The sequence below is a fragment of the Pseudoalteromonas sp. ABE4_541 genome, assembly GCF_056312285.1.
Window position 1 is genome coordinate 1 of sequence record NZ_JBSVEM010000027.1, and the last position, 56,327, is coordinate 56,327.

At 41.3% G+C, this 56,327-nt stretch carries 48 protein-coding genes; 10 read left to right on the forward strand and 38 right to left on the reverse strand.

Features of this window, described 5'->3' with window-relative positions:
* Positions 1–180 precede the first annotated feature (180 nt).
* Positions 181–1,857, reverse strand: a complete 1,677-nt coding sequence (locus tag ACW689_RS19480) for an ATP-binding protein (RefSeq protein ID WP_476293851.1) — start codon at positions 1,855–1,857, stop codon at positions 181–183.
* 48 nt (positions 1,858–1,905) lie between these two features.
* A complete protein-coding gene (locus ACW689_RS19485; RefSeq protein WP_476293852.1) occupies positions 1,906–2,151 on the reverse strand; it encodes a hypothetical protein in 246 nt (81 codons plus the stop codon).
* A 169-nt stretch (positions 2,152–2,320) separates the two neighbouring features.
* On the opposite strand from ACW689_RS19485, the gene ACW689_RS19490 reads away from it, so the two are divergent.
* Positions 2,321–3,178, forward strand: a complete 858-nt coding sequence (locus ACW689_RS19490; RefSeq protein WP_476293853.1) for a gluconeogenesis factor YvcK family protein — start codon at positions 2,321–2,323, stop codon at positions 3,176–3,178.
* On the opposite strand, the gene ACW689_RS19495 is transcribed toward ACW689_RS19490, so the two are convergent.
* From ACW689_RS19495 to ACW689_RS19525, 7 genes are all read right to left on the reverse strand, one after another.
* Complete coding sequence (locus ACW689_RS19495) at positions 3,175–3,516, reverse strand: Hpt domain-containing protein (RefSeq protein WP_476293855.1); 342 nt, start codon at positions 3,514–3,516, stop codon at positions 3,175–3,177. The genes ACW689_RS19490 and ACW689_RS19495 overlap by 4 nt on opposite strands.
* A gap of 288 nt (positions 3,517–3,804) precedes the next feature.
* Positions 3,805–4,152: a hypothetical protein gene (locus tag ACW689_RS19500; protein ID WP_476293856.1), complete on the reverse strand. Its 348-nt coding sequence runs from the start codon at positions 4,150–4,152 to the stop codon at positions 3,805–3,807.
* Positions 4,149–4,418 (reverse strand): hypothetical protein, encoded by a 270-nt coding sequence (locus tag ACW689_RS19505; protein WP_476293858.1) that lies wholly within the window; start codon positions 4,416–4,418, stop codon positions 4,149–4,151. The genes ACW689_RS19500 and ACW689_RS19505 overlap by 4 nt, the downstream gene beginning before the upstream one ends.
* Before the next feature lie 6 nt (positions 4,419–4,424).
* Positions 4,425–4,571 (reverse strand): hypothetical protein, encoded by a 147-nt coding sequence (locus tag ACW689_RS19510; protein ID WP_476293860.1) that lies wholly within the window; start codon positions 4,569–4,571, stop codon positions 4,425–4,427.
* 260 nt (positions 4,572–4,831) lie between these two features.
* Complete coding sequence (locus ACW689_RS19515; RefSeq protein ID WP_476293862.1) at positions 4,832–5,263, reverse strand: acyl-CoA thioesterase; 432 nt, start codon at positions 5,261–5,263, stop codon at positions 4,832–4,834.
* A gap of 6 nt (positions 5,264–5,269) precedes the next feature.
* Complete coding sequence (locus ACW689_RS19520; protein ID WP_476293864.1) at positions 5,270–6,088, reverse strand: M23 family metallopeptidase; 819 nt, start codon at positions 6,086–6,088, stop codon at positions 5,270–5,272.
* The gene (locus tag ACW689_RS19525; RefSeq protein WP_476293866.1) at positions 6,081–6,938 is read right to left on the reverse strand and encodes a 6-carboxytetrahydropterin synthase; all 858 of its coding nucleotides are present in this window, start codon (positions 6,936–6,938) and stop codon (positions 6,081–6,083) included. Before ACW689_RS19525 ends, ACW689_RS19520 begins: the two co-directional genes overlap by 8 nt.
* A gap of 194 nt (positions 6,939–7,132) precedes the next feature.
* Between ACW689_RS19525 and fabA the strand changes: the two genes are divergently transcribed.
* Positions 7,133–7,648 (forward strand): 3-hydroxyacyl-[acyl-carrier-protein] dehydratase FabA, encoded by a 516-nt coding sequence (gene fabA, locus ACW689_RS19530; protein WP_476293868.1) that lies wholly within the window; start codon positions 7,133–7,135, stop codon positions 7,646–7,648.
* Positions 7,649–7,715: 67 nt separating this feature from the next.
* Here fabA and rmf read toward each other — a convergent pair whose 3' ends face one another.
* The 3 genes from rmf to ACW689_RS19545 all read right to left on the reverse strand — a co-directional run bounded on the left by rmf (position 7,716) and on the right by ACW689_RS19545 (position 12,657).
* Entirely contained in the window at positions 7,716–7,886 is a 171-nt protein-coding gene (gene rmf, locus ACW689_RS19535; protein ID WP_476293870.1) for a ribosome modulation factor, read from the reverse strand.
* A 669-nt stretch (positions 7,887–8,555) separates the two neighbouring features.
* Positions 8,556–9,830: a metallophosphoesterase gene (locus ACW689_RS19540; RefSeq protein WP_476293872.1), complete on the reverse strand. Its 1,275-nt coding sequence runs from the start codon at positions 9,828–9,830 to the stop codon at positions 8,556–8,558.
* A gap of 40 nt (positions 9,831–9,870) precedes the next feature.
* Complete coding sequence (locus ACW689_RS19545) at positions 9,871–12,657, reverse strand: TonB-dependent receptor (protein ID WP_476293874.1); 2,787 nt, start codon at positions 12,655–12,657, stop codon at positions 9,871–9,873.
* A gap of 320 nt (positions 12,658–12,977) precedes the next feature.
* On the opposite strand from ACW689_RS19545, the gene ACW689_RS19550 reads away from it, so the two are divergent.
* Positions 12,978–13,883, forward strand: coding sequence for a GGDEF domain-containing protein (locus ACW689_RS19550; RefSeq protein ID WP_476293876.1), 906 nt, complete (start codon positions 12,978–12,980; stop codon positions 13,881–13,883).
* A gap of 3 nt (positions 13,884–13,886) precedes the next feature.
* Positions 13,887–14,900 (forward strand): helix-turn-helix domain-containing protein, encoded by a 1,014-nt coding sequence (locus ACW689_RS19555; RefSeq protein ID WP_476293878.1) that lies wholly within the window; start codon positions 13,887–13,889, stop codon positions 14,898–14,900.
* A 28-nt stretch (positions 14,901–14,928) separates the two neighbouring features.
* On the opposite strand, the gene ACW689_RS19560 is transcribed toward ACW689_RS19555, so the two are convergent.
* The 8 genes from ACW689_RS19560 to ACW689_RS19595 all read right to left on the reverse strand — a co-directional run bounded on the left by ACW689_RS19560 (position 14,929) and on the right by ACW689_RS19595 (position 25,147).
* Positions 14,929–15,108 (reverse strand): hypothetical protein, encoded by a 180-nt coding sequence (locus ACW689_RS19560; RefSeq protein ID WP_476293880.1) that lies wholly within the window; start codon positions 15,106–15,108, stop codon positions 14,929–14,931.
* Between the two features lie 41 nt (positions 15,109–15,149).
* On the reverse strand, positions 15,150–15,899 hold the full coding sequence (locus ACW689_RS19565) for a cupin-like domain-containing protein (protein WP_476293881.1): 750 nt from the start codon (positions 15,897–15,899) through the stop codon (positions 15,150–15,152).
* A 9-nt stretch (positions 15,900–15,908) separates the two neighbouring features.
* Positions 15,909–16,610 (reverse strand): SapC family protein, encoded by a 702-nt coding sequence (locus ACW689_RS19570; RefSeq protein ID WP_476293883.1) that lies wholly within the window; start codon positions 16,608–16,610, stop codon positions 15,909–15,911.
* Between the two features lie 11 nt (positions 16,611–16,621).
* Positions 16,622–18,157 carry a tryptophan halogenase family protein gene (locus ACW689_RS19575; protein ID WP_476293885.1) on the reverse strand — a complete coding sequence of 512 codons (1,536 nt, stop codon included), beginning with the start codon at positions 18,155–18,157 and terminating at the stop codon, positions 16,622–16,624.
* An 89-nt stretch (positions 18,158–18,246) separates the two neighbouring features.
* Positions 18,247–21,204, reverse strand: a complete 2,958-nt coding sequence (locus tag ACW689_RS19580; RefSeq protein ID WP_476293887.1) for a TonB-dependent receptor — start codon at positions 21,202–21,204, stop codon at positions 18,247–18,249.
* A gap of 219 nt (positions 21,205–21,423) precedes the next feature.
* Positions 21,424–22,428, reverse strand: coding sequence for a LacI family DNA-binding transcriptional regulator (locus tag ACW689_RS19585; RefSeq protein ID WP_476293888.1), 1,005 nt, complete (start codon positions 22,426–22,428; stop codon positions 21,424–21,426).
* Positions 22,429–22,443: 15 nt separating this feature from the next.
* On the reverse strand, positions 22,444–23,781 hold the full coding sequence (locus ACW689_RS19590; RefSeq protein ID WP_476293890.1) for a glycoside-pentoside-hexuronide (GPH):cation symporter: 1,338 nt from the start codon (positions 23,779–23,781) through the stop codon (positions 22,444–22,446).
* Between the two features lie 16 nt (positions 23,782–23,797).
* On the reverse strand, positions 23,798–25,147 hold the full coding sequence (locus tag ACW689_RS19595; RefSeq protein ID WP_476293891.1) for a GH1 family beta-glucosidase: 1,350 nt from the start codon (positions 25,145–25,147) through the stop codon (positions 23,798–23,800).
* A gap of 208 nt (positions 25,148–25,355) precedes the next feature.
* On the opposite strand from ACW689_RS19595, the gene ACW689_RS19600 reads away from it, so the two are divergent.
* The gene (locus ACW689_RS19600) at positions 25,356–26,624 is read left to right on the forward strand and encodes a sugar MFS transporter (protein WP_476293893.1); all 1,269 of its coding nucleotides are present in this window, start codon (positions 25,356–25,358) and stop codon (positions 26,622–26,624) included.
* A 2-nt stretch (positions 26,625–26,626) separates the two neighbouring features.
* Positions 26,627–29,149 (forward strand): glycoside hydrolase family 3 protein, encoded by a 2,523-nt coding sequence (locus ACW689_RS19605; protein WP_476293895.1) that lies wholly within the window; start codon positions 26,627–26,629, stop codon positions 29,147–29,149.
* 353 nt (positions 29,150–29,502) lie between these two features.
* Here the strand turns inward: ACW689_RS19605 and ACW689_RS19610 are convergent, their stop codons facing one another.
* Positions 29,503–30,018 carry a hypothetical protein gene (locus ACW689_RS19610; protein ID WP_476293897.1) on the reverse strand — a complete coding sequence of 172 codons (516 nt, stop codon included), beginning with the start codon at positions 30,016–30,018 and terminating at the stop codon, positions 29,503–29,505.
* A gap of 220 nt (positions 30,019–30,238) precedes the next feature.
* On the opposite strand from ACW689_RS19610, the gene ACW689_RS19615 reads away from it, so the two are divergent.
* Both ACW689_RS19615 and ACW689_RS19620 read left to right on the forward strand, forming a co-directional pair.
* Positions 30,239–33,055 (forward strand): TonB-dependent receptor domain-containing protein, encoded by a 2,817-nt coding sequence (locus tag ACW689_RS19615; RefSeq protein ID WP_476293936.1) that lies wholly within the window; start codon positions 30,239–30,241, stop codon positions 33,053–33,055.
* A gap of 497 nt (positions 33,056–33,552) precedes the next feature.
* Positions 33,553–36,408, forward strand: a complete 2,856-nt coding sequence (locus ACW689_RS19620) for a TonB-dependent receptor plug domain-containing protein (protein WP_476293938.1) — start codon at positions 33,553–33,555, stop codon at positions 36,406–36,408.
* A 215-nt stretch (positions 36,409–36,623) separates the two neighbouring features.
* Here ACW689_RS19620 and ACW689_RS19625 read toward each other — a convergent pair whose 3' ends face one another.
* The 10 genes from ACW689_RS19625 to ACW689_RS19670 all read right to left on the reverse strand — a co-directional run bounded on the left by ACW689_RS19625 (position 36,624) and on the right by ACW689_RS19670 (position 44,163).
* Positions 36,624–37,175 carry a YbhB/YbcL family Raf kinase inhibitor-like protein gene (locus ACW689_RS19625; protein WP_476293899.1) on the reverse strand — a complete coding sequence of 184 codons (552 nt, stop codon included), beginning with the start codon at positions 37,173–37,175 and terminating at the stop codon, positions 36,624–36,626.
* Positions 37,176–37,236: 61 nt separating this feature from the next.
* Complete coding sequence (locus tag ACW689_RS19630; protein WP_476293901.1) at positions 37,237–38,088, reverse strand: helix-turn-helix transcriptional regulator; 852 nt, start codon at positions 38,086–38,088, stop codon at positions 37,237–37,239.
* A gap of 8 nt (positions 38,089–38,096) precedes the next feature.
* Entirely contained in the window at positions 38,097–38,708 is a 612-nt protein-coding gene (locus ACW689_RS19635) for a LysE family translocator (protein ID WP_476293903.1), read from the reverse strand.
* Between the two features lie 56 nt (positions 38,709–38,764).
* On the reverse strand, positions 38,765–39,475 hold the full coding sequence (locus ACW689_RS19640; RefSeq protein WP_476293905.1) for a hypothetical protein: 711 nt from the start codon (positions 39,473–39,475) through the stop codon (positions 38,765–38,767).
* 85 nt (positions 39,476–39,560) lie between these two features.
* Complete coding sequence (locus ACW689_RS19645) at positions 39,561–39,938, reverse strand: hypothetical protein (protein WP_476293907.1); 378 nt, start codon at positions 39,936–39,938, stop codon at positions 39,561–39,563.
* Positions 39,938–40,873 (reverse strand): bifunctional Delta(1)-pyrroline-2-carboxylate/Delta(1)-piperideine-2-carboxylate reductase, encoded by a 936-nt coding sequence (gene lhpI / locus ACW689_RS19650; protein WP_476293909.1) that lies wholly within the window; start codon positions 40,871–40,873, stop codon positions 39,938–39,940. The genes ACW689_RS19645 and lhpI overlap by 1 nt, the downstream gene beginning before the upstream one ends.
* Before the next feature lie 12 nt (positions 40,874–40,885).
* Positions 40,886–41,968 carry a M24 family metallopeptidase gene (locus tag ACW689_RS19655; protein ID WP_476293911.1) on the reverse strand — a complete coding sequence of 361 codons (1,083 nt, stop codon included), beginning with the start codon at positions 41,966–41,968 and terminating at the stop codon, positions 40,886–40,888.
* Between the two features lie 89 nt (positions 41,969–42,057).
* Positions 42,058–42,726, reverse strand: coding sequence for a GntR family transcriptional regulator (locus ACW689_RS19660; protein WP_476293913.1), 669 nt, complete (start codon positions 42,724–42,726; stop codon positions 42,058–42,060).
* A 67-nt stretch (positions 42,727–42,793) separates the two neighbouring features.
* Positions 42,794–43,753, reverse strand: a complete 960-nt coding sequence (locus tag ACW689_RS19665; protein ID WP_476293940.1) for an NAD(P)H-quinone oxidoreductase — start codon at positions 43,751–43,753, stop codon at positions 42,794–42,796.
* Complete coding sequence (locus ACW689_RS19670) at positions 43,750–44,163, reverse strand: hypothetical protein (RefSeq protein WP_476293915.1); 414 nt, start codon at positions 44,161–44,163, stop codon at positions 43,750–43,752. Before ACW689_RS19670 ends, ACW689_RS19665 begins: the two co-directional genes overlap by 4 nt.
* A gap of 156 nt (positions 44,164–44,319) precedes the next feature.
* Here ACW689_RS19670 and ACW689_RS19675 point away from each other — a divergent pair, with 156 nt between their 5' ends.
* A complete protein-coding gene (locus ACW689_RS19675) occupies positions 44,320–45,141 on the forward strand; it encodes a M61 family metallopeptidase (RefSeq protein ID WP_476293917.1) in 822 nt (273 codons plus the stop codon).
* Between the two features lie 5 nt (positions 45,142–45,146).
* Here ACW689_RS19675 and ACW689_RS19680 read toward each other — a convergent pair whose 3' ends face one another.
* The 5 genes from ACW689_RS19680 to ACW689_RS19700 form a co-directional block, all read right to left on the reverse strand.
* Complete coding sequence (locus ACW689_RS19680; protein WP_476293919.1) at positions 45,147–46,400, reverse strand: sensor histidine kinase; 1,254 nt, start codon at positions 46,398–46,400, stop codon at positions 45,147–45,149.
* Complete coding sequence (locus ACW689_RS19685; protein ID WP_476293921.1) at positions 46,397–47,086, reverse strand: response regulator transcription factor; 690 nt, start codon at positions 47,084–47,086, stop codon at positions 46,397–46,399. The genes ACW689_RS19680 and ACW689_RS19685 overlap by 4 nt, the downstream gene beginning before the upstream one ends.
* Entirely contained in the window at positions 47,079–50,276 is a 3,198-nt protein-coding gene (locus ACW689_RS19690) for an efflux RND transporter permease subunit (protein WP_476293923.1), read from the reverse strand. The genes ACW689_RS19685 and ACW689_RS19690 overlap by 8 nt, the downstream gene beginning before the upstream one ends.
* On the reverse strand, positions 50,273–51,445 hold the full coding sequence (locus ACW689_RS19695; protein WP_476293925.1) for an efflux RND transporter periplasmic adaptor subunit: 1,173 nt from the start codon (positions 51,443–51,445) through the stop codon (positions 50,273–50,275). The genes ACW689_RS19690 and ACW689_RS19695 overlap by 4 nt, the downstream gene beginning before the upstream one ends.
* Before the next feature lie 510 nt (positions 51,446–51,955).
* A complete protein-coding gene (locus ACW689_RS19700) occupies positions 51,956–52,393 on the reverse strand; it encodes a hypothetical protein (protein WP_476293927.1) in 438 nt (145 codons plus the stop codon).
* Positions 52,394–52,915: 522 nt separating this feature from the next.
* Between ACW689_RS19700 and ACW689_RS19705 the strand changes: the two genes are divergently transcribed.
* Positions 52,916–53,701 carry a substrate-binding periplasmic protein gene (locus tag ACW689_RS19705; protein WP_476293929.1) on the forward strand — a complete coding sequence of 262 codons (786 nt, stop codon included), beginning with the start codon at positions 52,916–52,918 and terminating at the stop codon, positions 53,699–53,701.
* Between the two features lie 27 nt (positions 53,702–53,728).
* On the opposite strand, the gene ACW689_RS19710 is transcribed toward ACW689_RS19705, so the two are convergent.
* A complete protein-coding gene (locus ACW689_RS19710; protein ID WP_476293932.1) occupies positions 53,729–54,661 on the reverse strand; it encodes a hypothetical protein in 933 nt (310 codons plus the stop codon).
* 111 nt (positions 54,662–54,772) lie between these two features.
* On the reverse strand, positions 54,773–56,089 hold the full coding sequence (locus tag ACW689_RS19715; protein ID WP_476293934.1) for a sphingomyelin phosphodiesterase: 1,317 nt from the start codon (positions 56,087–56,089) through the stop codon (positions 54,773–54,775).
* Positions 56,090–56,327 lie beyond the last annotated feature (238 nt).

Below are 56,327 nucleotides of genomic sequence, written 5' to 3' on the forward strand. Positions count from 1 at the left end.
ATCGGCCTTAAATCGATTTATGATAGAATTCGAAGACCGATTAAAAGATGTTATTTAAAACTGGCAGTTACACAGAATCTGTTACAGGGTCGCAAATCGTGACGTGGCAGCATTACAAGAGGTTCGACATAAAGTTTACACAAGAGACTTATTCAACAAAGATTGACGAAATGGCTTTTTCTAATACATCGAAGCGAATGGGCTTGGTAAGTCCATGCCCACCGAAAGGCATTTATCCCTGTCTTCTTGTCCTTCATTAGCGGTAAGCGCGAAGATTGGGATTGTTAATGCCATTTTTTTGCGCATATATTGAGTTGCAGTAAGCCCATCCATTACTGGCATCATCATGTCTATCAAGACTAGGTCATAATGGTTTGACTTGGCCTTATTTAATGCGTCAGAACCTGTCCCGGCTAACGTTACCTTGTGACCAAGCTTTTCTAACAACGCTTTTATTAACACCTGATTAGCTTGGTTGTCTTCTGCGACCAATACGTTTAAGGGTTGTAAGTGACATATCTGAGTAGGGCTATGAGTTGACTCTTTTGCTACTTGATAAGGTAAAGTCACGGAAAACGTTGTGCCTTCATTCAATTTACTTTCGCAATGGATCTCACCTTTCATTGCTTCAACAATCCGCTTGGTGATACTCAAACCTAATCCAACCCCCTCTTGTTTGCGCTTAACACTCTCACCGACCTGCGTAAATGGCTCAAATATTTGTTTCAAACCTTGTTCACTAATTCCAACGCCTGTGTCTTGAACGCATAAATACAGCAAACCAGCGTGTGCTGATGCGTTAAATGTAATTTTTCCATAACTGGTATATTTAAACGCATTCCCTAATAAGTTAAATAATATTTGTCCCATCCTAGTGGGATCCGTATCGATTACTTCAGGCAAGTTTTTATCTAAGTGAACTTCAAAACTTAGCAAATCCGATTGTCTTACGCTGAACTGAGCGGTAATAGAGTTGAGTAATGTTTTAAGATCAACGTGCGCGCTTTCTAACTCTAATGTTCCAGACTCGATTTTTGAAAAGTCCAATACATCAGAAATAAGTCCTTGCAACAAATTCGCGCTACTTTTTGCATATGATAGCCACTCTCTTTGTTGGTCATTAAGTTCTGTATCATTTAGTAATTCAACCATGCCCAAAATGGCATTCATGGGTGTGCGTATTTCATGAGACATAACTGCTAAAAACTGGGACTTTGCTAAATTGGCACTTTCCGCCTTTTCCTTAGCATTTTTATAAGCTAACTCTCTCTGTTTGGCGTAGGTGATATCTTTCGCTATGCCCAAATAGCCAATGTAGCCTTTACGTTCATCATACTGGGGTCGGCCGCTGAGAGATATCCAAGTAGACTGATCCGTTTGCATTTGAAATTCAAAGTCATAAAAGTCGTTTCGCTGGTTTACTATGCGTAGAAAATGCTGCCATTTTCGATGTTGCTGGTGTTCGTGATGATCACCGACGGATGTTAAGCTTTCTCCGATAAAGTATCGCGAATAAAACGCATTATCCTCGGTAAATGTGCTGACTTGTGTAAAAGTCATTTTGTCATCCGTACGCCAAAACCACTCTGATGCAAGCTCGCTAAATAGCTCTGACTGCAGTGCTGTTTGTTTTAACAAGTCTTGGAAATGGTCGGTTTGCTGTGAGAATTTTTTTGATGATATCAGCTTGGCACAAAGCTGTTTTAACACCAGCCGAAAACTTGCATCAGTAACAAGGTGTTCTGGACAAATATCGCTTTCGATTTGTGTGAGTAAAAATACTGCGTTTTCTGATGAGTCTTCTAAAAAGATAACCAATGTGTTTTCTAGTCTACTGACTAATGATTGCTTTTGCACAGAAAATGACAGCTCGCTATGTGGATCTTTTACATAAACCCCGCCTAATTATTTAGCCTGCGAAAGTACCCCAGTGATTGGCCAAACTGTGTGGTTAAATGCTTGTTCGCTTTGACTGTGAGCTATATAGGCCTCTTCATTATCTGGTATGAGTAACACACAGTCTTCATAGGTCATAAACGGAGATACTGCAGCGGCAAGCATTGAAAAGAGTCCTAATTGATTATTTGAATGGCAGATCATGCCAAGCACTGGTTCTAGCCGTTCTATTGGAAATAACTCATAGCGTGACATTTAAGTTCTCTTCAATTTGCTTTGCACAATGCAAATATAGTGGGCGTATGATTTTTGTTCCAGCAAATAGCATGAATATTTGCAACGTTTCAATAAGTTACAAACATGATAAATGTGGAATGAGCTATGCTTACATAATTACATTATCAACTCTTTGGTAGCGCACAAAATGAAAATAGTTTGCCTAGGCGGTGGTCATGGCCTCGCCCAAGTATTAAAAGCAATAAAACCCCTGACAAGTGAACTCACTGCGATCATAGCCACAACAGACAACGGGGGAAGTACTGGTAAAATCCGAACCGCTCAACACTGTGTTGCTGTCGGTGACATTAGACGTTGTTGTGTGGGGCTTGTAGAAGATAACTCACTTATTCAAACCTTATTTGAACATAGATTTAATGGTGGTGACGTTGATGGTCATAGCCTCGGAAACTTGGCTTTGCTTGGTTTATTGCAACTTACAGGTAGTGCGACTGAAGCGGTTTCAAAGTTCAATACCTTACTTGGAAATTCAGAAACAATATTACCTATGTCGGATGACCCAGTGGATTTAGTTGCTACGATGCAAAATGGTGAAACCATTATTGGCGAGTGCGAAATTGACGCGCTTGAACAATTACCTGAACACATTGGGCTCACTAAACGAGTGCTTGCTCATGAGAGAGCTATCAGTGCTATACATAACGCAGATGTCATTTTGATAGGGCCTGGTAGCACAATATCCAGTGTTATGCCGCCATTACTGGTTGATAACATAGCAGAAGCTTTAACAAAGACGACTGCATGTAAAATTTTTGTAGAAAACGTCTCTCGTGAAAATAGTGTTATGGCGAAACTAGACGATGACAATGTATTTGAGTGGATGCAGAAAATGCTGGGCTACAAGTTTTGTGATATGAGCTTATCACCTCAAGCTATTGCTCAAATATCTAAAAGTGATGAATGTATTAATTGCACTAAGCAATTACACAATATTGAACAATTAAATGAAGTATTTTCAAAGCTATTGCACTGTAAAACTGATTAAGCGGATTGTTGAGCAATGATCATTTTTGCATCAGAAAAAGCCTCAGCGCTTTGCTTACAAGCTTGCTTAATTAGTGGCTTTAATGCGCTTAACGTGATGCCTGAATGCTTAGTGGTCATTTCCAAAAGTTCGCATGTTTGCGCCAAAACTAAAGCACCATAACTACGACTACTACTTTTTAAGCTATGTGCAATATGGGCAATATCACTAATGTTTTCGGCGTTGTTGAGTTCTTCAATTTGCTTTAGAGACTCAGATACATAAACACTTAAAAGCTGTCGTGCTAATTGATCACCAACATCATTGCATAATTGAGAAAAAACCTGTTTATCTATCATTTTTGTGCCTTTGGGGGTCGTAATGAGTTATCAAGTTATTTTTATGGTTGATTCTGCCGGCTATGGCGGCATCGAATCTCATATTATTGAGTTAGCAAAACTTTTAAAACGTCATCATGTTGAGTGTAGCGTGCTTTTTTATAAAGACCATAATAATCAGAATTATTACAATAAGCTTGGCAAACATAACATTGCTTTTAGGTACCACGACAGATAAAGTGCCATCAAACGATGAACCGTAAATGTCACTGCTTGTACTGCCTGTAATTCTGGATGAGCCACTATCTCCTATAACCGTATAACGCAAACTGTGGGTGTGAAAAATTCGCTATATTGACGAGTGACACCATTAGATACAACAGTTAAATACACATTTTTTATGGTAACGCCCTGTGATTGCGACTTCTCTGTTCCATTTGCAGGTTCATTTACATCAATCGCAAATACTAAGTGCCCTTCATTGTCTTGACGATACCACTCCAATGCATCTGCTGTTGGTTTTTTGTCTGAAAGGTGGGCTAAAAACAAATCAATTTCACCGTAACCTTGGCGTATGGTGTCTTTGAGCTTTACTGATTCAAAAGCTGCATTTACTAGCGGGCAAAATACCAGAATAAATAGACTTAAATATTTCATAATGAAAACTCCTTGGTAATTTGCGGATCACCAGATACAGTGGAAAACATATCAACAAACACAGATCCCATCACGTTTTCGACGTACAAGCTTAAGTTAAGCTGGTCTTTAACCTTGCCGAGAAACAAGATGTTGCCTTGGGCGGTGTACACTTTCATGAAAACTAGGTCAGCACTAAAACCGTAAGATTTAGGATCAATAATGAGTGTATGTTGACTGAACTGAGAGAATTCAAACTGCTCACCCGCAGGATTATCAGCTAACAAGTTAGATTAGCTAGTTGACTCGGTTTGAACTTCAACTTGGGGCGTAGGGCTATTTGCTTGAGGTTCACTTTGAGGTGCACTACTTTGTTCGCTTCCACCTCCCCCACAGCCACACAATATTAAAGTTGCGATAGCCACCAATGTTTTATTCATAGTCTCAACTCCAAAAGTAATATTAGAGTTGAACGTTCAAAAAACACGCCAATTCATAATATACTGATTACTTGCATATTTCTTTTATCGCTTGTGCAATATGCAACGCATTATGGCTTAGGCGCCCTATTTGATTATTGCCCTTATATAAAAGGCTCAATTGATGAGTTAGGTAAAAGACACCCAGTATGATGTGTTCCAAACTATTGTGGAAGTAGGCCACATAAAGTGGCCCATTTTTTAAATCGAATTACTTGACATTACTTGAATCCAGAGAGCATTTTCTCGCAAACCACAGGTGTCGGCCTATGGTTATCATCTACAGCAACGAATGTAAAACTGCCAGAAATAGCCAAGTGTTTATCATCTTTATGCATTCGCTCTAAGTAGATCTCTACTTCTACTTTAAGGCTGGTATTACCCACGTGTACAACTCGAGATACAAGCTCAGCGAACGTTCCCGCTGGGATCGCTTCCTTAAAATCAACTCTATCTGACGAAATTGTCACAAGAGGTTTACGACAAAATCTAGTTGCAGCAATAAACGCTACCTCATCCATCCATGCCAAAGCATCGCCACCAAATAAGGTGTTATGGTGGTTTGTTCGTCCAGGGAAAACCGTTTTAGTTACTGAAGTTACTGAATCTTCGATGCGTTTTGCAATAATTGCGTCTTTATCTATGTGTGTCATTTGTTACTACTTTTTGCTCGCCAAAGTGTCTTGCATTAATAATTGTGGATCAAGTCGCTCATTATACCAATTAAAGCGCCAATCTAGATGTGGACCGGTAACTCTGCCAGTCGCGCCAATATCTGCAAAGTGGTCGCCTGTATCTAGCTTATCGCCAACCTTCACGTGAAGTTTGCTAAGATGAATATAGGTAGAGCTTATTCCATATCCGTGATCGACAATGACGGTACCGCCACTGTAATACAAATCAGGATCTGCAAATGTCACGACACCGGGTAATGGCGCAAGCACTGGGGTGCCTGTTTTATTAGCAATATCTAATCCATAGTGAGGGTTACGCGGTTTGCCATTAAAGTACCGTTGGCTACCATAAACGCCTGAAATACGGCCCTCAGCAGGTCTTAGCACGGGTAATTTAAAGTACTCAAGATCAGATTCTGTAGCCCTTGCTTCTCGAACAGCTTTAGCCTCTTCTCTAATACGCTTTAGAACTGTTTTAGGTGGGGAAACATATTTCTTTTCAACACCTTCTATTCGATCAATTTTAAAATCGCGGCTCGCTATCGACAACACCTTTTCATGTTGCTTACCATTGTTATCAACCCATGATAATGTCTGCGCGGCTTCGGCATCTCGGCCAAAACCAAATACAAACTCTCCATTAGGTGTCAGCCTTAAAGGTTTGTCGTTCAGAAAAACAGATTTTGCGCTTTCTAACTTACCAATAACCATACCGCCTTGGGTTAGATCTCCCTTTAGCTCTAACGCATTCACATCAATAGATGCGCAGAAAAGACCGGCTAACAGCAAACCAATTTTAAGCATATGCAATGGCTCCTTTACCCACACCTTCATACGCCTTCACCATGATGGTTTTGTCAGGGTTATCTTTTTTGATTTGTTCGGCTAGGTAGTCAGCAATACATTCAACGGTGGTATCACAAGGTAAAATATCACAACGTGCTTCACTGATTGCAAGTTCAAAGTAACCCTGAGTTGACTCATAAGCAAAGCATATGTCACCTTCTTTTGCTGTCACATGCTTAAGTGCATTCGCATCAATAATATCCTCTTGTGTACCTAAGTAAATATCTTGCCACTTTGTAGCCCACTGTTTTTGCATACGCGGATGTTTCATGCCATCTACAAACACACCTAATTGTGAGCGATGACCATGGATAATACGCTGACAATTTCCGTCATGTTTTTTCAAACCGTGACTGTAGTGATAATAAAAGCTTTCTGTAGGTTCAGCTCTGAGCTCTATACCTACATCTTTCACATTACTAGGCATTTGCGGCATTATCACTGATTTCAAAAATGCGACAACAGCGTCTTCATTAACAATTTCGGATTCAAGCATACATACGGCTTGTGTAGGCGCGTTCATTGCCAAATGGTGGCCTTCGCCAAATTCACAGTCAACGGAGACCGAATCATTTTCAAATGACACGTTGCCGTTTAGACCTTGTGCAACGGCAAGTTTATGGTCGATTGTATCGTCGATGATTCGTTTAATTTGTTTCTTTACCAACGCAAAATCAAGAACCATTGATTCGTCATTCAATTGACCGTGGAGAGTCAAATCAACAATCCAACTTTCGCCAACGGCGCCACGTTTGTTACAAAGGTAAGAAAAATCAATGACAGTCAGTGCATCTACAAAAAGGATCATAAACTTCCGATAAACTAGTTAAATACTGGGGGTATTATATGGTTTTTTAACTCAAAAAGCGCCCCATACAGTACGAGAAATCATTATTAATGAGAATTATTCTTAGATAATGGTGTTTTTTAACTGTTCAGAGTTGTTTAGCGTACAAGTGTACGCTAGAGTAGCTGCGAATTTTTAAGCAAAGATTGTGAACTATGGAACCAAAAAATAGCTATACAAAAGAAGAATTAATCCTATGCGGTCGTGGAGAAATGTTTGGTGAGGGCAATTGTCGTCTTCCTAGCGACAACATGCTTATGATGGATCGCATTATTGAGATCAACGATGACGGTGGTGAATTTGGCAAAGGTCACATCATTGCCGAGCTTGATATCGACCCAAGCCTATGGTTCTTCGATTGTCACTTTAAAGGTGATCCTGTAATGCCAGGATGTCTTGGCCTTGACGCAATGTGGCAACTTGTTGGCTTTTTCTTAGGTTGGTCTGGTGGTCCGGGACTTGGCCGCGCATTGGGTGTTGGCGAAGTAAAATTCACAGGTCAAATATTGCCTACAGCTAAAAAAGTAACTTACCGAATTGATATGAAGCGCGTAATAAAACGCAAATTATTCATGGGCATGGCTGATGGTACAGTCGAAGTCGATGGCCGCGTAATTTACGAAGCGAAAGACCTTAAAGTTGGCCTGTTCCAAGACACAAGTGCTTTCTAAAATTTTCGTTTTAAACAACAAAGCCCCTATCTTAGGGGCTTTGTTGCTTCTTAATTCTGTATAACAATCACGTTTTATATTCATTGCGATTGTCAATCGCTTCACGCCATCCACCTAGCCACTGCGATCTAGGCTCTATTTGTTGATATGGGCATAACTCTTTCGATCTACCTGCTAAACCAGCTTTATATCCTTGTGAATGTGCTCTTTCTAAGCGATCTCTTTTCTGTCTCTTCATAGGTAAAATCCTCACCTTTTTGTTCAATGATGTCGATGAAAAAATATCATCAACATTTAATGATTAGTTAATAAAACCGTCGTTTTCAACTCTATCGAACGAATACATTTATTCATTCACTGCAAAATTAATTGAGTTGCAGCTGATACGACTTTTACTCTTAACTGATGTGTATTCCCGCGCACATCTCGCATTATTGAATTATTGAGAACAAACAATTACCCGAGCAAGTACCTTTGCATCAATGTACTCGGTCTTACTTGACATAATTGTTACAGAGCAGGGTTGGCCAAACCTTCAACGTCAATTAATCATATTAGATGAAAGCATGCAATAGCATTTTTAAAACGCCAATAGTAGATGAATTAACAACCAAATAATTCATACGCAATATAATAAGATTTGAAATTTAAATTCCAACATTTGTTAACTTTAGATCTTACCCATGCGCTTCTCACTTTAAAAAAACATTCATATTTCTGACATAAAAACTTTTCTTTTTAATTCAAGATAAAACAATCAATGAGACGGTGCTTGACTGTAATATTGGAAACAGGCGAAGAAATTACTAACGAATAACGCGACTTTCTCGGTTGGCTTATAGGGACATTATTACTAAATTCATAACAGAGAATGGTGCAACCAATTTGGTCACACCAAAAACGATGATTAGAGGCTTCTGTGTGAAAAACTGAAGCTGTCTTGAGGAACTAGTTTACCTGATTGATCATTAGGAGTGGTGTAAAAACTAACTTTTAGTTTATCGTCCATATTGTCCAGACTGACATGCGCAAAACCCCATACAAAGCTTTTCGACCAAACTAAGTCATATTCTTTAAACTGTGCTTCTTGATATTTTGCTAACCTAGAATGCATGCCACGCATTTTTGATGCAGCCCCACTTATGATTAAAGGAAGCTTGGATTTTCCATGTCCAGGTGGTAACACGCGGGAACAATCATCGGTTAATAGCTCAAGATCATGCTCGTGCCCTGCTATATATGCATCTGCATGTTCACACAACTCTGGCAAAATGAGTCTACGTAACACGTGAGCTTCATCGTATTTTGTTCCGCCAATTGACCATAAAACGTGATGCCCATAAACTATCTTCCACTTTGCGGTTGAGTTTTTTAGACCATTGGCCAGCCAAACAAGTTGTTTATGGTCCTCACCGTTGAGCGGCACTTCGTGTTTTTCGATGTCTTCGATTTCGGCTTGGCCACTTGCAAGTGCGGTTGCTAATCCTTGCTCTGAACCGTCCGGACGTAATGGAATTTCATAATAATGCTGTCCCGATAAAAGCATATTAGTATCCAAAACGAAAAACTCAACATCATGGCCTGGTTGCCCTTTCTTAAAGCTGTAATATCCTGAATCCTGCATATGGAAATTGGGTTGTTTAGCCATCCACTTAGTTTGTAGTGCAACGCCTTTTCGAGATGTTTTCCAATCATGGTTACCCAATGCAGAGTAGACCACCAGCGATTTATCTTGATCAAATAGTGGTTTTAGAGGCGATAGAATCAAATCATCCATGCGTTTTTGATCATCTTTACCATCTTTAGCATCTGCGCCATCAGGGTAAATATTATCCCCTAGCTGTATACCAAACTCGCAAGGTTTAGTTGCACAAAGCATAGCCATTGCTTTACCTACCGCATGGGCTCCGCTCTTTTCGGTCACAACGTCAGTGCCAGGATAGACATAAAGCGGTGCATGACCAAACTCTTCAATTGGCCTATGCTCTTCTAGCCAGTCGGCTTTTTCTGCCGCGATGAACTGAGCTTTGTTTTTTGGCTTTTTAAACACTTCTTCTTTGGGATATTCGACACTGTAACCGCCGTCACCAAATGCCAAGAAGTCTATAGAGTCTATGTCGTTTGCAAGCGCACTGGTTGATAGAAGTGAACTAAATAATAGTGATAGTTTTACATGTTTCATAGTGTTGCAGCCAACATGAGTTGGCCGCCTCCTAAATCAATTAATATGAATTAAAGCTAACGCCTAGCTCAAAGGTTCTGCCATAAGTCTCATACTGATAGCTATATTGCGAAGTGCCGTGATATAAATGGAACGGTTCATCCGTTAGGTTGACCGCATTGAAGTACACTTGAGTTTGGTCGGTAACATTGTATTTTGCGCTAAAATCCAATTGCATGTGGTCGTCTTGATATACTTGGGCTTCGCCATCTTGTTGTTGGTAATTTTTGCTCTTGTAACTTGCACTTAGGCGCGTACTTAAGTAACTGTTTTCATATCCCAACATCAAGTTTGCAACCGTATCAGACTGATTCGGTAACTTGTCATCCGCATTGATAAACGTACCGTTTAACCCTACCATAATGCCGTTTTTGAAGTTTTTGCTATAAGCAAGCTCAATACCCGTCAAGCTGGCTGAATTACCATTGCGAGATTGTTCGACTTTCTTATAACCTTGCCATGGCGCTGTGCCTTGAACCTGCTCTAGGGTGATGAAATTTTCAATATCTTTGTAGAAAATACCAGCCGAGATCACTCCGATCCCGTCAGGGTAATACTCTACTGACACATCAATGTTATTCGACTCAAGCGGTTTTAGATCTGGGTTGCCAACTTCTGCTTTTCGCTCCGTGACAGCTCCGTTATCTTCCATCGTGACTTCTGTTTCTATTACTTGAAATGCCGCAGAGTCAGAAAATTTAGGACGTGCAATCGTGCTCGTATACGCAAAACGCGTTACTAAATCTTCTTCTACATCATAACGAACCGTTAAGTTTGGCAGTAAGTGGTTATATTCCTTTTTTGTATTCCAAGCAGATATATCAACACGTTCACTGTCATTTACTTCATCGTTAATAAGCTCAACACGATTACCTTGCGTTTTAAATGCAGTGGACTCATAACGCAGTCCAGAAATCACCTGCCATTGGCCCATATCTAGGGTGATCATGGCATATGCTGCGTTGATTTGTTCTTCTGATAGATAGCTTTTCCCTTTGTTATTTATGTCCGTATCTATTTGGTTTATTTCAAATGCAGAACGATTTTTTAACACATAACCTTTTAATCCACTTCGACTTAACCCAGGCCCAAAGTCACCAAGGGAATAGTCAGGTGCGTTAGTTGCAAATTGGCTTGCAAGGATGTCATCAAAGCCACCATCATAAACAATGGCGTTAACGCCTGAGGTTTTTTCTCTTTTATTGATCTTGGCACCAAACTTAAGCTGGGCGTTGTAGTTATTCAAAACAAAGTCTTTACTTAAATCTACTTTGAAGCTCGCCGATTCATCTTCGCTCAAGTTATTCTCAAAAGTAATTTCATCTAATTCAAAATTGCTCAGATCGTGCGCGTCAGCACTATGTGTTAATGCAGGATAGTCACCCAAATTTGCATATCCCAAGGTCAAATCTTTGCCTTTAAAACTTGCGTCCAAACGGTTGGGTTCCTCTTCATCCGACTTTGAATAGCTCGCGCTGTATTCGACTAACCAAGGACCAAATTGCTGCTCTGCGCCTGCAACAATTGATAAAATTTCCTGACTTTCGTACCTATCTTTTGTATCTCTATCCATTGCAGCGCCTTCAAACTGCGCATAGTTATGAGATGCTGAGCCAGCAATAAGATCACCTTTATCAAGCTTATATTCATTGCGTAATCTAAACTCATCATCGCTGAATTCACTGTATAGTGTGCGTAAATAATATGCGTTGGCGTTTTTATCGCGTAAATCGAGATTTAACGCGGCCCCTAAGCGCTCTCTTTTTATCGAATAGTGACGTTGCTCGATTTCTTCAGCCGTTCTTAAACTCACTTCATTGGCTTGTGTATCTTCTAGGGTCAGTGTTTGCCAACCGCCGTCTGTTTCCATGTTGTAAGAGCCGAACTTGCGCTCAGACCATGAAAGTGCAGTGGCCACACCTAAATCATAATCTTTGCTAATGGAAAAAATATCAGAGAAGCTACCCGAAAGTTTTGGGCTGTTATCACTCGTTTGTTTGTTATAGGTCGCCTGTGCATTTGCGCTATAGCTCATGCCATCACGGTCAAAAGCGCTCAAACTTTGCACTTCGATGCTACCACCAATTGCAGAGGCATCCATATCAGGTGTAACGGTTTTGCTCACTTCTAAACTTTGGATTAGCTCACTTGGGATCACATCCATCGCAACGCTACGTACGCCTGCTTCGGGAGAAGGCACATTAGCGCCATTAATAGTGACATTATTTAAGTTTGGATCGATACCACGAATACCAACAAAACGGCCTTCACCTTGGTCTCGCTGGATAAACATACCAGGTAAACGCTGGAGCGCTTCGGCAGCATTTTGATCAGGAAGCTGGCCAATTGAATCACTGCTAACAATCGCTTTTATACCGTAAGCATTTTTTTGCCTGTTAAGCGCCCCTGCTTGTCCCGCTCTTTGACCTACCACTATCACATCTTCAATGACTTTATCTTCGGATTCGAGTGTTAGTTTAGTGTCTATGACTCTGCCATCCACAACCTCGATGACTTGTTCAACGCGTTTCGCTCCTAAGTAGTCAACAAGTAGCGTGTATCTACCCTCAGCTAGGTTTGAGAGTTTAAATGACCCATCTCGTTTAGTAACCGTGCTACGCTTTAACTCTTTGATGGTCACTTTTGCGCCCTCAAAAAAGACGTCGTGATTTTGATTACTGACCTTCCCTTGAATAGTGTTCGCCATTGAAAGAGTGCTAAAAAGCGCACCACTCAACGCGAGCGCAATTTTAGATTTGATAAATTTTGACGGATTGTGTGTTTTCATTTTAATTCTCTAGTTGCACAGGATAAAGAGCGCGAGTACCCCACTCGGCTCAGTGAAGGCACAATAGAGAAATCACATGAAAGAAATATTTCAGGTATTTTGAAGGATTATAAATTTGCAGCAGATCAGGTTGATTTACACGCAAATTGAGCTATTTTGACCCCCATTAGGCCATTTATATATCTATATTTTGCCCATTTAGCCAAAAAAGTGCGGTGCTTGTCATAATTTTAGTCACTCGTGTGAGCTATTCTAACCCTGTCTATCAATAAGCATACTAAGACATACTTACAGCACCGAAATAAACTATGCGCCAACTCATGCAAAATAATTTTATAAAGTTACACAAAGCTTTGTTTTCTACTCTACTCATCACGTTACTAGCAACCTATTTGCTTATTATACAGGTGAGTACTCCAAGGTTTGAAGGTGAAATTAAACTCATCGATTGTATTGGCGAAGGTGGTATGGCACTGGTCACTTTACTGTGGATCATCGCGACGTTATTAGCCCGACCGAAAGGAAAAGTAACGTCATTGTTATTTTTTGGATTACTCGCGATGCACCTTACCATGCTATTAGACTTTTTAGATGAGTTTTACATATTTAACACGCAAGGCGACTGGTATTTGAATTTCGAGGCATTTCCCGCCGTCATAGGCATGTGTTTAATGAGTCTTGCGATACATTATTGGTATCAAGAACAACAACTACTTAATCAAATGCTGGTAAAAAAAGAACGTTTCTATCGGGAAAACGGTTCGACTGATTTCATCACTGGTTTATATCGCGCGGATTACATGAAACAGCAAATATGTGATGAATTAAAGGCCCATGGTGAAACCGGTTTGGAGTTTTGTGTCGCGCTCATCGATATTAAACATTTTTCTAAATTCAACGCAAAGTATGGCTCTGTTAAAGCAAATAGTTTGCTTGCAGATGTTGGACAAATAATCCTACTGAATCTTCGCGACTTCGATTTGGCCTGCCGATATGCTGGTGATCGTTTCATTATTCTGCTCCCTCAAACCAATTTATGCGATGCAAAAACGGTGATCCAACGAGTCGCTAACATGGTGTCGCAGCATACCCCCTATAACAACAAGCATGCTATAAACGGGTTTACTGACATCCATTGGCACTGCGCACAAGCTAAGCAAACGGATACGTTGACTAGTTTACTAGAGCGCCTGAATAATGAACTTCTTACCTGTAAAGCTGCTTAATCAATGAAGCCTTATTTTGAAGCTAACCTGCGACGCTTCAAAGCTTATGAGCTAGTATTGCCTCTGGTTGAACTAGCCCAGCAGCGAGGGTTAGTGCCAGACAAGGCGTTAAAAGGTTCAAAGCTTTTTTATACTGATCTCAACAACTCTGAATGCAAAGTGAGCTTTGAGCAAATTTGTATTGTCATCAGTAATGTTTCAAAACATCTACCATGCGATGGCCTTAGCTTTTTACTTGGTCAGCATTTATTGAATTCTTTGGAAGGCCCTGCGTTCAAATCGCTTTTACATGCCAAAAATCTAAGAAACATGTTTAGGGTCTGTCAGCTTTGTCACGACTCTCTATTTCCTTATATGTATACTGATATTTATCGCAGTAGCGGCAAAACCCATTTTATTTGCAACTTTTCAATTGCAAAACCAAGTAGACAGGTACAAATATTTTTCTTTGAATTGCTCGCAAGCTTGGTAATTTATTTATGCAAATGGCGCTTTAGTGGTGTTAGACAACTTGAAATTAAATTTCCTTACGACCAACCAAAATATATAGAGCAATTTCACGCGCATATGCCGTGTAATTACCAGTTTTCTCACCCATGTTTTATGTTCACAGTACAAGATGAATTATTGAGCTCGCCTCAGTCTCATCCAGTGCTCAGCATGTCCAAATTTTACTTAAGACAGCTAGGCGATAAAAAAACAAAAAGTGGCTTTGTTGAGTACATTTCAGCACATTTAAAATGTGTGCCCAAGGCCACCAGCGAGCAAATTGCACTGCGTCTTGAAATGAGTACAGCCACATTTAAGCGTAAGCTAAAACAACACAATGTATGTTTTAAAGAGCTTAAAGATGAATATCAAAAGCAACATGCACTTATCAATATTCTTGAACGTGGCTACTCTAACGAACAAGCTGCAGTCGCTCTTGCATTTAACGATCTAACCAATTTTCGACGTGCTTTTAAACGCTGGACGGGTAAAACGCCTAGTGAAATAAGAATGATTAACCTTGATTGAGCTTTTGAATCAACTGCAAACGAATTTTTCAAGCGAGCACTTCATCTATCTCACCAAGCATGCCTTGCGCGTCAATTTCGATATAATCATGATTTTGTTCAGAAAATACATAATGATCAAATATATTGCGCCACGCTTGTTTTTGGGCATTTGGTAATTTGCTAATACTTAGTACAGCATGTGCTAAAGCATCAGTGGCTAATCCCAAATGCTTATTAATAGTCCTCCACCAGTAATTGACCAACGCATTTATTTCACAGGTACTTTTGACATGATGCCACACATACTTGGAATATATATCGCGTCCCCTGATTCTAGCTCTACGTAATACGCATTTTCAAGCGCATGTCGGTATTTTGGAAAGCGCTTGTGGTCAGGGTTGCTAACATCAACCATGCTGACAATCTGGCCCGCAGGCGTAAAATCAACAGGCCCAGGGTAGAGGTTGGTGATTTGCTCAGGGGCGAAAAGGGTAAATGCTCTTTTACCAGCCACGACACAGGCAATATTGTGTGGAACATCGTAATGCGCAGCTACTTCACTCTCGCTACCAAGCCAAAGACTCACAAGCGGCTGCAGGTCAACGATAGGAAGGTCATTGTCACCTCGAAAGTTTGGTAAACAATAGTCCAGCGTCGTTGACCCCATATACACGGTGTTTTTTTGCGCGATGTTTGTACGTAATAAGTGATTGATGATGTCATAAATGTACGTTTTCTTTTGTTGAAAATTTTTTCCAGTGTGTGTCGCATCATAAAAAAGCCTGCCTTTGTGCCTAGCATCACATTCGTACGCATAAACAGGTACTTTGGCATCAAACTCCAGAATATAATCGCAAAAGCGCTGAGCACTATACTTTGCGCGCTTGACCGCAGGCCAATCTTTTATTGCTCCTTTAAAAACGACAGGTTCTGGGTTTTCGAGCTGACTGCATTCATGCACTGCAGCGACCATTTGTTGTTGAGAATACGATTGGCAGATTGTTAGATGTTTCGCCATCGAACACTCCTATTTACGCTGTTTATCGATCAGTGTTTTCAGCTGTCCCAGCGAGGCGAGTATCATGTATATATGCTGCAGATATCCTTGTTGATGCAACAAAGATAATGTATGGCTATCTAACCTTGCTAACATATCTTCATTGATTGTGTATAAACCACTTAACTTATGCTCCCCGACATTGAGCAGCGCACTCTCTAAGAGATCAAGCTTCAACAAATAGTTTAGAAATTGCTGACTCTGCTCATGACCTTCATGAATGCGCATGAGAGTTTGGTTTATGTTGTCTAAAAAAGGGGTTGTACCACCTACCTCGTTAAATAGCGACTTCCCCCCAGTTTCACTCACTTTTGGGTGCGACATGTCAATATACACGGCGGGCTCTTGTATAGGTATGCCATTATGCTGTTTTTCAACAAAGCCTATTAAAAACGGCTGCCGTTGCATGCTCAGCGGTATGTGATTGGCATTCCAACCTTGCGCATCGAGATAAAGGTTTTTATCTGCCTCAACCCCTAAAAGTACAACACTTTGAAACTGACCCGTTTTTGTATCTTTTTTGAAAAATATCGCATATTCACTTTGTAATGCAGCGAACTCACTGGGGAATACGTTTGCTAAACTTACATTATCACCAAGCTCCGCACTATACCGATTGATAATACGCGTGTTTTTATGCGTGACATTGTCTAATAATTGTTCTTTGTTCATATATGCCACCTTTATAATTTAGCTATTCCAAACTCTTTAATATTCTCTATCAACGTGCGATTTGTGGGTAACATCGATAGCCCGTGCTGTGCGAACTGCGTGACGCTTTTAAACATGTCGTTTTGCCCCATATTCAAAGAAGCTTCTATAAACTTCGTATCGTACCCCATGCCATAAAGCACATATTGATAGCTCGCCGCTGAAAACACTTCGTCTACTTGTTCAAAGTCGCTGAATTTAGGAGTTTGATAGCGCCACATCAGCAATAAATCTTGGAGTGACTCAGGGATGGATTGAATTCGCATTGTACGCCAATAATCGGTATCGTTTCGTTGGCTCAATACGTAGTGAAGTTTTAAAAAGTCGATTATCCGTCGCCATCGATATGTGAACTTTCTATTAAATCGTGTTTGAACGATACTCATCATCTCACGGTTAACAGGCATGTAATCACATAAAAACTGTGCAGAAAGTTCGATCATGACTAAAGCCGAAGCTTCCAAAGGTTCAATAAAACCAGCAGACATGCCAATCGCAACACAGTTTTTATGCCAAAACTTCTCTCTGTAGCCGGGGTTGAATTTTATTTCTTTGAAATTTGCACAATCGACATCGTTTAACCCTTGTGCTTTTATGTATCGCTCAAGCTGCTGTTTTGCTTCTTCCCATCCAATGTATTCACTGGAAAAAGTATAACCAATACCACGCCGGCTAGGTAAAGCAATGTCCCAAATCCACCCATAAGGTTGTGCCGTTGATTTTGTACACGAAGCAAGTTCACTACTGGGCATTTGATGGATAACCTGTGTAGCCACAGCACTGTCATTTTTTAAAATATCTTTTTTTGACAGCCACTTCACATTGTAATGACCATTGATAAGGAGCGCCTTTGAACCCGTACAGTCAATAACAAGGTCTGCTTGGATATATCGCCCATCACCTGTAGTAAGTGAATGAATATAGCCATCATCATCAGCATTAACCTCTTTGATGTCACCAATCATATGTTCAACACCAAGTTTTGATGTGCAATGCGCCTTTAAAAGGTTGGCAAACTTTTCGGCATTAAGGTGGTAACCATAATTCCCTTTACCCTCGAAAGCGATATCACTTGGCATTTTTGGCGCTCTAGAGTGGTCACACCAATAGCTTTGAGGACATACGGCATGAGCGAAATCAACCTTATCTTTTACTTTATGCCAAGCACCGACCATATCAGTCCCTTGCTCAAAACCGATGGGTAATGAAAACGGGTGATAATAACCTTGTTGCTCTGCGTTTACCCAACCAATAAACTCAGATCCTTGTTTAAACGATGCGTCACATGCTTGCATAAATGTCCCTTCATCTATGCCAATTTTTTTTAATGTGTCTCTCATCGTTGGCCAAGTTCCCTCCCCAACGCCTATCGTTTGGATATTCACTGACTCTACCAGTTTAATACGAACCCTATTTTTAAGTTGCGCTGCAATCAATCCCGCTGTAAGCCAGCCTGCACTTCCGCCACCCACTATGAGTACTGTATTTATCGTTTTATGTTGGCTCATCACTCTTCGCTCAAATATGTCGACATAATATAAAGCCGCTGGAAAGCGGCTTTATGTCAATATTAGTACATTGAAATCAGCCGAGGCTGTTAGAAAGTATAGCGAGCACCCAAGTTATAGCGCGCACCATACTGCGCACCATTCAGGAATTGCTCTGGATAACGCACATAAACGCGTTGCGTTTCTTCGGTTACATTTAAACCTTCAAAAAATACAGTCAATTGTTCAGTGACTTGGTAATTTACGTTAACGTCAATTTGTGAGTAAGCCTCGGTAAATACAGGCGATGCATGCTGATCAAAGTCTGATAAGAACTCGTCACGCCAATTGTATGAAATACGGACTGATAATCCGTCTTTGTCATAAATTGCGGATAAGTTTGCAGAGTCACTCATACCAACTAATGCAAACTGAGCTGTAGTTACATCGCGATTTACGCTTACGTCACCGTCAACAAATGTGGCGTTTGCTTGTACACCAAAACCACTGTCCCAAAACATATGCTGTAAAGCCACTTCCCAACCATATAATCGTGAAGCTCGGAGGTTAACATCACGAGATACTGCAAACGTTGCAAGTGGATCAGTGCCATTCGCGCCAATACGAGTTCCCGTTTCTACACCCATGTTTTCATTGATCCGATCGTGGATAGCTTGATCTGATGGTTGAATACCCTCAGCTATCAATTGCTCTCTTGCTTCCTGAGCCCGGGGACCTGTGAACACATCACGTAGATCATCTATCGTTTCATTACTGGTCATGTTTACTAAAAAATTGTCAACCTTTTTATTAAAGTAACCAATCGAAGCATAACTTCCTTCTTGGTAATAGTACTCGAATGACACATCGTAATTATCTGCGACATAAGGCTGTAATGACGGATTACCTAACGAGACTTTTCGCTGCCCAACTTTTGGGTTACCCAAGAAGTCTTTCGTTGAACCTAGCGCGTCTATGGGTGGCCTCGTCAGAGAGCGTGAGTAAGATGCTCTGGCAATAACGTCATCAAGCAACTCGATATCTAAATCAACGCTAGGTAAAAACTCTTCCGTTTCACCCGAACCATTTGAAAAACTTTGCTCTGTCGCATACACGTATTCCCACTCGTTGCCATTAACCCATTCCATAGCAACCGCTGGACGCTCTAATCCAGCCGACTCAACGTCGGTTTTTTCATATCGTAATCCTACCGACACATTGAGTGGGCGCTCTGCGACTTCAAATGTCATGCTAGCCTGTGTGTATAACGCAGTTGTGGTTTCTTTTACTCGACTATCATTATCGATTGGACCAGCCTGAAACTTACCATTGACCTCTTGGGGCCATCCATCGTTGTAAATATCCGGTGCAATCGTATCTTCTATCGTTTCAAACAAACGCAGCACCTGATCGAAGTCAGCCGTTAGATAATAATTTACTGGCTTATCTCCTGCATTGCCAAAGCCATCTAGCAAACCATCAAGTGCTACTCGATTAAACATGTCATCCGGGAAATGAACAGCGGACCAGGTCCACCATCCAGCAGGGAGGTTTTGAGAATATGCCTTAGTTTGCTTGAACTCCATTTGCGTGCGTGCACCACCAAATGACACCTTATTCAAAAATCCATTTTCTGGATTGACCCATTCACCTTTGAGCTGAAACTGAGTCATGTCGTTTTCTTTTACTTCCTGCGTCACAGCACCAAATAATGACCCCATGTCAGCACCGGTTAGCTCCGCTTGAGGATTACCTTGGCCATCAACAAGATCAAAACCCCATAACGGGATCCCCCCTCCCGAAACCGCATTGGTTTTGACATTAATGTTTGCTGTGTTGGGACCAAATGCTTCCCCCGAGTCATTACAAAAGCCACAAGAAGTATTGCCGATAATTAGGAATGCATCATTGCCTAGCCCTGCACCTTCATATACTGCACTTGAGTCATGTGCGTCTAACTCAAAACTCAAAGAGTCTGAAGCTTGCCATGTTAAGTTAAAGCCTAAAGACTTATTTTCATTTATATACTCTGCGCGACTGAGGTTTGTGGCATAGTCACCACCAATTTCTGCAACATCCGTATACGTGCCATTTTCGTTAATTGTCGCACTTTTAACGTTACCACCGTTGTTAAACCACACGCCAAATGCATTGCGATTTGATTCAAATTCCAGCTTTGAATATGTGTAATCCAGCGTGGCTCTTACATCGTTATTAATATCGTACTGCAATACGAGTTGACCATTAACTCGGGTGCGTTCGTTGTCGTTTATAGAGTATCCCGAGTTTTGCGGATACCAAGTGGCTCCATCAGCGCGTTGATTATTATCTGTTAACTCTAGTTCTGGGGATGAACTAATATCTACATTTGGGATCCAGTTATCAATTGCCGCCTTTTCTTCTCTGTTATTGCGGTCTTGATAAGATCCGGAAAGTAAAATACCAAACCGATCGTCACTAAAGGTATTACTATAAATACCTGAAATTTCTGGTGTAATATCGTCCCCCGCTTCATTTGACGTTTCTAATACGCCTTTTAAGCCCAAAGAGGCTTTCAATCCGGGTGAATTAAGTGGTTTCGCTGTAAGCATATTAACTGTTGCGCCAATGCCACCACTTGGTAACGATGCTTTGGTTGTTTTATATATTTCAACCGCACTTACACCTTCCGTTGCGATATTTGCAAAGTCGAATGAACGACCACCAACGGTGGGTAGTTGACGACCATTGAGTGTGACTAAGTTAAACTCGGGACCCATGCCACGAACTGTTACTTTGCTACCCTCATTGTTACTTCTGTCAATCGAAACCCCTGTAATACGTTGCAACGACTCAGCCAAGTTCGCATCTGGGAACTTACCAATATCTTCAGATGTAATTGCATCTACAACCCCCGTTGCACTGCGCTTTACGTCCATTGACTTAATGAGGCTGCCTTTAATACCTGTAATCTCTATTACTTCTATTTTTTGTTCTTCTTGTGCTACTGCATAAGGCACTATGCTACCGCCTAAAATGAGCGATAAACTGCTTGCCAGCAAAGACTTATTAAATTGTTTTGTTGTCATAATATTGAGTCCCCGGACGTCACGATTGTTTATTGCTACGCAAAAACATAGAAGGAATTTGAGTAGCGAACAATGTAAGCGCTTACATAACGCAAGTGCAAAAATGAAAGCGCTTACATAAAATTAGAGTATTATTTAATTTGAGTCAAATAAAAACTCTGATTAAAAATTAGTATATTTATAGAGACAGATTTATCTCTTAAGTTATGCCCATATAGCTTAGTTTATCTTCTTGAGGCAGGAGTCACGAACAATAAGCTGTGGCACAAACACATCTTGCACATCTAGGCCCTTAATACCATAAACCTGCTTAAGTATTTGTTTTGCTGCCATATGCCCCATTTCATAAATGGGGTAATCGACTGTTGTCAGGGTTGGATACAAATAGCTGGCGTAAATAATATTATCAAATCCGACGACTGAAAGTTGACTCGGAATATCAATACCTAGCTCCCTTGCTCGGGTCATAACACCTGATGCCATCTCGTCATTCGCACATACAACAGCTGAAAACTCGTCAGCGTGCTCCATTAACCAGTCTAGCCCTTCTCGCCCTGAGTTTTGCTGATAATCCCCTTCGTATAAACTATTTTCATCGAACACACCATGAGCCTGTTCAATGGCTTGTTTATGTCCCGCAAGTCGTTGTTGTGCATCTTGCTTCCATAAAGGCCCTGAAATGTAGGCAAGTTTATAATGACCATGTTCTAGCAAGTACTGTGTCGCTAATAAACCGCCTTCTTTGTTGTCTAAGCTTATACATCGCTTGGCAATTTTTTCGATAAAACGATTTATTAAGACAAATTCAATACCGTTATTGTCAAGTTCTAATAAGTATTCATCGGAAACCGCTTCCACGTGCAATATAAGCGCGTCACATTTTCGGCCAATCAAAAAATCAATGCTTTCTCTCTCCCTGACTTCATCTGCATGGCCTGACGTGATTATAGTGTGCTTTCCTTCCATTCTAAGTGTGTCTTCAATAGCACTCATCATATCTCCGAAAAACGGACCATGTAGCTCAGACACAAGCACACCAACACTGTTTGAACGGTTAGATGCTAAAGATTGGGCAATTGAGTTGGGTTGATAGCCAAGTTGCTGCATTGCATCGAGTACTTTTTGCCTTGTTTTGTCACTGACTTTGGCATTATTGTTCATTACTCGTGATACGGTTGCCAATGACACACCCGCTAATTCAGAAACTTGGTAAATTGTGGCCATAACCTTCTCTTACTTTTAATTTTGGCTTTGCATTTGTTCTATCTTGACTTGAATGCTTTTCATCTTGTATGAATCAAGTGTGTAGTTACGCATAACAAGCGCCACAATCAATGAGCCGAATGCAGGAAAAACGCTAAAACTCAATGCAATACCGTATTGTGTATGTGCAGATTGTGCCATATCTGCTTGATAACCAAAATAGCCAAGTAACCAGCCCGCAATTGCACCTCCTAATGCAATTCCCATTTTGATAAAAAATACCACCGATGAGTATAGCATTCCGGTCACACGACGGTTAGATTGTATGTAACCATAATCAATGGTATCGGCCATCATTGCCCACAGTAACGGTGTCGCCATTTGCAAAAAGAAACTCCAAAATGCAAACAATACATATGCAACAACCCACTGCTGTTGGCTCACAAAAAATGCACTCGCACAAAGCAAAGCTGAAATAAGCTGCAACCAAATATACGCTTTTACCTTGCATACGCGTTTTGCTAACCAGCTAGAGCATGCGCATCCAGCAATGCTTGCGATCATACCAATGGTGACAAACTCGGTTATATTCTCGGGCAGCCTTAAGTAGTACTTTACATAATAAACAGCCAAAGACGCTTTTAGTACTTGTCCTGTCAACAAACAAACGCCCACTATCGCCAATATTCGCCACTGCTCATTTTTAAATAGCAGCTTAAAATCATCGAACATACTGAACTTATTAGCAGCCACTGGTATGCTGATTCGCTCCTTTGTGCCTAAGAAGCATAGCAAGAATAGGACTAGGCCAAGTGTGCCCATTATGCCCATAGTCTGCTGATAGCCCTTCTGTACGTTGCCTTGACCTAGCAACTCAACCAAAGGCATAGTACCCGCAGCAATGATCAAACCACCCAACATACCAAACACAAACCTAAAAGATTGTAAGGAAACACGTTGTAGCGGGTTAGCAGTCATAACACCACCTAGGGCAGAGTATGGAATATTGATTGCGGTATAAATCAACATAAGTAGCGCGTATGTCACAAATGCATAAACTACTTTTAGATCATAAGGCCAATCTGGAGTGGTAAATGCCAGAACACTTATCAGTGCAAATGGAACACACAGCCACAGCAAATAAGGTCGATATTGTCCATATTTCGTTTTAGTACGGTCGGCAAGCGCCCCCATGAGTGGGTCCGTGATAGCATCAAAAATACGTACAACCAAAAACAACGTGCCAACAAGTGTTGGGTCCAACCCCATTACATCCGTATAAAACAGTAATAAGAACATCATCACTGTTTGAAAAATAAGGTTACTCGCAGTATCCCCTAGCCCATATGCTATTTTTTCTTTTATTGTCAGCATCTACATTCTCTGGTTATTAAGGTCGTTCGTTAAGCATATCTCGGTACGCCTTCGCGCTTTGCTTTAACGTGCGTTGTTGTGTCTTGTAGTCCACATACACAATACCGAAGCGTTTTGAATAGCCCTCAGCCCATTCAAAATTATCCATAAGGCTCCATGCAAAATACCCTTTAATCGCAATACCTTGTTCAACCAAACGTTCAACGGCATCGAGATGAGACTGAAAATAGGCAACTCGGTCGAAATCTAATACTTCACTATTGACCAAAACATCATCCATCGCCGCCCCGTTTTCTGTGATGTAAATGTCGGGAAGTGAATATTTGCTAGAAAGCTCATCAAGCAACTGCACTAAGCCTTCAGGGTATATTTCCCACCCCATATCAGTCAGGTCGCTGGCAGCCGGTGGTTCACATAACTTAAAGCCATTTATATCACAGTGCTGGTATATTGCACGGCTGTAATAATTGATGCCCAAATAATCGATAGATTGACCTATGATTTCCATATCGCCCGCTTCAATTATAGGTTTGTGCTCTTGTTGCATTTCGTCTATTACGTCCGGATACTTACCTTCGATAATGGGTCTTAGGTACCACTGGTTGAAGTGCTCATCTGCGAGCTTTGCCGCCGCTATATCTTTTAGGTTGTCTGTTGCTGCAAAACAAGGACTAAAGTTAAGTACTATACCGTTTTTAGCGCTAGGGCAATTTTTATTAAGCGCTTTCAAAGCTAAGCCATGTGCAAGCAATAAATTATGTGCAACTTGTTTAGATTGCTGTTTATTTTTAAAACCTGGTGCATGAATGCCAATTTCATATCCCAAGTAAGCGCTACACCATGGCTCATTCAACGTTGCGTATGAATAAACCCTATCGCCAAATACTTGCGAAATTAAATCAGCATAACGTTCAAATGCAAAAACGGTGTCGCGATTGAGCCAACCGCCTTTATCTTGCAAATACTGTGGCAGATCCCAATGATAAAGCGTCACAAACGCCTTAATATTGCGCACTTTTAAGCCATCTAACAATCGTTCGTAGAACTGTATCCCTTGCTCATTGACGCTACCATCTTGACTAATCACCCTTGCCCAAGAAACAGAAAAGCGATAAGCGTCAACACCTAAACCGTCAATCAATGCCAAATCTTCGTGCCACCGATTAATATGGTCACAGGCTTCATCACCGTTAGAGTCATCAGCTATATTTTTTGGCTCATCGCAAAAACGGTCCCATATTGTTTCCAGCCTTGAACTTCTGCTGCCTTCAATTTGAAATGACGATGTCGCGACGCCGAACATGAAGTTTCGGTCATTTAGCGGAGAATTATTAGCCAACTGCAAAGTTTTTGTGTGATTTTTCATGCATTCTCATTAATTTTGAGCGCGTTTTATAGCCTAGATGCAACATTAAAAACTTCTTGATTGTTGCACCAGCTCATGATTATGCTATAAATGAAAGCGCTTACATTTTTATGTAACGTTAATAGTTAATACGTAATTGGTCAAGAATTTTCCAATTAATAAATAATAACCCACTAATATATAAGAATTAATTTATAGAGGAATTTATATGGCAGGTTCTCCTACATCTATCCCAACACAAGGTCAAGCAGATCATAGCCGTGATGGGAACACCTTTGCGTTGGGCGCGCTCACTACCTTATTCTTTATGTGGGGATTTATCACCTGTCTAAACGACATCTTAATTCCATATTTAAAAGCACTGTTTTCATTAAGCTACACGCAAGCCATGCTGATACAGTTTTGTTTTTTCGGTGCGTACTTTGTTATCTCACTGCCGGCAGGGAAACTGGTTACTAAACTGGGTTATCAAAGAGGCATCATTGTTGGGCTAATGGTTGCATCCTTGGGGTGTGCATTATTCTACCCTGCCGCAAACGCTAAGAGTTACTATATGTTTCTTGGCGCGTTGTTTGTGCTAGCAAGTGGTATCACTATTTTGCAAGTGGCAGCAAATCCATTTGTAAGCGCTTTAGGTGCACCTCAAACTGCATCATCCCGACTGACTATGACACAGGCGTTTAATTCACTTGGCACAACCGTGGCACCGGCCTTCGGTAGCATCCTAATCTTGTCCGCAGGGATTAAGTCTCAAGATGTCAGTGGTGTTCAATTTTCCTATTTGTTACTCGCAGGCATGTTATTAGCGCTCGCAGCGATTTTTTCACAGCTAAAACTACCAAAGTTGAGTCACAATAATGAAGATACAATAGATAGCCAAACTTCAAGATTTGATATTCTATATCATAAGCATCTATCACTAGGCGCGATTGCACTGTTCCTCTATGTTGGTGCTGAGGTTGCCATAGGCAGTTTTCTTATTAATTACATTGGCCTTGAACATATTGCTGCTCTTGAAGAGTCTGAGGCCGCGCACCTCATCACCTATTATTGGGGAGGCGCAATGGTAGGCCGTTTTATTGGCGCTGTTGTTATGCAAAGAGTGAAAGCCACGCATGTTCTTATGTTTAACGCATTTGCAGGCGCTTCTTTAGTGCTCATCGCGATGCTCGCATCGGGTCAAATTGCGATGTGGTCGCTTTTATTAGTCGGTCTTTGTAACTCCATCATGTTCCCAACTATATTTAGCCTGTCAATTAACTCTCTGAAGTCTCAGACAGCACAAGGTTCTGGCTTACTGTGTCTTGCCATTGTGGGCGGGGCAATTATTCCTTTGTTACAAGGAATGCTCGCCGATAAGATTGGCCTGCAGCTATCTTTTATCTTACCTGCACTGTGCTTTCTATTTATCGCTTACTACGGGCTTGCCGGCAGTACCCCTAAAAAATTTGCTCGCTATGAAACTAAACCGGAATAATCATGACTATGTATAAATACACTTTGGCAGCGCTTTCACTCGCCATACTTCAAGGCTGTACACAGCAAACCAATATACAAAATGAAGTACGCCATCAAAATATTTGGCCCAAATTGCCAGTAGCCATTCAACAAGACTCTGATATTGAGAATAAAATACAAAACTTACTTAAAAGTATGAGTTTAGAACAAAAAGTGGCGCAAATGATCCAGCCTGAGATCCGAGATGTAAGCGTTGAAGATATGAGGCGCTATGGATTTGGTTCATATTTAAACGGAGGCGGTGCGTTTCCCAATAATGATAAACACGCAACCCCTGCTGATTGGATAGCCTTGGCTGAAAAAATGTACCAAGCTTCCATCGATGACAGCCTCGATGGCATTGCCATTCCAACCATGTGGGGGACAGATGCGGTACATGGCCATAACAATGTCATTGGCGCGACCTTGTTTCCTCACAACATTGGACTAGGCGCGGCAAATAACCCAGAACTCATTGAGCAGATAGCCGCTATCACAGCAAAGGAAGTGATGGTTACGGGGATCGATTGGGTGTTCGCTCCTACAGTGGCCGTTGCCCGAGATGATCGTTGGGGACGAACTTATGAAAGCTATTCAGAAGACCCTCAAATCGTTGGCAATTATGCCAAGGCGATTGTTTCAGGGTTACAAGGCCGAGCTCATGATGACTTTTTATCTGATACCCGAGTGATAAGCACTGTCAAACACTTTTTGGGAGATGGCGGCACTGTGGGCGGCGACGATCAGGGTAACAACATTGACGATGAGCAAAAACTTTTCCGCATCCATGCTCAAGGTTATGTACAAGGCTTAAGCGCAGGCGCCCAATCAGTTATGGCGTCTTTTAATAGTTGGAATGGCAGCAAGATCCACGGCAACGAATATTTACTTACACAAGTACTAAAAAATAAAATGGGCTTCGACGGTTTTGTGGTAGGCGATTGGAATGGGCACGGACAAGTTGATGGATGCACGAATGAAAGCTGCCCTCAAAGTATCAACGCAGGGTTAGACATTTTTATGGTACCCACCCAAGCTTGGAAGCCGCTGTTTGAAAACACCATCGCGCAAGTAAAAAGCGGACAAATCCCAATGCAGCGTATTGACGACGCCGTAACGCGTATTCTGCGTGTTAAATTCCGTGCTGGACTATTTGATAAACCAAGCCCTGCTAACCGCCCTTTATCGGGTAAAACCGAGTTAATTGGGCATCCAGATCACAGAGCCGTTGCCCGAAAAGCAGTGCGTGAATCGTTAGTTTTACTAAAAAATAATAAGCAACTTTTGCCTTTATCTCCCAACGCTCACGTATTGGTGGCTGGTGATGGCGCACATAACATAGGCAAACAGTCTGGGGGCTGGACAATCACATGGCAAGGCACTGGTAACAATAATGCAGACTTTCCAGGTGGAAGCTCAATTTATGACGGTATAAAGTCCATCGTTGAGCAAAACGGCGGAAAAGCAATCTTAAGCGAAGACGGTAGCTATACACAAAAGCCTGATATCGCAATTGTTGTATTTGGCGAAGAGCCTTATGCAGAAGGCAATGGCGATCTACCAACACTCGACTTCCAACCGAACGCCAGCAAAGACCTGAGATTACTCCAAAACCTTAAAAATAAGGGGATCCCTGTTGTATCAATATTCATCACTGGCAGGCCGTTATGGACCAACCCTGAAATTAATGCGTCTGATGCATTTGTTGTTGCTTGGTTACCCGGCTCAGAAGGTAACGGTGTCGCTGATGTTTTGTTTAAACGTGCCAATGGCAATGTTAATTATGATTTTAAAGGCAAGCTGTCCTTCTCATGGCCCGCTTCGCCTAGTGGCCACCCGCTTAATGTAAATAATCACAACTATAAGCCCCAATTTCCTTACGGCTATGGTTTAACCTATCAAGATCAGAGCATATTGCCCTTGCTTGACGAATCAGTCAGCCATAACAACGTCGCTGAACAATTACGAGATATTCTTAATGGCACAATTAAGCAGCCATGGAAATTAACGTTGCACTCAAATGAACAATCCCAAGACATGCTGAGCAATACTTTAAACCTTGGCAGTATTCAAGCTCGTACATCTGATAAAGTAGTACAAGAGGACGCAAGAACTATCAGTTTTGATGGCAGCAGTAGCGCTAAAGTACAAATTGCCAGTCCATTTACGGAAGATTTACGAAACTACGCTGGTAATAACAGCGCAATTAGTTTTGATCTAAAAATGACATCAGGTTCCTTGGACAATGTTCGATTTGGCATGAACTGCGACACAGCCTGCTCTAACGGCTTACCCTTAAATAAGCTACTCGACACATCCCAGCGTCGCTCGTGGCAAAAGGTGTACGTGCCAACATCTTGTTTTTTCAAGCAAACAGATAACATGGCAAAAGTCTCGAGCCCATTTGCCATCGCGACAAGTGAGCAAATCACTTTAAGTATTGCCAATATAAAACTGGAGAAATCCATCGCTAATACGGCGCATTTCCAGTTTAAATGTGAATGACCAAACTTTTAAAGGGGCTGAAAGCCCCTTTTTTAATATTATCACCACGCTCATTGGTATTACGACCTATTAAACTCACACGATATAAGACAGCCATTAATAGCGCTTACACCTGCACATTTTACAATCAAATAAGTTAACAAATGGAATTTAAAGTAAATAGACAACCACCACATTTAATTTATTGAGCGAGATTTTGTTCTAATGAAAACCAATACGTTATTACATTGTAAGCAGGCTAAATTAACCCGCACGGCGTGATTTGAATCAATAATCTAATGTGCAAATTATATTTTTTTGTTATTACATATAGAAAATAGAATAAACAAAAGTCAAAAGTTGCAACAAAGTAGTTACCACTTAAACAAGCGACATTTTTGCTTTGTACTTAACCCATAGTTTGCAACTGTATATTGTCCTACCTTCTTTTCTCTAACTGGATCAAAGGTAAAGGTTTCCATAGACACATCTAACGTACCATTGCTATCGAGTGTATAAGTAGACTGAATTTTCACATTACTTATTTCAAACAAGCTCATAAACTCACTGCCTACTAGATATTGGTCAATAACAATACCGTTGTTTTCATCTATAGCAAAATGACCAATGTTTGCGTCAATATCGAGCAATGTGTAGTTCCTAATTTGCTGTGTTTGACCTTCACCATAAGTAATTATCCAATTAGCTTTCTTATCGTTAACTGCACTTACTTCCAAAGCCATTGGGAAATTATAAAAACTACCCCTTTTAGGAGATATAAGTTCACACTGTCCTTTAAAATACCCGCCCCACCCTTCAGGAACTGCAGCAACACTCTGACCACTTACAAAAATCACCGCCAAAGTTAACAAAAACCATCTTTTATTCATAACACCATCCTTTTATATTTTGAATTTAACATTGAATATTCAATTTCAAAACAATTGAAATGATTTATAAATATACCAGCATTACCCCATTTGCAAACATTATTTTTGCGTATTAAGATGCGCGCCCCAATAAAATCAGACTTATAAAATAAGCCTGTTTCTAATTCACAAATTAGATTCATTTAGGAAAGTAAAATTGAATAAATTAAATCCATTAAGCATGTCAGTGAAGTTGTTGTGCTTGGGCTCAGTTGTAACGGCCCCAGCGCAAATAGCATATGCCAGTGAAGACGGTGTTGAAAAAATCCAAATTACGGGTTCACGCATCTCACGTGAAGGTGATATCGCACCAAGCCCAGTATCTGCGATTTCAGGTGAGGAGCTAGTTAATACCGGAGCCCTGAATATTGGTGAAGCATTAAATAAGATGCCAAGCCTAAAGCCTACTTATGGCATGCAAAACTCAGGTCGCTATATTGGGACATCTGGCCTGAACCTTCTAGATTTGCGTGGTATGGGGACTGCTCGAACTTTGGTTTTGGTTAATGGTAAACGCCATGTCTCAAGTAGCGGTGGTACAGCAGCTGTTGACACGAACTCTATTCCAACCGCTTGGATTGAGCGTGTAGATATTATCACAGGTGGTGCATCAGCGGTTTATGGAGCAGACGCAGTAACAGGTGTTGTAAACTTTATCCTAAAAGATAATATTGAAGGCTTTTCAGCATCTGTAACACATGGTGAAGCGCAGCATTCGGATTACAGCAACGATAAATTATCGCTTTCGTATGGCCAATACTTTCTTGATGGCGATGCAAACTTCGGTATTTCGTACGAATATGCGACACAAGATAAGCTTAATGCGCTTGATAATAAGTTCACTAACTACGCGGTGCGCACACTTAAAAACTTTGATCAAGACCCTACCCGCCCTGATGATATAAACAACCCAGACCGTAAGGTGTATGACAACGCGGGTATTTTTGCATTAAACGAAGCTGGTGCATACAAAGCCGGTGATACTTGGTACACATTTAATGAAGATGGTTCTACGCGCCCAATCGCGCTTGGCGATAAAGTAGATGGTATTTCATGTGTAGATTGTGAAATCATCAATCTAAGAAAATACACAGCAGTTCAGCCAACGTTTGATAGACACGTCGTTAACCTAAAAACGACCTATTACCTAAACGACGATGCTAAAGTTTACTTTGAAGGTAAATATGCAAAGGTAGAATCAGAAGATTGGGGCCAACCTAGTTATTTCTACTTTAGCAAAGGCGTAAATATTGCGCGTGATAACGCATACTTAGACTCGAGCACTGCCAAAGTAATGGACGAAAATGGTCTAGATTCAATCACGGTTAATCGCTTTAATGGCGATATTGGTCGCCGTTTTGAAATCAATGACCGTGAAACGACCCGTTTTGTTCTTGGCATTGATGGTGTTATTGCCGACGATTGGGACTATGAAGCATTTGTTAACTCAGGCAAAACAGAATTAAAGCGTGCGAACTATAACAACCTAATCAAGCCGAATTTCCGTGCCGCAACAGATGCAATTGTTGATGCCAACGGTGATATCGTATGTCGTGATGAGCAAGCGCGTCAAAACGGCTGTGTCGCGATGGATATCATGGGCTACGGCCGTCCAAGCCAAGCTTCTATCGACTATGTGAACACGACATCGTTCGGTTCAACTACCATAGAGCAACTAAACGCCGGGGCTACATTCTCAAATGGTGGATTATATGATTTACCAGCTGGTCCTATGGGCGTAGCATTTGGTGTTGAATACCGTAAAGAGAAAAGCCGTCAAGTTGAAGACGATAATGCAAAATCAGGCGATACTTTCTTCAATGCACTAGGTGAAGATGCGGGTGAGTTTGACGTATCTGAAGTATTCTTTGAAACATCTATGCCATTAATTGGCGATCTTCCACTCATCGACACGTTAACACTTGACGTCGCAGCTCGTTATGCTGATTACAGCACAACTGGCGATGTAACAAGCTGGAAACTAGGTGTTGATTGGGTTGTATATGACGACTTAAGATTCCGTTCGACTTTATCAGAAGCAATCAGAGCGCCTAACATTGGCGAACTATTTGGGGCTGCAAGCGAAACTTTCTACGACATCGAAGATCCATGTCGCGCTAAGTATCTAGACGAAGTTTCAGGTCAAGCTAAATTGACTCGCCAAAAAAACTGTAGCTCTCTTGGTGTACCGACCGGGTTTGATACACCATACGACGATGCGTCAGTTCAAGGCACAACAAGCGGTAATAAAGACCTAAAACCTGAAGAATCGACAAGTTACACAATTGGTGCCGTCTATACACCTAGCTATGTCGACGGTCTGAGTCTAACTGTTGATTACTGGAACATTGAACTTAACGAGTCAATTAGCTCTATTTCTGCACAGCAAATTATTGAGCGCTGTGTTGATGCAGACAATATTAACAACAAATATTGTGCTTTAGTTAGCCGCAGCAACGACGGTAGAATTGTCAATATTCAAAATCAAGTGTTGAATATTTCAAAGCAAACAGCCGCAGGTGTTGACTTTGAAGTTAACTACGACATCAGCACGACAATTGGTGACTTCAAAACTCGTTTGATTGCAACACGACTTATTGAAAACCGTGTTTACCCTTTCCAAGACGAGCTTGAAAGTTTTGAAGAATATGCAGGTGTTGATGATGAGCCAAGTTGGAAAGGCTCAATTGACGTAGACTACGAGTATCAAGACTTCTTTGCTAGTTGGCAAACTCGTTACTTGAAGCGTTCTGCAAGATACCGTGGTGATGAGTTGGCAACAAACCCTAATCCATCGAACTTCATGGAATTTGCATCTTACGTAATCAGTGACGTAAAAGTTGGTTACCACTTCGATAGTGGTGCAACAGTGCAATTAGGTATTGATAACTTGTTTGACAAAGCCCCGTCTCGTTTTACAACCGGTACAGGTGACGAAGGTGCGTCATACGACCTATTGGGCCGTTTTGCTTACCTAAAACTTTCTTACAAGTTTTAATCGCTTGAAAAGGCCATATTTAGGCACGCTGTAACAGCGTGCCTTTTTCATATCTTAAACTGAGCCAGTTATTTCCGGCCAACAAACTTCACCGCCATCGCCACGTAAAAACCTTCACCTCAAGTATTCTATTTCCAAAGCGCCTTTCCCTATGTAACGCATTACGTTTGACGGACCAACCCCTTTGTTAGGAAAACTAAAAACGTATGTTTGGGTACGACCAGCTATTTATAAATATCATCACTGAGTTTTATTCCTCATTTTTAACTTTTTGTCTTCAACGAATTATGCGTTACACAGTATGTAAGATATTGCCAAGTTTTATATTCACAAGAGCTTAACTTTAACCACATGAAATAACGTATAAAAAATTACACCAACCTAATTTACAAACACATAACTTACATATTAGTATAAAACCGGGTACAAATTGAGTTAATGCTCAAAAGTTAACTATAGGGAAAAGACTAAATATGAATATTAGGAATATCTACAACATCAAGCCTCTTAGCATGTCCATTAAACTTTTATGCCTAGGTGCGGTAGCAAGCACACCAGCACAAGTTGCATTGGCTAACGATGATGGCGTAGAAAAAATTGAAGTTACTGGCTCTCGTATCTTACGAGAGGGCACCATTGCTCCAAGCCCGGTATCCGTTGTTTCAGGGGAAGAACTTGTCAATACGGGCGCATTAAACATTGGTGAAGCCTTAAATAAAATGCCGAGTTTGAAGCCAACATTCGGTATGCAAAACTCAGGTAGGTATATCGGAACTTCAGGCCTTAACATTTTAGATTTAAGAGGTATGGGTACAGACCGTACACTTGTTCTTGTAAATGGTAAACGTCATGTTTCCAGTAGTGCAGGTACAGCTTCTGTTGACACAAACACGATCCCAACTTCATGGGTTGACCGTGTAGAGGTTATTACAGGTGGTGCATCTGCTGTATATGGTGCCGATGCAGTTACAGGTGTCGTAAACTTCATCTTAAAAGACGATATTGACGGATTTTCAGTGTCAGCTACCCACGGTGAAGCCGAAGGTTCGGATTATACAAATGATAAATTAAGCATATCATTTGGTCAGGACTTTATGGATGGACGAGGTAATTTCGGTATCTCTTATGAATTTGCAACACAAGACCGATTGAATGCGCTTGATAATAAATTTACCAACCATGCAATCCGTGAAATGACTAACTTTGCGCAAGATCCATCAAGACCAGACGACGTAAATAACCCAGATGAAGTTTTATATGACAATGCCGGTCTTTTTGCGCTTAATGAAGCAGGCGCATTTAACGCTGGCGGTACTTGGTACACATTCAACCCTGATGGCTCATCGAGACCGATACAATTAGATCCTAATAAAGTAGATGGTATTTCGTGCTCCGACTGTGAATTTATGAACCTGAGAAAATTTACAGACATTCAACCTACCTTCGACAGACACATCGTAAACTTTAAAACCAACTTCGATATTAATGATGAAACCAATGTGTACTTTGAAGGTAAATACGCAAGAATTGAATCTGAAAATTGGGGTCAGCCAAGCTTCTTCTATTTTGGTTCTGGGATCAATATTGCACGGGATAACGCGTATTTACACCCATCAACTGCACAATTGATGGATCAAACAGTGATTGATGATGAAGGCAACACGATGCAATCGATCACTGTCAACCGCTTTAATGACGATATTGGTCGTCGATTCGAGAACAGTACAAGAGAAACAACTCGATTTGTATTGGGCATCGAAGGTGTGGTTGCCGATGACTGGGATTACGAAGTATACGTTAACTCAGGGACTACGGAGTTAGAACGTGCTAATCACAATAACTTGGTAGTACCTAACTTCAGATTTGCTGTAGACGCAGTGTCTGACGCTCAAGGAAATATCGTTTGTCGTGACGAAACTGCGCGTGCAAATGGCTGTATACCTATGGATATCATGGGTTATGCGCGTCCTAGCCAAGAGTCAATAGATTACGTTAATACAGTGTCAGTTGGTACGAGTAAAATTGAGCAATTAAACGCTGGCGCTACACTCTCAAACCCTGCCCTATTTGAATTACCAGCGGGTCCAATGGGTGCCGCATTCGGGGTTGAATATAGAGAGGAAAAGAGTCGTTCAACTGAAGACGATAACGCTAAAACTGGCGACACTTTCTTCAATGCATTAGGTGAAGATTATGGTAAATATGATGTATCTGAAGCATTTGTTGAAACATCAATACCATTACTAGGCGATCTACCATTAATCGACACCTTAACACTCGAATTAGCGGCCCGCTATGCAGATTACAGTACGGTTGGTGACGTTACGAGCTGGAAGGTAGGGCTCGACTGGCAAGTCTACGACGATTTAAGGTTCCGCTCGACGGTATCAGAAGCAATCCGTGCGCCTAATATCAGCGAGCTATTTGGTGCGGCAAGTGAAACCTTCTATGACATCGATGATCCTTGCCGCGTTAAATATTTAAATAACGTTGCAAGTCAGGCTCGTGCTAACAGAGAAGCTAACTGTGCGGCTTTAGGTGTACCGGCAGGATTTGACGAGCCATATGATGAGTCAAGGATCAAAGGTCTTCAAAGTGGTAACAAGAATGTCAAAGAAGAACAGTCATCTAGTTACACGGTGGGCATGGTTTTCACCCCAGGTTTTATTGAAGGCTTAAGCCTAACGGTTGACTATTGGAATATCGAACTAGATGATGCAATAGACCTGATATCTGCACAACAAATTGTTGACCGCTGTGTCGATGCGAATAATATTGATAACCAATACTGCGCGCTAATCACAAGAAATAGCGAAGGCAAGATGACACAAATTCAAAATAGTGTTTTGAATATCTCTAAGCAAGAGGCTGAGGGCGTTGACTTTGAAGTTAACTATGACTTTAAAACGCAAGTAGGTAACTTCAAAACCCGACTATTAGCAACGCGTCTTTTAGAGAGCAAAACATACCCGTTCCAAGATGAGCTTGATAGCTTTGAACAGTACGCTGGTGTTGACTCTGAACCCGAGTGGGCTGCATCATTCGATGTAGACTATGAATACCAAGATTTCTTCGCTTCTTGGAAAACACGTTACATTGAACGCACAAGTCGTTTCCGTGATGATGAATTGGAGAGAAACCCTAATCCATCTAACTTCATGCAGTGGCCTAGCTATGTGATCACTGATATCACAGCGGGTTATCATTTCTCTAATGGTGTTTCAGCTAAGTTAGGTATCGATAACCTGTTTGACAAAGCGCCTGTTAAGTTTACCACAGGTACATCTGGGGAAGATGGCTCTTACGACTATTTAGGTCGCTTTGCCTACGTGCAGCTATCGTACAAATTCTAATTTTTACTAACCCGCTTAACTAAGAGGTCTATTTTGAGGCAAAAAACTAGTCGATCGCTAGGCAAGAATTTCATTATTTAGTTGTTTTAAGTGAGAAATTTTTAACACCGCAATCGTCAGGGTTAGTCCCTCAAAATGATTAACTGATATTGTGGATTGGTACTAATATAAATATTCACAACAAGGCACGCTTCACAGCGTGCCTTTTATATTTGCTAGTCTCGTTTGTACAATGCTTCTAGCGTCGTTGAAGAAATACTATTGGCATTGATCATATAGCCAACCAACGCTGATGATGGCGCTTCAGGGAGTGACAATGTTTCTACAGATAAGGCGTGAATAGTAAATTGATAACGGTGCACGCCATGCCCTTTTGGCGGACATGCGCCACCAAAGTTTTCGAGCCCGTAGTCGTTGTTTATCTGTTTAGACCCGCTAGGCAATTGATTCGCTGTACCAACCCCAACACCGGTTTTTAGTTCGTACACAGATGCAGGAATATCAACAACTTGCCAATGCCACCAGCCACTACCGGTAGGTGCATCTGGATCATAGGCGGTAAGCGCAAAGCTTTTAGTTCCTTTTGGCACATCGCTCCAGCGTAAATGCGGAGACAAATTATCACCGGTACAACCAAAACCTTTAAACTCATGTTTACTACTCATAAACTCACCTTGAGTAATGTCATCACTTGTTAAAGTCAGCGCTTGGCCAAACAATGGGCTCAGTAAAGTAACGAACAGTAAGTGCTTGGTTATTAATTTCATTTTTTGTTACCTTTGTTATTAATTCTGTGCGTTGATATTGCCAGTCTCAACGGGTCTTGTGTTATACCAAATCAGCCAGTTTTTCGCCTTGTTCCTTCATTTTTGTACTTCTTAGCTGCGAAGGCGTGAGTCCAAAATGGCGTTTAAACTTCTCAGTAAAACGTGATTGAGAGCCATAACCACACTGGCTGGCAATTTTACCAATAGGGCTACATGTCGATTGTAGAAGGTGTAAGCCCTGCCCAAGCCTTGCGCTATCTTTTATCTGTTGTAACGTCACCCCTTCTGCTTGCAGCCTTCTGCGAAGTGTTGATTCGCTCATCGCAAGTGTTTGGCATAACTGTGATTGCTTTAAATCTGCATAGCTATTTCGTTGAAGTATTCTATGTATGCGGCTGCTAACACTTGCTGTTTTTGCCATAAATCGAATATGTTTGAAACCGAGAGCATACAGCAACAAGAGTATTTCCGCTTTTCGATGCGTTAGTAAATCTTTCGATGCCCAAGTTATGCATTCAATAAATTGCGTGATACAAGCTTTCAAAGCATGCGATACTTGTCCACCAAAGTGCGACTGTGACATATCTACTGGTTCTTGAACTCGATCTAAATGTTTGAACACGGCAAAGTCGTCATTATCGAATTCTATTAATAACGCATGATAGGCCTCATCATTAGGTATGTTTCGCATATCCAATTTAGGGCTGTCTGACAAAAAGACAAACTCACCTGCATTGCACTTTATATGACCTTTTTCGCCCAAATGCTTACTGCCCTGTAACACAACCACCAGCAAAGGTTTTGCCACAGGTACACCTAATAGTCTTTGTTCATAAAACGAATGGTATACTGAAAAAGGTAAATCGGACTGTGTTTGCGTTACAACTTCAATTGTGTGTATGAGTTCTTGCATTAAATTCTCTACTTAACTTGATGCAAAATTTCTAGCACAACAGGTAAAACAGATGCAACGAGTAAAGTAGCCATGGTGTAATTAAACAATTTTCGATATGTCGGTTTTGATAAATACTGTTTCAAAAGCGAACCAAACAGCAGCCATATTCCTACGCAAGGAAATGACACCATCAGAAAAATAAGCGCTATTGTGATGCTTTGCTCAAAGTTACTTGCACCTACAGTGCTAAATGCAGCCACCGCACCAGATGCCACAATCCAAGCCTTACCATTAACCCATTGAAACAGAGCACCATTTATGAATGTCAATGGTTGCGCTTGAACTTTAGCATTAACTTCAGACGATGACTTTGCAATCAGCCATGCTAGATAAAGCAAATAGCTAACACCCATAACTTTTATAACCATGTGTAAACTTGGAAACATCGAAAAAAGCTGCATAAACCCTATGCCGACAGCAAATAGCATAAAACCAAAACCTATGCAGATCCCGCATAACAACGGTAAGCTTTTACGCACACCAAAGTTAACACCGGAAGTCATAACAAGCACATTGTTAGGGCCTGGGGTAACCGAAGATGAAATGGCAAATAATAGAACGGCGAGTAAGTATTCCATAAAACGCTCCTTAATCCTTGACGGTGAGTGTTTAATCTAAACACCATAAAACCACATTATTGTATCAAAGATGTTGATACTTTATCCGTCAATAGTTTCACTTTATCATGGTTTGTTTTTTCACTGTAACCAATAAAGAGTGGAACAGTATAAAAAGCCTGTTCCAACAATATGATATCCAAATTGTGTTGTTCAATTACGTGCTTAGCCCAAACTTCATCAACTAGCATGACATCAATGTCGTCATTTTTTAAAATATCAAAGATCGCTTCACTGTCTTCATCGCTTCTTTCGTAGTAAGAAACTCGATGAATAATTGCGTTAAGCGTTTGGAGTTTGCTATACAGGGCCTTCGGATAATCATACTCTTGCGCAAAAACAACCCTAAGGTTTTGCTTTGCCGTAATGCGCTCCAAGTTTTTGAGGTCAGGTTTGGCTGATGCAAATGTTAAATGCCATTGAAAAATTGATATTGGTATCATGGGCAAATTATCAGACTCATCAACATCGAGTATAAAGTCAAAATTACCTTGTAAAAGTTGATTTTTACAACGCCTAAATGGCAACTCAGTAAAAGTGATTGTAGTGTTTGAGCTATCTAACAATTGATGCAACAAATCAATTTCTTTACCCTTAGCTTGCCCCTCATCTTCATAGGCATAAGGCCACCACCTCGAAAAACAAAATTTAAGCGAGAGCAACTCTTCATCTAAAGCATAAAGCGAGTTAGAAAGCAGTAAACACAAGATCAGCAAGTACTTAAACATGATGACTCAGGTAACAATAATTTATGCATTAATACTCATAGCCTAACCCAACGCACCTGTTCTGCAAGGAACTGCTGACATATATTCAAAGAATTTTGACGATACCACACACGATAATTAGGGATACGCTAACGACCCACAAGCGCTTTAAATTAGCTTTGTGCTCTATAGTCGCTTTGCAGCAAGTCGGCTCTAATGGGTCTATATCAATGTAGGTCGGTTGGCTGGCCCCCAAGTTGTGTGGAATACCGACCAATTGTTGTGTTATTTTTTGTCCGTTAAATGTGTATTCAATAATAATCGCACTCGAACACATGATCTCGGCGCGGCCTAACGCAGGCATTTCTATAATCTCAACACGCTCGACCCGCACTTTCCTCCAAGCTCTTACTTGGGGCTTGGCAGAACAAGCCTGCCAGCTTGCCTTGCATGCGCTAAGAAAAGTGCGAGCGATTGAGCGCATTAGTTGAGTCGCCTAAACACGAGCGAAGACGCTAATAAGTCGCCAAGTGCCATACCGACCGACTTGAACACGGTTATGTCCGTGTCATTACGCTGCCAACTCATTTCATGCATTTCGCTCATTTGTGCAATGACACTTTGCTCGTTAAATACACCTTCTGAAATTGGGATCAGTAATTCACCTGCCTCTTTTAATACATTCTCTTTACTGTCGACAAACACATTTGACCGTGAGATTGTAACTGAGTCGCACTCGCGACAATCAGCGTGATGGTTTCCGATCAAATCAATATGGGTACCAGCAGTTAACCAATTCCCATCAAACAACGGAGATTTTGAACCTGTTGCGCAGCTGACAATATCGGCGCTGGCGATGGTTGCTTCGTTTGAGTATCCCCTAACAAACTCAATAGTTGGATGCTCAATGCGTAGCTTGTCGATTAATTCATTTGCTTTTTGTGCGTTTCTTGCGACGAGCGTTACCTTGTTGATGCGCCTAACAGATAAATGTGCTTTTATCATATAGGGTGCCAAATTACCCGAGCCAAAAAACACCAGATGTTTGGCATTCTCGTTTGACAAATAATGACTAGCCAAAGCTGATACACAGGCCGTACGCCATAGCGTCACACTCGTGCCATCAACTAATGCTAAAGGCTCTCCATGCGCCCTATCAAACAACATCACTTTAGAATAAAGACTTTTAAATCCATGTTGGCCATTACTTGGAAAGTAAGTAAATGCCTTAACGCCGATAAACTCTTCATTCCAAGCAGGTAAAACGGCAAACGCGTCGTGACAGTCACTTCGATTACTTAATGAGTATACGTTTCTAGGTGGTGTGCCCGACGGTACGGCAAATCCTTTTTTGAGCGCTTTAATTAAACATTCAAAAGTAAGTTGTTCATGTACCTGCTGCTGCGTGATTATTTGCATCAGAAATCTCCCTTAACTTGCTAATACGAATGATTTTGGTGCGTGAGTGAGGCATTCATGTCCATTTTCAGTGACAAGTACATCATCTTCAATACGCACACCGCCAAACTGTGGCAAATACACACCAGGTTCAATTGTAATGACGTTACCCGCACGAAGCGCATAATCATTTTTCGCGTTGATAAAAGGTGTTTCATGCAAGAATAACCCAAGCCCGTGGCCAAGCCCCTTACCCGCCCACTCGCCAAATCCAGCATCGTTCAATATTATTTCGCTTACTTGATTGAGCTCTCGACTAGATAAACCCGCTTTGACTGACTCTAAGCATGCATGTTGTGCATTGAAAACTGCATCATAAATTTGCTGTTGTTTTTTGCTTGGTTCGCCGAAAACGTAAGTTCTCGTCATATCTGAGCGATAGCCATTAACGACGGCACCAAAGTCAATGAGGATTAAATCACCCAGATTTAAAGGCACATTGGATGGTTTTCCATGTGGCAGTGCACTACGTTCGCCAAATAACAAAATGGTATCAAAACTCACTCCATCTGAGCCCAACGTTTTCATTTTGTAGTCCAGCTCAGTAGCCAGCTCTTTTTCTGTGATTCCCGCCTTAACCAGTTTGAGCGTATCAGCCAAAGCAATGTCGGCTATTGCTGCCGCTTTTTTAATGCTCTCAACTTCCCACTTATCTTTTACCGCTCGTTCAGTCTCAACAAGGCCCATGACAGGTATCAGGTCGAAGCCATGAAGCTGAGTGCTTATTTCACTCCAAATAGAAACGTTTATGTATGCAGAATCAAACCCGGTGCGCCCTTTAGGTAAAATACGCTTGATACACTCACCTAACGATTCGCTATCTCTATCTCTGCAAATCACTTCGCAATTAACCGCCTCTGCTTTAGCGCGCTCAAAATAACGATAATCTGTAGTTAAACATAATTGTGAAGCTGATACGATGAGGTATGAGGCATTGCCGCTATAACCGCAAAGGTAGCGGATGTTTTCGAAACCAAAAACTAACATTTGGTCTAAGTTATGGTGAAGCAAACTGCTTCTAATCGCTTGCTGTCTTGAAGTAAAAATAGAATTCATTGCGTTATGTTATTACTCATTGATGGTCATAACATAACGCAATAGATTATTGTATACAATATTAAATATACTAAAATTTAATGAGCGCTCTAATTATTATTCTGTTCCATTTTTATCAGCAACTGCTTAATATCGTTTTTCGCACCGGTAATATGCTGTTTCAGGAATTCACAGGCCTTTTTAGCATCTTTACTTTTGCAGTGTTCTAATAACGTGCGGTGTTCTTCTGGTGCCGTGTTAATACCACCCGCAAGTAGAATGTGCATGCGTACATATCGCTCAGAATTTTTACTGTACATCTCAACCAGCTCAGCAGTCTGAGGGCGGTTTGCCTTACTATATAACTTTGCGTGGAATTCAGCATTGAGCTTACCCGTTGCCGACTCCGCGTCACCAGCTTCTGTCGCTTCTTCCAGATCATACAAAATGGCTTCAGCTTCAAGTAAATCTCGTGGTGTTAGATTTTTTATTGAGTGACTAAGTAACTCTGCTTCTAACAAGGCTCTTAAATCAAATATTTCGTCAATTTGTTCCGCGCTAAGTTGCGTGGCTGTTGCCCCTTTGTGGGCCTCGAAATTGACCAACCCTTCTGATTCAAGCTGTAACAGAGCTTCTCGAACAGGAATACGACTTACATTAAGTTCTTCTGCTAATGCCGCTTGGCGCAACGGTTCCCCGGCCTTTATCTCACCAGATAGAATTTTTTCTCTGATCGCTTCTGCAACAAGCTGCGTCCGCGTTTTATGCTCGATTGCCATATTATTCTCTTAATTTTGCATTTAGCATACATTATACATAAACATCTGATTTCTGCTATTTTAATTACTAAATAACAACAACCACTTTGCCTAAGTTCTCATTATTTTGCAAAATTGCATGTGCTTGCTCGACTTGTTCAAACTTGAGTATACGATATATTGGAACACACATACTGGCATCGAACACACGCTCTCCTATCATTTCCCAGAATCGCTTAACAAGTTGTCGTTTATAATTTAGGCTTCGATTGCGCAATGTTGAACCATGCATAGAGACTCTTTTTGCCAACAGTTTCGCCATATCTATGTCAGCATGCCGACCACCCAATAATGCTAAATAGATACAATGGCAATCCATTGCGGCAACTTGAAGATTTTTATTCACATAACTTCCGGCAACTGGATCAACAATGACATTAGCCGTCAAGCCTTGTTCACGCATAACATTGGTGAAACATGCGTTGTTGTAATTAACCGCAACATCGGCTCCAAGTTCAAGCGCATATTGACACTTTTCTTCACTACTTTGTGTCGATATAACTTGTGCGCCAAGTAATTTCCCCAATCGTATAGCCGCACTACCAACCCCAGAAGCACCACCATGTATCAACAACGTGTGCCCTTTTTCTAGCGACCCTTTGTTCACAATTGCGTCATAAGCAGTTAGATATACCTCTGCAATACTTGCAGCCGACGTAAAACTTGCGTTATCGGGTATATGCATAAGTTGCTCAGCGTCAATACACACATATTCTGCATAAGCACCACCAGCGGTTAAAGCAAATACACGTTTTCCCAACCATTGCGCCTTTAAGCCTTCGGAGCAATCCACTACCGTACCTGCCGCTTCTAAGCCGAGAATATCGCTATCACCTTTGGGTGGCGGGTACTTGCCCTGCTTTTGCAACAGATCGGCACGATTGACGCCGAATGCTGCGACTTTTACAAGTACCTCATGTTCTTGAGGTACAGGGATCGAGCGAGATACAATTTGTAGCCGGTCATCAACACACGCGATGTGCTTCATTTTTGTCGCTTGTTCATTCTTTTCCATATTTCAGATTCAACCAGTTTGCCGTTCTCATACAAAGTATGGTGCCATAAGTTACCTTCGATCTTATAACTAAACGCCATTGTTTTACCAAGCAAAGACTCAACGTTTCCGTATGCGACAGTTTCCATAAAGTAATTATTTTCAAGTTTGTAGGGCCCGCCACCCGCGTATAAGAATTTACCTTGTTTTTGGGTAATATAGCTAAAATGGCTATCCGATATGATTTTCACCGATGTTAACTCCGGTGCTTTTGCACTGACGTAACCTGCCTCTGTTGCATATTTACCTTCAACATATTCCCATGTGCCTAATAAAGGGTTTGCAACAGTGCCAGTTGAAATAAGCAAAGCGGTAGTTATTGTTATTTGCGTTAATCTACTCATATTAGGTCCTTGTTATTATTGATAAATAACCTAGTACACCACAAACCAAGAAATTACTCACTTGATATAATTTCACATCCTTAGCCGCTTTTAAGTGAAATTGTTCCATGTTAATCCGGTCTACGTATAAAAAGAAAAATACACAAAGTTATGACGATGAGAGATTTATTGTGGTTTTTTATCCTGATGTTTGCGCCGCAAATAGCTGTACAAGCAAATGAGATACAGTATAAAAATTTAGAAAGCCTAAGCGCTTCACAGCAGGTAAAAATAAAAAACTGGGTTGAACATGGCGTCAGCGTGACTCGTAAAACACTAGGGCCACTCAAACAAGCAATTATTCCTATAAACTTAGCACCCAGATATTTTGCAACAGAACCGGTGCCTTGGGCGAGCGTTGAAAGGGGTAAGTATGACGGCATTTCCCTCCACTTTTATCGCTATGCGTCTCAAAAATCGTTAATTAAAGATTGGAGCTTGTATCATGAGCTTTCGCACCTATACCACCCATTATTTGACCACCAAGACTTTTGGCTGAGTGAGGGGCTAGCCACTTATTTGCAAAACATTATTATGCTTGAGAACGGTATAATTGATCATAATGACTTTAAACAAAGACTTATGTCAGGCTTAAATAGAGGAAAGCGCCAAACCGAACAAATACCAGGAAAATTGAGAAATGTCGCAGAACGAATGTGGTCGTTGGGCGCTCAACAACGCATTTACTGGAGTGGCGTTGCTTTTTTTATTGAAGCCGACCTTTTACTCAAAAAACAAAACAAAGCATATTCAGTCACCCGCTTAATTCGTGAATATCAGTCATGCTGTAAACATAAATCAGATACAGCTAAAAACTTTATTACAAAACTAGACAAGCTATCAAAAAGCGCCTTGTTTAGTACTCTTTATAATAAATATGCCAATCGTAAAGATTTTCCACACATAAGCACAGAAGCAATAAATAGCATACGCTTTTAACACCATTATACGAACGTAATACTAACGCTACGCCCGTTGCTCAAGGTCCTAATGTCATAACCCCATCCGTACAAATTGGTTAAACGCTGGGTCAATTCCAATCCCAGTCCAAAACCAAGCTGGTTGGCTTCAAGCATTGGGCCACGGTCGATATTGGTGATTGTCACTTGGCTGCCCGCTTGACGTATTTGTACTTGTCCTACATTGGTATGAACATAAGCATTGCGAATAATATTGCTCAATACAATGCGAGAAGCCATGTGTGGCAAATGAACAATGCTGTCATCACTTTCAATCTGCACTTCAATTTCCCTATCTTGTATAAGATAAAGTAGCTCTAACATGATTTCATTCAGCAATTCAGACAAGTTAAGCGCAGTGGCAGGTTCCCGTTTGTTCTCGTCTCGATTTAACCACAACAATGTTTGTGTCAAAGCGCTCATTGTCAATACCGAACGTTCAATTCGAGCAATTCCTGGCTTAAACTTAGACTTCGGAAAGTCACCTTCAAGCAGCTTTTTTAAAAGCTCAGCATTGCTTTGAATAACGGCTATTGGTGTGCGGAGCTCGTGACTGGCATAAGCCAAAAAACGCTGCTCTCTTTCTACGCTTTTGTGTAAATTGCTCGCGCTTTCATTGATCATATGCGCTAATGTATTTAACTCGTTAAAGCTGAAATCTGGTACTGGCTGTGAAAGGTTTGTGCTATCTACTCGCCCTGCCCATTGCTGCAACTGCTCAACAGGTTTGGTGACCTTTCTGAGCACCAAAACCAGTACGAGAACAAACACCACAATCGCAGCAACTGCGGTTGCTGTGATCACCACAAAGTGTGGCACCTCGGGCGATAGCATCAACATGCGCTCATCGGCCTTAAAAATACTCGCGACGTAGACTGTTTGTCGGCTATTGCGTACCTTCATCGCAAAGTAACCAGCCGATGGTGGCGTAAACCATGTCCCCCCAATCATATGCTTGTTTAGCGTGTTATAACGCATATTGTCGTCAGCTAAATATTCCGTTACTTCCTTGGGTAAATCTTGCCAACGCGAAGCCACAATATATAGCTGACTTTTTATCGGTTTTCCGTCACGAACAACGTGTTCCTGTGCATAAGCATACATCGCCCCGCGCATTGCGACATCCATCCCAGTGATAAAATACTGCATACTGAGCGCAGACAAAATCAATATACTGCTGATCCCCGTCACTAGCATTGCAAGCAACACGTAATACCTTAAACTGAGCCGTATCTTCATTCGTCGTTTAACTTCTTAATTGCAAAACCTTTCCCACCAACGGTATGCACAAGCTTCTCTTCATGCTGAGCGTCAATTTGTTTTCTAATGTGGAACATATGTACCTTTAAGCTGTTACTATCGGGTGGTTCATCAGCCCATACCGATTGCAGTATCTTCTTACGTGAAACAACTTGCGGACTGTTGCGCATAAGCAGCTCAACGATTTTTAAACCAATGGGTGATAAGCCGAGAAGCTCCTCTCCTCGATAGGCCTCTCGCTGTTTAACATCAAGGTGCAAATCATGAACGGTAAGGCGGGAAACTTGCCCACTTTTACGTTTTGCTAGGACCTGTGTTCTAACTATCAGCTCTTCCATTGCGAAAGGTTTAATTAAATAATCGTCCGCCCCTTTAGCAAATCCATTCAACTTGTCGTCTAGGGTATCCTTAGCTGTAAGCATCAGTACAGGCGTATCTACGCCCTTGTGCCTTATTCGCTCACACACTTGCAATCCGTCTAAGCTAGGTAAATTAATGTCAAGAATGATCACATCATATCGGTGACGTTCGATTAAGTGCACCGCAAGCTCGCCATCACTGGCATGATCACAAAAAATATTCTCTAACTCTAAATAATCAAACACGGTAGCGGCGAGATCTCTATCATCTTCAACGAGTAAAACACTCAGCTGCGTATTATTCATGATTTACCCCATTTGATTGCTTTAGTTGCCCTGACACTATTTTATGTTTTGCACCAAACACACCATATCTACTCTGGTTTTTAATCGCTATTTTTGCGTTTTCCAATATTAATAATAGAGTTGGCGTTAGGAATAACGTAATTACTGAGGCAAATAAAATGCCATACCCTAATGCGGCAGCAGCTGGTATCAAGAACTGAGCCTGCAATGAGGTTTCACTTAATAGTGGCAATAATCCAGCAAACGTTGTGACAGATGTCAGTAATATTGCTCTGAGTCGCGAATGCGCTGCTACACTCACAGCTTCTTTTACTGACAAATTGCCTTCCTGTCGTAGTTGGTTATAGCGATTAACGAGTAACAAACTGTCATTCACTACAACCCCACTTAGTGCCAAAATGCCGTTTAGCGACAAGATACTAAGCGTGAGGCCATTGATCCAATGCCCTAATATTGCGCCAACTATGCCAAATGGTATCGCGCTCATAATCACTAGCGGTTGTAAGTAAGACTTTAAAGGGATCGCCAATAAAGCAAATATTGCAACAAGCGCTAACACAAACATATGAACCATTGAGCTACCAGTCTCTTGTTGCTGCTGAGCCTCACCAGCAAACTCAAAGTTCACATCTGGGTAATCCGCTTTCAAATCCACTAAAGTTGTGTTTCGTAGCTGTGTGATTAGTTCATGAGGTGCTATCTTCGATTTATTTAACACGGCACTGATAAATACTGAACGTTGGCCATTGGTTCGTTTTATTTCAGCACTTTGGTATTGACTGTTAACCGTAGCCACATCGCTCAAAGGCATGCGCACACCATTGGGCGTTGTAATATAGGCTTGCTTAACGTCTGCAAGTGTTTGCCTTTGTTCTTGCGGATAACGCACTCGCACTTTGATTTCGTCTTCGCCGCGTTGAAAACGCTGAACAATATCTCCACCAAAGTTCTGTAACACTTGTTTAGATAATTCAGCGCTATCAAGACCTAACGCTCTGCCATAGTCGGTTAATTCAAAATAATACTGTGGCTCGCCTAAATCTAAGTTGTGATCAACACCACTCACGCCCTCTAAATGCTTAATGTTTGCAAGCAGCGCATTACCAGCATCTGTCAGAGCTTCATCGTTTGAAGACTTAAGTAACACTCTGAAATTATCAATCATGCCGCGCTTAGCGAGTATTTTAGTCTTTTTAGCGCCTTCGAGAGTACCCGCTGATTCGCGCCACACATCTGCGAACTCATACGCGCTGTAACGACTGTTTTTAGCCAACTCTATTGTGACAGTACCTTGCGTGTCGCTCTCAGCTAACACCTGAATACTAGTGATATAACTATCATGCGCTTCGGTGCCTTCACCGTACTTTCTGCGCAACCAGTTATCACTAAAAATCGCTAAATTCTCTAATATGAGTAAGTTGTCATAGGTTTGACCAAAGCTGGCATCATTGTACAGCGTAATATCTGCACTCACTGTATCTCCTGGTACTTCGGGGAAAAATGCCACTCTCACCTGACCGCTAAAAGGCAATGAAATCACAGCAACCATCAGCCCTAAAAATAACACGAACACCTTAACTTGATTTTTAAGAGCCTGTGCCAATCCTTTTTGATAGATGTGCTCATTAAAATATGTAAGTCCGCTGTCAGCTTTTGAGCTCAGTTTTCCCCACCACCCAATGGTCTTTTTCTCACGGGTATTTATATGGGTTAAGTGAGCAGGTAATATTAGTTTTGATTCAATGAGTGATAGCAATAGCGCAATTGCTACAACCGTGCCGAATTGTGCATATACCTGACCTAAGCGACCCTGTACATTACTCAAAGCGACAAATGCAACAACCGTGGTTAAAACCCCAAATACGGTAGCAGCGGCTACTTTTTGGGTGCCCAAAATGGTATTGGCTGTAGTATCTCCATACTGTGCTCTTGTATGGTAAATACTCTCACCTACAACCACCGCATCGTCAACCACAATCCCCAATGCCATAATAAAACCGAATGTCGTCATTTCATTTAGGGTCAGGCCAGTAAAGTTATCGGTCATAAAAAATAGCGTGCCACAGAATACAAAAGGCAAGCCCATTGCAACCCACAGAGCAACTCGCACATTCAAAAACAGGGCCAGCACGATAAATACCAATGCAATACCAGTTAGCGCGTTTTTAATAAGTAAAGATAAGCGTTCAGTGATCAAGGTGCTTTTATCAAGCCAACTTTCTATCTTTATGTTATCTGGTAACACGCCCGAGTTTTGCCAAAGGCTCACCACATTTTGGGCTTGCTCTACCATATTCACTACGTCACCGTAATCATCCATGACGATTTCTAATGCAACGGCGGTTTTACCGTTATAACGTGACACTGAAAAGCTGTTATCCTCAATAATACGCTGCACAGTACCTAAGTCTTTAAGAAGCAATTGGCCACCAGAAGCAAAACTTTTTACGACGATTGACTCAAAATCACTAACCTCAAAAGCTTGATCTAACACTTTAAGCCTGACCGATTTGTCTTCGTGTCTCAGGCTTGTGCCGATGGCATAAGATGACTCTTTGTTGATGGCATCAGCGACTTGTTTTAGTGTTAAGCCATAGGCTTGCAACGTTTGCTCTTCAACCTCTACAGAGATCATGGATTGCGTTTTGGCCTTAATTTGCACATCTTTAATATCGCTTTTTGCAAGTAGCTGCGTTTTGAGTTGAATTGCCAATTCGTTTAGGCTTTGCCTGTCTGCATCACCATATAACTGCACCCATAAAACATGATCTTGCCGTTTGGCTTTGGTGACCACCGCAGGTTCCGCTCGCTGAGGCAGATTATTAATCGCATCAACTTGCGCTTTCACATCTTGATATAATTCGTCAATATCATATCCGCTTTGCATTTCTATACTGACATGCGCGCCGTTGGCGTTTGAGGTGGATGTAATGTTTTTTATACCAGCGATTGATTGCAATGCATTTTCGACCTTGATTGCGACACCCTGCTCTGCTTGTACAGGCTCACCACTATCATATACAACAGACACGGAGACTGTGTCCGGCTCAAGGCTTGGAAAAGCTTCTTTACGTAAATTATTAACGGATAAAAGACCAACCAATACCACCGCAATAAATAACAAATTCGCGGCGACTGAGTTTTGCGCAAACCAAGCAATAATGCCTGATTGCTTATTTAAGTTACTCATAAAAGCGCCTCTTCAACTGGGTTTACTTTCGTGCCTTCACTAAAATGACTCAGTGGCTTTTTCACTATTTGTAACGACTTGCTTGAAAGTGGTTTGACGTAAACAGATTGGCCCTGCGAAAACACGCTATCGGTTGCTTGTTTTTGTAACTGGCTATTTTCGTCGACAAACCAAACATCGCCTGATTGAGAGATCGCTGACGCCGGTAACTTATAAAGTGATGCCTGTGTGCCTTGTAGCGTTACTTTAACAAAACTGCCTGCAAACAAAGGGTCATCCTGAGACAGCGGATCGTCTACAACGACAACAACAGAGCGCTGACGAGTTTGCGCATCTATATGGCTTTCTATTCTGGCTACATAACCTTGCCATTGCAGCGCTTTATTGTTTGCTTTTTCTATCGCCACGGGCCATAAGTTCTTTTCTAACTCACCATTAATTTTTACGTTGAGTTCTTGCCATTGACGCTCGGAAAGCGGAATTTCGATCTCAGCTTTGTTTATGTCATATAACAAACCAATGCTTGAATTTGCGCTCAGGTACGAGCCTAACTGAATATCACGTTCGACCACTAATGCATCAAATGGTGCTTTAATGATCGTATTATCCAAATCTATCTGAGCTTTCATAAGTGCCTGCTTTGCATACTCAAGGTTTGCTTTGGCAGCAGCTAGTTGAGGTTTTCTCAATACAAGTGGCGTCGCTTTTTGGCCACCCTCTTTACTTAACAACCACTCTTGATAAGCGACTTCACCTTGCCTTTTTTCTTCTTCGAGCTCCAATTCAGCTTGAACAACCTGGGCTTTTGCTTGTGCTAATTGTGTTTGATAAAAACTATCTTCAACCTTCGCTAGTACATCACCCTGCTTAAGGATTTGGCCCGATTGAAATTTTTCACTCAAAGTGACTACTTTACCGTTTACATCACTTGTTAGGCTCAATTTAAAACGAGGCATGACTTCACCAAGCCCCGTCACCTGCGCGGTATAACGCTCAGCATTCACTTTAACAACTCCTACTTGAGGGAGTTTTCCGCGAGCTATAGCTGGTTGTTCAATTTGCTCATGCATTTTTTTTGGACTGTCTGACACGCTATGCGCTTTGTTGTAAACCAGCACACAGCAAAACGCTGTCGCGCACATCACTGCACTTATTAGTTTAAACTTCATATTTACTCCCGATAACAATGCAATAAAACAACCACTAAGCAACGAATTCATCGATATCCGATGTTTTTTAGAGCCGAACGCGAAATAGTCCGCGCAAAACACAATTCAGCCGTTTTTTAGTTTGAATGGGCGAAGTATAAAAGTTGAGCGGTTAAAGAGGGGTTAAACAAGAATTGAGGAGGTTAAAAGGTATAAAAGATTAGGCGGCTTTCAAAGAACTCAATTGAACGTTTATGACGAGCAAAGCTGTATTTGCCATTGAACAAAATGCACTGGCTCACTCGTCAATAGTGGGTCTATTGCTAACCGCTCATCTTCTTTAACAGGATTATGCCAAGGTGAAATCGCTATCCATTATAAAGAACCTCAAATAGATGAAAATTGCAGGGTAAGGCACAAGCGTTAACCATCTGCTATACCTATAGTATTGAGTGATTGTCTAGTCGTTCTAGGCACTTAGTAACACGCAGCCACTTCATACGGGCGGCTGCTTAACGCCAATTATTGTGGCTACTTGCTAATATTCACTCTCACAACACCCCAAGGTGATACTTCACCAGCTGGGTTGATCACACGAAATGCGATGGTATCAAATCTATTTACGCCTTGTGTTTCGTCAGCCATATACAATAGCTTTCCTTTAAACTTAATCCAGCGAGAGTCCAGTGTATTGTACGCAACCGACTGGCCGTAAGCCGTTTCGGTTTTATCGTAAAAAGCGATTTGCTCATATGACTTACTTGTGTCAAATTGAATGCGTAATTCGCTATTTGGATAGTCTGGGTCAAATACATAACCGTCTGTGAATACATCAAATTCTTCTTGAATATACATGCCTGCATTGTATTCAAATGTTGTTTGGCCTAGTTGAGGAGCTGCGCTTGCCAAAGAGGTTGCCAGAGCGGTACTTGCACTAATGGCTGTTAACCAACGGGTATTTAATTTCATTTCAAGATGTCCTTATTGTAATCTATTTTTCAAATTAAACTCGCAATCAAAGCTAGCAAAATCATACACTTAATACAACCAGTTTGAGCCACACCATGATTGCAAATTATGCAACCATGGTGTGACTGTTTGCTATCGGGTTTAGCATTGGAAGACTTATAGAAATTCATTATCAATCACTAGAAGTAATACGGCATCTGGGGCTTTATCTTGTGCATTAAACTCGGTGATTTCTTTAGTGACTGTAAAACATTTTAAGTCCCACAAACTCGTCCTACACTTATAGGTAAGATGTATCAATCATTTAGACTGACAGTTGCTTAAATGAACGTGTTTTTAGCTCTGATATTGTGCATTCGTATTTAAGCTGACTTCGCTTAAATACGTTAAAAATACATAGCGAAACAGCATAATACCCAAGCGAAGTATGTCGTCTTATATCTCGTTTATTTTAAATTAACGCTTTAGTTATCATTGCAAATTTTGATATAAATTAGATTCACCGTATTCGGAGTCGCTATTTTGTTCAGAGCAAAAGCACATTTATTGCTGCAATTTTATTACTTTCTATTTTTTCTATTCGCCAATCTTGCTCTATCTGGCTTTATTCAGGCCAATACACTACGTGTGGTGACTGAGCACTTCCCTCCTTTTCAAATCGCGCCGTCTAAAAACGAACCCGGTTCGGGTCTCGCCTTAAATATTTTTAACCGCTTACAACAAGAGCTTGGGCGAGACGAAAAAGCCCAGTTTTTCCCGTGGGCTAGAGCCTATAAAATTGCGCTGAATGAACCCAATACGCTCATTTTCAGTTTGGCCAAGACCACAAACAGAGCACAGCACTTCCACTGGATAGGCTTTCTCGATGTAACTGATGAACTTTGTATTTGGCACTTACGGGCAAACACCCTATTTGATGTCGAACGCTGGCAAGATTCAAACACGTACAGCACCGCTTTACCCATTGCCGACTCAATGCAAAGTTACTTAGAAAACTATGGATATAGCACAGACCACAACCTCCACTTGGTGGGGGACTTTGCGCAAGCTATCCAAATGCTGCTATTAGGACGGGTGGATTTTATTGCCGCTGGCGAGCACTCGATGTATAACACCTTAAAAAGCCTCAATGTAGAGACCACGCAATTAGCGGCAAAAAGGGTTAAAGGCATACATCCTTCCAAACTTGGCTTTGCTTTAAGCCAAGGCAGTGATGAAAGGCTCATACAACAGTACACAGCAGCATTTTCAAAAGTAAATAGCTCAATCGACACATCGCTGTTAAATGACTACAGCCACTGTTACTAAAGCAAGAAGTAGGCTGCATAGTCATGCTCAATCAACCTGAAAAAATGATTTTCTAAATACTCTGATTTGCGCTTCATACTGACTTTGCCATTGAGCGTCTGACAAATGTGCAAATTCTGTTTCTCTGCTCTGTTTTAGCTGGGCTTGTATTTCTTTGAGCGCTTGTTGATAGTTATTTACGCGCTTTTGTTGTTCAATAACTTGATGTTGTCTTGCCAAAATCGCCTGAGCACGGCCCTTATCAAAATAGCGCTGTGCCAACTCACCTTTTAAATGTGATAACGCCGTTGGGCTCAGATCTGTGCCTAACACTTCAACAGCCATACTATAGAGTACATGTTTATCTTGCGGTAACTTACCTTGCTCACTCATTAACTCCATTTGCTCTAAAAAGTCACTTTGCTGCAACCCTTTGCTGAGCTGAGTTAATTCATCTAATGTTGCTCTAGAATCATAAAAGACGAACGCTTGATTAAACAGCTCGGGTGCATGCTCCCCCCAAACTTGGCGATACAGGCTTTTAATTCTCATCACTTTTTCAGCAGTACCGGTTTGAAAATCTTCACTTTCAGACAGCTGTTTAAATTCTTCCATTTTCGCAGGGTATTGTGCAAGTAATTGATACTTTGTTGAACTTAGCAGGTTTTGTAACTCTACTAATAACTCATCGCAGTCAGAGCGGCTTTGACAACCTTGCCAAAACGATTCAATTAATGGCTTTATCAGGGCTAATTGCGCATCTGTAAAGCTTTTACTCAGCGCCTCCATCCGGCTATCTTTAGGGATTGCGCCCTCTTGGACCGCAAAACCTACTGGTTCAATATTCCTTGAGGATTCAATTTGTTGCGTAACTTGAGTTTGTATGTTCTTTTCTGCCTTAGTTGCACTACCGCATTGCAAAACCAAAAAAATGGCTGCAATTAACGCAATAAGCATTAAGTATAAAGTGCCTTTTTTCATTATTTAACCTAGATATAAGTAGATTTGAGAGGCAAGGATGTAATGCCTTCACTTTGGCATCTAAAACGGTGGCCCAATTAACAACAATTGAGCACACCTATCACTACAAAGCTATTTAATCACAGCTTTGACTGGGAAGTGATCTGACAGATCCCAATGTTCCCAAACGCTTTGTGCGGTACTGCGAGGCACTTTTACTTCATTGGTATTATTTTCCACGGCCTTGTACTCATCACTCACGACGATGTAGTCTAGGTATTCGACTGTATCGCCCGCTTTTTTAGAAAATGAATTTACGCGAGGGTCAAAAGTCGACTCTGTATAACCCGTATATTCAGGAGCTGATGCGGCTAGGTTTGCGAGCATATTGCTATAGTCATTTGGAAACTTAAGTTTATTAACGTTAAAGTCACCACCATACACCACGGTTTCGTTTGCAGGAATATTTAAACTCTTCGCTAGGGCACGAATTTGCTTAAACTGGCGCTGCCTATGTTCACGCGCTGTATCGGTATCGCTAGATGCAGTGTGCGTTGCAAACAAGTGGTAAGCTTCACCATTTTTGATAATTTCTGCGTAATTCACGCCTTTATCCGCAAAACAGTCTGTTCCCGAACAGTCAGGAAACACATATTGCGCTTGATTGACGATTGGATAGCGGCTGACAATGATAACGCCACCATCATAAATATTAACGCCCGACTTATCTAACATTCTGGTTTGATAAGGATACTCAGTAGCAAGTTGTTGTAAGAATGACTCACGCTTTGCATCAAACACCTCTTGCAATAACAGCGCATCATACCCTTTTACATGATCTGGCAATAAAGCCATTCTATCGGAAATATGAGACGCTAGAATCGGTAAAGCCCAAATATTGTAGGTCATTACCTTAAGCTGCTCAGGCGCAGGAGTAGCGACTTCATCTTGTTGTTTCGGTGAGATTGTGTAGTAAAAATCGTCATATCGCGCCGTGGCTTTGGCTTTGAATGCCACTTCGCCAGGCTGCGCCATTGGCTCTAATTTTGATTGGTAACGGTGAATGTTTCTATCGCTAAGCTGGCCCGAGTTAAAGTCTTGAGAGTGTGCACTGTGCGTAATAGTTGACCCGTACCAAGTGCCTTTCATATTCTGCTGTAGGTTAATAACCGCACCAGATTGATTCGTCACTTTGGTTTTAAATTGATAGCTATGCCCAGACTTAGCACCATAATAACGGTTAAAGCTCAAAACCATTTTGGTCTCATACGGCTTTAACTGGGTTGTATGCTGTGTCCATTCATCGCCATATTCCATTAGATCAGAGCCTGTGTGCTCAACCGAAATAGTTAAAATGTCACTGCTGTTGTTGGTTAAATAGATATCACTGTCGGCAAATACCGATGTAGAGATCATTGCCGTTGCAATGCTTAATAGTTGAAGTTTCATAGTTTTTTCTTGTTGATGAGTAAAGTGGTGATGGATTATTCACACATAATGTTTCTTTATTATGTCTTTTCTGTGAATTAGTCTAGACCAGATCACATTTGATGTATATTTGAACTTCAATTAGTCACTGTAATTGCAAATATCGCCTTGTCCACTTCCCCGTCAGTGAGACACCTGTAAACTAGAGTTTTCTAACTTTGCCCGGTAAGCTGCTGGCGGCAGATCACCGAGACTTTCA

Excerpts from the sequence above, each read along its gene's own strand:
- ACW689_RS19635 (WP_476293903.1), bottom strand. The coding sequence starts at position 38,708 with ATGGAATACTTACTCGCCGTTCTATTATTTGCCATTTCATCTTCGGTT.
- ACW689_RS19590 (WP_476293890.1), bottom strand. The coding sequence starts at position 23,781 with ATGCTGACAATAAAAGAAAAAATAGCATATGGGCTAGGGGATACTGCG.
- ACW689_RS19580 (WP_476293887.1), bottom strand. The coding sequence starts at position 21,204 with ATGACAACAAAACAATTTAATAAGTCTTTGCTGGCAAGCAGTTTATCG.
- ACW689_RS19555 (WP_476293878.1), top strand. The coding sequence starts at position 13,887 with ATGAAGCCTTATTTTGAAGCTAACCTGCGACGCTTCAAAGCTTATGAG.
- ACW689_RS19575 (WP_476293885.1), bottom strand. The coding sequence starts at position 18,157 with ATGAGCCAACATAAAACGATAAATACAGTACTCATAGTGGGTGGCGGA.
- ACW689_RS19600 (WP_476293893.1), top strand. The coding sequence starts at position 25,356 with ATGGCAGGTTCTCCTACATCTATCCCAACACAAGGTCAAGCAGATCAT.
- ACW689_RS19665 (WP_476293940.1), bottom strand. The coding sequence starts at position 43,753 with ATGAAGCACATCGCGTGTGTTGATGACCGGCTACAAATTGTATCTCGC.
- ACW689_RS19550 (WP_476293876.1), top strand. The coding sequence starts at position 12,978 with ATGCAAAATAATTTTATAAAGTTACACAAAGCTTTGTTTTCTACTCTA.
- ACW689_RS19710 (WP_476293932.1), bottom strand. The coding sequence starts at position 54,661 with ATGAAAAAAGGCACTTTATACTTAATGCTTATTGCGTTAATTGCAGCC.
- ACW689_RS19520 (WP_476293864.1), bottom strand. The coding sequence starts at position 6,088 with ATGCTTAAAATTGGTTTGCTGTTAGCCGGTCTTTTCTGCGCATCTATT.
- ACW689_RS19515 (WP_476293862.1), bottom strand. The coding sequence starts at position 5,263 with ATGACACACATAGATAAAGACGCAATTATTGCAAAACGCATCGAAGAT.
- ACW689_RS19500 (WP_476293856.1), bottom strand. The coding sequence starts at position 4,152 with ATGAAATATTTAAGTCTATTTATTCTGGTATTTTGCCCGCTAGTAAAT.
- ACW689_RS19605 (WP_476293895.1), top strand. The coding sequence starts at position 26,627 with ATGACTATGTATAAATACACTTTGGCAGCGCTTTCACTCGCCATACTT.
- ACW689_RS19525 (WP_476293866.1), bottom strand. The coding sequence starts at position 6,938 with ATGATCCTTTTTGTAGATGCACTGACTGTCATTGATTTTTCTTACCTT.
- ACW689_RS19640 (WP_476293905.1), bottom strand. The coding sequence starts at position 39,475 with ATGTTTAAGTACTTGCTGATCTTGTGTTTACTGCTTTCTAACTCGCTT.
- ACW689_RS19690 (WP_476293923.1), bottom strand. The coding sequence starts at position 50,276 with ATGAGTAACTTAAATAAGCAATCAGGCATTATTGCTTGGTTTGCGCAA.
- lhpI (WP_476293909.1), bottom strand. The coding sequence starts at position 40,873 with ATGCAAATAATCACGCAGCAGCAGGTACATGAACAACTTACTTTTGAA.
- ACW689_RS19715 (WP_476293934.1), bottom strand. The coding sequence starts at position 56,089 with ATGAAACTTCAACTATTAAGCATTGCAACGGCAATGATCTCTACATCG.
- rmf (WP_476293870.1), bottom strand. The coding sequence starts at position 7,886 with ATGAAGAGACAGAAAAGAGATCGCTTAGAAAGAGCACATTCACAAGGA.
- ACW689_RS19630 (WP_476293901.1), bottom strand. The coding sequence starts at position 38,088 with ATGCAAGAACTCATACACACAATTGAAGTTGTAACGCAAACACAGTCC.
- ACW689_RS19685 (WP_476293921.1), bottom strand. The coding sequence starts at position 47,086 with ATGAATAATACGCAGCTGAGTGTTTTACTCGTTGAAGATGATAGAGAT.
- ACW689_RS19625 (WP_476293899.1), bottom strand. The coding sequence starts at position 37,175 with ATGAAATTAATAACCAAGCACTTACTGTTCGTTACTTTACTGAGCCCA.
- ACW689_RS19695 (WP_476293925.1), bottom strand. The coding sequence starts at position 51,445 with ATGAAGTTTAAACTAATAAGTGCAGTGATGTGCGCGACAGCGTTTTGC.
- ACW689_RS19645 (WP_476293907.1), bottom strand. The coding sequence starts at position 39,938 with ATGCGCTCAATCGCTCGCACTTTTCTTAGCGCATGCAAGGCAAGCTGG.
- ACW689_RS19660 (WP_476293913.1), bottom strand. The coding sequence starts at position 42,726 with ATGGCAATCGAGCATAAAACGCGGACGCAGCTTGTTGCAGAAGCGATC.
- ACW689_RS19670 (WP_476293915.1), bottom strand. The coding sequence starts at position 44,163 with ATGAGTAGATTAACGCAAATAACAATAACTACCGCTTTGCTTATTTCA.
- ACW689_RS19595 (WP_476293891.1), bottom strand. The coding sequence starts at position 25,147 with ATGAAAAATCACACAAAAACTTTGCAGTTGGCTAATAATTCTCCGCTA.
- fabA (WP_476293868.1), top strand. The coding sequence starts at position 7,133 with ATGGAACCAAAAAATAGCTATACAAAAGAAGAATTAATCCTATGCGGT.
- ACW689_RS19495 (WP_476293855.1), bottom strand. The coding sequence starts at position 3,516 with ATGATAGATAAACAGGTTTTTTCTCAATTATGCAATGATGTTGGTGAT.
- ACW689_RS19510 (WP_476293860.1), bottom strand. The coding sequence starts at position 4,571 with ATGAATAAAACATTGGTGGCTATCGCAACTTTAATATTGTGTGGCTGT.
- ACW689_RS19565 (WP_476293881.1), bottom strand. The coding sequence starts at position 15,899 with ATGGCGAAACATCTAACAATCTGCCAATCGTATTCTCAACAACAAATG.
- ACW689_RS19700 (WP_476293927.1), bottom strand. The coding sequence starts at position 52,393 with ATGAAATTAAATACCCGTTGGTTAACAGCCATTAGTGCAAGTACCGCT.
- ACW689_RS19675 (WP_476293917.1), top strand. The coding sequence starts at position 44,320 with ATGAGAGATTTATTGTGGTTTTTTATCCTGATGTTTGCGCCGCAAATA.
- ACW689_RS19545 (WP_476293874.1), bottom strand. The coding sequence starts at position 12,657 with ATGAAAACACACAATCCGTCAAAATTTATCAAATCTAAAATTGCGCTC.
- ACW689_RS19540 (WP_476293872.1), bottom strand. The coding sequence starts at position 9,830 with ATGAAACATGTAAAACTATCACTATTATTTAGTTCACTTCTATCAACC.
- ACW689_RS19615 (WP_476293936.1), top strand. The coding sequence starts at position 30,239 with ATGTCAGTGAAGTTGTTGTGCTTGGGCTCAGTTGTAACGGCCCCAGCG.
- ACW689_RS19570 (WP_476293883.1), bottom strand. The coding sequence starts at position 16,610 with ATGAACAAAGAACAATTATTAGACAATGTCACGCATAAAAACACGCGT.
- ACW689_RS19585 (WP_476293888.1), bottom strand. The coding sequence starts at position 22,428 with ATGGCCACAATTTACCAAGTTTCTGAATTAGCGGGTGTGTCATTGGCA.
- ACW689_RS19485 (WP_476293852.1), bottom strand. The coding sequence starts at position 2,151 with ATGTCACGCTATGAGTTATTTCCAATAGAACGGCTAGAACCAGTGCTT.
- ACW689_RS19610 (WP_476293897.1), bottom strand. The coding sequence starts at position 30,018 with ATGAATAAAAGATGGTTTTTGTTAACTTTGGCGGTGATTTTTGTAAGT.
- ACW689_RS19490 (WP_476293853.1), top strand. The coding sequence starts at position 2,321 with ATGAAAATAGTTTGCCTAGGCGGTGGTCATGGCCTCGCCCAAGTATTA.
- ACW689_RS19655 (WP_476293911.1), bottom strand. The coding sequence starts at position 41,968 with ATGAATTCTATTTTTACTTCAAGACAGCAAGCGATTAGAAGCAGTTTG.
- ACW689_RS19680 (WP_476293919.1), bottom strand. The coding sequence starts at position 46,400 with ATGAAGATACGGCTCAGTTTAAGGTATTACGTGTTGCTTGCAATGCTA.